Origin of the sequence: Duganella sp. BJB1802, assembly GCF_013369445.1 — a bacterium.
GTDB classification, from domain to species: domain Bacteria; phylum Pseudomonadota; class Gammaproteobacteria; order Burkholderiales; family Burkholderiaceae_D; genus Rugamonas; species Rugamonas vulcania_A.
Window position 1 is genome coordinate 56,286 of record NZ_JABWEF010000024.1, and the last position, 54,066, is coordinate 110,351.

Here is a 54,066-nt window from a genome sequence, read left to right on the forward strand (position 1 = left end):
CTTGGCGGCGGTGGCCGAGGCGCTGGCGCCCGCCTTTTCAGGCTCCTTGGAGGACTTGCCGCAGGCAACCAGGGCTGAAGCGACGGCGAGAGCTAGAAGGGTTTTGCGCAACATAAAGTTCTCCGAGAAAGTGGCACGTTGGTGCTATTAATAGCTTGTAAAGTTTTAGCCAGACTACAGGGCGCAGAGTATCCCCGAGTGTCCGTAACCGGTCAATGCAAGTGCGACTGGACGGCAAAAAACGTGGCTGAATTGCCAAATGCTGGGATAGACGGTGAATTATCAGAAGTATCAGGATAGGCCGGAGCGGCCAAAAGAACAGTAAAACCGCCGGGGAAGCGGCCCGGCACGCCAGGACGGCGCGCCGGAACAGGACGGATCAGCCGCGGCCGAACACGGCGTGGATGACGTGGGCGATGGCGATGCCGGTGCACAGGCCGCCGGCGATTTCCACCAGCGTATGGCCCATGCGCTCGCGCAGCCAGTGGTGGCCGGCGTCGTCCCTGGCGACGCGGTTGATCGCCGCCGCCTGCTTGCCCACGTGCTGGCGCAGGCTGTTGGCGTCGATGACGACGATGAAGCACAAGGTCACCGCCACGCCGAAGGCCGGATGGCCGATGCCCTCGCGCAGCGCGATCAGGGTCGCCATGCTGGACACCACCGCGCTGTGATTGCTGGGAAAGCCGCCGTTGCCGACCAGATTGAAGGCCCATTTGCGCGCCTTGGCGCTATTAATCAGAAACTTGATCGGTCCGACCGTGATCCAGGTGATCAGCGGGGTGACGAGATAAGCGATGTCCATCGATGGTTCCTTTGCATTTTTGTGGCGACATTATCGCAGAAGGGTCCCCAGCGACGGAAGCAAGTAATATAAAATTCAGCCCTGTCCCCATTTCCATAAAAACAACGATGCAACACTTCAGACTCTCATTCGCCGTCACCCTGGTCCTGATGGCGCTGGCCGCCTGGTGGGGCTACAACCACGGCGGCGCCGCCGGCCTGCTGCAGGCGGTGTGGGTGGCCGCCGTGCTGGGCGTGATGGAAGTGTCGCTGTCGTTCGACAACGCGGTGGTGAACGCCTCGGTGCTGCGGCACTGGGACGCGTTCTGGCAAAAGCTGTTCCTGACGGTCGGCATCGTCGTGGCCGTGTTCGGCATGCGGCTGCTGTTCCCGCTGCTGATCGTCTCGCTGGCGACCGGCCTGGGCCTGGTGGACGTGTGGCACATGGCCACCGCCAACCCGGCCGAATACTCGAAACACCTGACCGGCGCCCACGCCCAGGTGGCGGCCTTCGGCGGCGCCTTCCTGCTGCTGGTGTTCCTCAACTTCCTGTTCGACGAGGAAAAGGAACTGCACTGGCTGGGCTGGCTGGAGAAGAAAATGGGCCAGCACGGCACCGAAACCCTGGCCGTGCTGCTGGCGCTGGGCGCGGTGTTCGGCTGCGTCGGCCTGGTGCCGGTGGAGGAAAAGTACACGGTGCTGGCGGCCGGCGTGATCGGCGTGGTGGTCTACCTGGCGGTCGGCTGGATCAGCACGCTGCTGGAGGAAGAGCCGCCCGAGGACGACGACGACATCACCGAAGCCGGCGTCGGCGCGGTGGTGGCGACGGTGGCGCGCGGCAGCTTCGGCGGCTTCCTGTACCTGGAGGTGCTGGACGCCTCGTTCAGCTTCGACGGCGTGATCGGCGCCTTCGCCATCACCAGCGATGTCGTCATCATCATGCTGGGGCTGGCCATCGGCGCCATGTTCGTGCGCTCGCTGACCGTGTTCCTGGTGCACAAGGGCACGCTGGAGGAATACGTCTACCTGGAGCACGGCGCCCACTACGCCATCGGCATCCTGGCTCTGATCATGCTGGCCAGTGTCAAATACCATGTGCCGGAATGGCTGACCGGCTTGTCGGGCGCGGCCTTCATCGCCGTGTCGCTGTGGTCGTCGATCCGTCACAAGCGCCGGCTGGCCGCGTGATAAGATTAAAAACATTGCACTCAACTCAAGCGTAACCATGACCACATCCAAACGCGTCACCCTCTACCTCGCCGGCCTGCTGGGCGTCGCCCTGCTGCTGTTCGCCGCCTACACCTGGGTCATGCTGCACGTCTCGTACTCGGACGGCGAGCGGGCGGGCTACCTGCAAAAGTTCTCCAGCCGGGGCTGGGTCTGCAAGACCTGGGAAGGCGAGATCCTGCTGACCTCGATGCCGGGCGCGATACCCGAGAAGTTTGAATTCAGCGTGCGCGACGACGGCGTCGCCCAGCAGCTGATGGCCGCCACCGGCAAGCGCGTGGTGCTCAGCTACGCCCAGCACAAGGGCGTGCCGACCCAGTGCTTCGGCGAGACCGAGTACTACATCACCAAGGTGCAGGTCCAGCCCTGACCGCCATGACCAAGCGCCCCTCCCTCCTGCTCGCCGCCCTGCTGACGGCGGGCGCCGCGTCCGCGCAAGACCTGTCGATGCAGGGTGGCGCGCTGCGCGTCAGCGGCAACGGCGAGCGCTCGTTCGCGGTCGGCGTCAACTACGTCCAGCCGTACGGCGACTATCTCGCGCTCAGCCTGGGCTATTTGAATGAGGGGCATCCGGACAACCACCACCGCGACGGCGTGTCCGGCCAGGTGTGGCTGCGTTCGCGCGTCGACCAGCGCGGCATGTCGTGGGGTGTGGGCGTGGGCCAGTACTATTTCTTCGACACCTCGCGTCCGCGCGGCGGCGGCGAGGCCTACATCAACGACCACGGCTGGGCGCCGATCTACAGCGTGCAGGCCACCTGGCACCATCCCAGCAACTGGTACACGCAGGTGCAGCTGAACCGCGTCGTCCCGAGCGGCGCCAAGGATCCGACCACCTCGCTGCTGGTGGGCGTGGGCTACCGCTTCGACACCGTACGCGGCGACAAGCTGCACCTGGACGGCGGCAAGTCCACCGACGACACGCTGACGGTGCTGGCCGGGCAGAGCATCGTCAACAGCCTGGAGTCGGAGCGTTCGCGGGCCGGCACCATCGAATACCGGCGCGCGATCGGGCGCTATGTGGACTGGACCGTAAGCGGCCTGCGCGAAGGCACCTCGGCCGGCACGCACCGCAGCGGCGTGGCGACACAGCTGTGGCTGATCCGGTCGTTGAACCGCGAAGTGGAATTGGGGATGGGCGTGGGGCCGTACCTGGCCTTCGAGCTGCACGACGTGCCGGGCACGCGCTCGCACCAGGCGGGGCTGGTATCGGTAGCGGGGCGCTACCATTTCAACAAACGGGTAGTCGGCACGCTGTCATTAAATCGCGTCGTCACCGACTACCACCGCGACGCCGACCTGCTGCTGCTCGGCCTGGGCTACAGCTACTAAATTAAATTGGGGTCAAGTCTGACATTCGGACACGAGCTCGGCCGCGTGCGGTGGGGTCAGATACCGTCTTGAATGGCAAGCCCTTTCGATAAGTAATTAGGATCGAAAGGCTTGTCATTGTGTATCACCCCATAGATCAAGTGAGCCAGTTTGTGCATGACTGCACCGATCACGGCTTTCTGTGCCATGCCAGTCGCGGCAAGCCGCTCAGCGAATTGGCGCAGGATGGGGTTATGACGGCGCGCCACCAGGCTAGGCATATACAGCGCAGCGCGCAATGATGTATTGCCTGTTCGACTGATGGTCGTTCGTCCCTCACTGAGCTTCCGGAGCTGCGTTGCTTGGGCGTTACGCCATGAAGGCGGCGAAGGCTTTCGCACTGCCAAAGCGGCGGATATCGCCCAAACTCCCCACTTTGGCCGCCGCGGTCATCCTTACGCCGGGATTGTGGTGAGTAACCCGCATCGTGCTTCAGGCCAGGATGGCGATCGATATGATCGTCGATGTCGCTTTCAAGCTTCTCAATCCTGCGCTGAGCCAGGTGATGGTGCTGCCGCACGCTGCACCACCTCGTCCATTCCACCGATGGCCAACGCCTCCAGCCGGTTCTCTTCCTGCTGGCGGATATCCTTCAAGGCTTGAACGCGCTGTGTCCATGCTCGCAACTGGCGCTCGTTCCAGCTATGGCGGACTCAGGGCGCAGGCCGCATTGCCGCGGTAACGAGCGATCAGGCCGGCATCGATGGCACGTTCTTGCTTTCGCGAATATTCTCGCTGTGGCCAGCAAGCCTTTGATGCGCCGGATTCTCCACGCTCACCATCAGGCCGGCCTGGCGCAACGCAAGCGCCACCGGCTCGGAATACACCCCGGTCGCCTCCATGCAACGTGCAAGGCCGATAACGCACCTTGGATTTGCTCCTTAGCCAATCGAGCAGCGCTCGGTGACCTTCGATGGAGTTTTCCAAAGCACCTTTGGTCTGGCTTTTCCGTTGACTGTTGGTGCAATATCTAATTTTTCTCTTACTGACATCAATACCCACTGCTGCATATCGCATCCATTTGACCTTCCTCGTATGCAGGCTTACGCATTGACGTGCGATGGCCCGCGATAATGCTCGGACTTACCAAATGAAACAGGCAGAGGCACCTATCTGACCCACGCGCCCATGGCACTAAGTCTGATCAGCGTCACTCCGCCCGCCGCACTTACTTCGTTATTATCCGATGGAGATGCGGTACGCTCATTATATGAGGTCTGATTATTTGGGACACGAGCCTCTACCGTAGCGGAACACTACGGTAGGGCTCGTGTCCGAATGTCAGACTTGACCCCAATGTTTTAGCGGGCGCGCCAGACGGCTTTGCCGGCTTCGGCTGGCGGCGTCAGGCGGGCCGCTTCCTTGCGGGCGCGCGCGGCGTCCAGCGTGGCGATGCCTGCGCCCTCTTCCGCTTGCTTGCATTCGCCGGCCGCTGCGGCCACCTTGGCTTGCACCGCCGCCAACGCTTTTTGCGCGGCGGCGTGACGGCGGGTTTCCAGTTCCAGCAACTTCTGCTTGGCGACGGTCATCGCGGCCGTGGTGTCGGCCACTTTGCGCTGCATCGCCGCGTGCGCTTGTGCCGCCTCCAGCAGAGCCTGCTGCGCGGCGGCCTTGTCGGCCACCGCCTGCGTGGCGGCCTGCTCGGCCAGCTCGCGCTGGTGCATCGCATCGGCTTCGGTCTGCTCAGCGTCGGCGCGCTGGCGTGCGCTGGTCGCCACGTTGCGCTCGGCTTCCAGACGGCCGGCGATCGCTTTCGATGCGCGGATTTCCGAGGCCGTGGTCAAACGCTGCTGCGTCAGCTTCTGGTCGATCAGCGCCAGCGATTGACGCTCGGTCTCGACGAATTCACGTTCAGCCAGCAGCAGCGCTTCGGCGGTCGCGGCCTTCTCCTGCTCGACACGCGCACGCTCGGCGTGCACCACACCCAGCTCGACCGCCAGGCGCGCCTGCGCCGCCAGCGCCTGGCCGGCGATGGCTTTCTGTTCCGCTTCCAGCGACACCTGCTGCGCCATCACGCGCGCCGCTTCCGCTTCCTTGTCGGCGGCGGCGGCCAGGCGTTGCTCGGCTTCCGTCTGCTCGCGATACGCTTCGGTCTGCGCGCGCTCGGCGGCGATGCGCTGTTGCGCCGCGTCGCTGGCTTCCTGTTCGGCTTGCAGTTTTTCCTTCAGCGCGGCGATGGCTTGCTGCTCGGCGGCGGCACGGGCCTGCTCGGCTTGCAGCAACGCTTCGGCCTGCGCGGCCTTTTGCATGGCCAGCGCGTTGGCCTGGTCCTGCGCTTCGACGTGCAGCGCCAGCGTGGCGATCTCCTGTTGTTCGGCGGCGTTCTGGCTGGCGGCCAGTTCGGCGGCGGCGCGCGACAGGGCCGCGCGTTCCTCGGCCAGCTCGGCGGCGCGCTGCTGTTCCAGACTGTCGGCGCGGGCCGCCTCGGCGGCGGCTTCGTCGGCGGCCTGGCGCAGCTTGGCCTGCTCCAGCGCATGCGTTTCGGCCTCGACCTTGGCGTGGGTTTTCAGTTCGGCTTCCTGCTCGGCCTGCACGCGGGCCAGCGCGACGGCGCGCAGCTGGCTGTCGACCTCGATGCGCGCTTCGGTGGCGGCCAGGATGCTGGCGTCCGCGTCGCGGCGCGCCTGGGCGCTGGCGGCGGCCACCATTTCCAGGCGTTCGCGGTGGATCGCCGCGTCGCGGATTTCCTTTTCGGTTTGCAGACGCAGATGCAGCGACTGCGCGGCGCTGCGCTCGGACTCGGCCTTGGCCAGCGCGATCTGCTCGCGCTCCTGCTCCAGATGCGCCAGTGCGCGGGCTTCCTCCAGCGCGCGCACCTCGGCGGCGGCGCGGTTGAAGGCCGATTCCAGCGCGATCTGGTCGGCGCGTTCGCGCTGCACGGTCAGGTCCAGCGCCTCGGCCTCGGCTTGCGCCAGCATCTGCGCGGTCTGGCGGGCGGCGTAGGCGTGGCGTTCGCGTTCGCGGGCCAAGGTGGCCACGCGGGCGTCGGCCGAGGCGATGCCGACCACCTCTTCCTTGGCGGCCTGCACGGCGGCCACGCGCTCGACCGCCTGCAGGCGGGCTTGTTCGGTTTGTGTGGCCAGTTCCTCGGCGGCGCGCGCGGCCTGCTCGGCCAGCTCGGATTCGGCGGCGATCTGTTCGTGGGCGCGCTTGCGGCTTTCGCTCTCGGCCTTGGCGCGCTGTTCGGCGGCCACGCGGATCTGGGTGTCGGCCTCGACACGGGCGCGCAGCTCGGCGGTTTCCTGCTTGACGGCGTCCAGGCGGGCCACGCTGGCCTGGGCGGCGGCGCGCAGCGATTCCAGACGCTCGCGGTTGGCGGCGATCGCCTCTTCCGACGCCTGCGCGTTCTGCAGCGCGACGGCGGCGGCGGCGGCGTCCATGGCGGCGCGGTCCTCGGCCAGCGCGCGGGCGCGGGCTTCGGCGTGGGCGCGGTTCTCGGCGGCGCAGGCGGCCTTGGCGTCGGCCTCGACGCGGGCGATCGCTTCCTGGATCGCCTTCATTTCCATCGCCGCGCGCGGGGTGTGGCTCGGTTCGTCAGGGTCATGCAGCGACACCATGGGGAGCAGAGTGACGCTGTCTGGTGCGCTGTCTTGTTTGGCCATTTGTGCTTGCATGAGAGTTCTCGCTAGACGATATGCCCCGGCACCCACCGGGACTTCTGAGTTCTCATTATCAAGCAGCGGTCAGGCAAGCCGAACCGCAAGGAGAGCGGGAAAAGCCCGTCAATTCGCTAGATCGGCAGCGGCGGCTCGTCCATCAGCGAGATCTGCTCCTTGAGCTCGAGGATGCGGTCCTGCCAGTAGCGCTGGGTGTTGAACCACGGGAAAGCCACCGGGAAGGCCGGATCGTCCCAGCGCCGCGCCAGCCAGGCCGAGTAATGGATCAGCCGCAGCGTGCGCAGCGCCTCCACCAGATGCAGCTGGCGCGGCTCGAATTCGCAGAAATCCTCGTAGCCGGCCAGGATGTCGCTCATCTGGCGCACCTGGTCGGCGCGCTCGCCGGACAGCATCATCCACAGATCCTGGATCGCCGGCCCCATGCGGCTGTCGTCGAAGTCGACGAAATGCGGGCCGGCGTCGGTCCACAGCACGTTGCCGCCGTGGCAATCGCCGTGCAGGCGCAGTTGCGGCAGCTCGCCGGCGCGGTCGTAGCTGCGGCGCACGCCGTCCAGCGCCTGCGCCGAGACGCTGGCGTAGGCCTCCTTCAGATCGGCCGGAATGAACTGCTTGGTCTGCAAATACTCGCAGGGCTCGGTGCCGAAGGTGGCGATGTCGATCGCCGGCCGCTCCCGGTACGGCTTGATCGCGCCCACCGCGTGGATGCGGGCGATGAAGCGCCCGGTCCACTCCAGCACCGACGGATCGCTCAGCTCGGGCGCGCGGCCGCCATGGCGGGTGAACACGGCGAAGCGAAAGCCGTTGAAATGATGCAGCGTGGCCCGGTCCGGCCCCAGCGGCAGCGCCGGCACCACCGGGATCTCGCGCGCGGCCAGCTCCTCGGTGAAGGCGTGCTCTTCGAGAATGGCGGCGTCGCTCCAGCGGCCGGGACGGTAGAACTTCACCACCAGCGGCTGCGCGTCCTCGATGCCGACCTGGTAGACGCGGTTTTCATAACTGTTCAGCGCCAGCAGGCGGCCATCGCCATGCAAGCCTATGCTGTCGAGCGCGTCGAGCACGCACTCGGGATTGAGGGCCGAATATGGATGCGGCGCCTGCTCCTGCGGGCTGTCCGACGCCCCGGCCAGCGCGTCGGCCATGCCGGCGGCCAGGGCGGCGGCGCGGGCGTCTTCTTCTTCGTCGTCGAAATGATCTTGGTTCATCCCCGCATTGTACGGGGCGCGGCGTGTATACTGTCGGCTTCAATCCAATAAAAAGAGCAAGCCATGCAACTCGACCAGCCACTGAGCGAAAAAGAATTCGACGAATTAGACAACTTCCTGCTGTCCGACCGCAGCCCTGAAGATGCGATGACCATGGATATGCTGCACGGCTATCTGACCGCCATCGCCATCGGCCCGGAACCGATCATGCCGGCCGAATGGCTCAAGCGCATCTGGGGCCAGGAAGACACCGACATCCCGAAATTCAAGAACGAGAAGGAAGAGGAACGCATCCTCAACCTGATCATGCGCTTCATGAACGAAGTGCTGGTGACGTTCGAAGTGGCGCCGAAGGAATTCGAGCCGCTGTTCGTCGAGCACGAGCACGAGGGCCAGACCCTGATCGACGCCGAAGCCTGGTGCTGGGGCTTCTGGGAAGGCATGGAGCTGCGTCCGGGTTCGTGGGACGAGATCTGGGAATCGGACGTGCAGGAACTGATGAAGCCGATCTACCTGCTGGGCGCCGACGAGATCGAGGAAGAGGAACTGCCGCTGGTGGAAGATCCGGTCAAGGCGCACAAGCTGGCGCAGGAACTGGAAGCGAACCTGCCGGCCATCTACAAGTTCTGGGTACCGCGCCGCAAGCCGGCCGTCACCACCCTGGTGCGCGACGAGCCCAAGGTCGGCCGCAACGACGACTGCCCTTGCGGCAGCGGCAAGAAGTACAAGAAGTGCCACGGCGCTGAATCGGCGGAATAAGGCTATGGCCGTGCGTGGTGCTGTGATCGCATTGTTGCTGGCGGCCGGCTGCGCGGTCGCCGCCCAGCCCGAGCTGCTGACCGACCGCACCACGCCTGCCCGCCAGGCGTCCGACGCGGCCCTGCTCAAATCGCTGGACCGCGACGTTTTCCTCAACGGCGGCTACGCCGGCCCGACCGGCAAGCTGAGCTATCGCCTGATGCCGCCGGCCGACGTCCAGCCCGGCAAGCGCTATCCGCTGGTCATCGTGCTGCACGGCTCCGGCGCCATCGGCAACGACAACACCAGCCAGCTTGGCGCGCTGGCCATGTCCTGGACCGCGCCGGCCATCCGCAAGCGCTATCCGGCCTACATCCTGGTGCCGCAATTCGCCGAGCGCAGCGCCAACTACGCACCATCGGCCGCCGACGGCCTGCTGGCCTCCCGCCCTGGTCCCAACCTGCCGAGCGTGGCCGCGCTGGTGGACAACCTGAAACCCCAGTTCGCCATCGACGCCGACCGCATCTACATCACCGGTTTTTCGATGGGCGCCTCCGCCGCCACGCAGGCGGTGCTGCAACGCCAGGATATGTTCGCCGCCGCCGTGGCCTTCTCGGGCATCGCCCCCGAACGCGCCGCCGCCGCGCAGCTGAAGGACCTGCCGCTGCTGCTGGTGCACGGCGACGCCGACACCGAGAACCCGATCGAGCCGGACCGCTCGCTATTCGCCGCCCTGCAGCGCCAGCCCGGCGGCGCCAAGGCCCGCATGCTCGAATATCGAGGCATGGAGCACACCGTGCCCGCCGACATGCTGCTGGCCCCGGCCTGGCGCGACTGGCTGTTCGCCCAGCGCAAGGCGCGCTGACCTGGCCTCACACACTAGCCGGCCCGGACACTCCGCAGCCGGGCTATCCCTTTGACCAGCCAGCCCAGCCCGACAAACAGGACCAGCAAGCCGACCGCGTTCAGCATGGTCCGGCCGTAGCCGATGCTGCCGGCGTCGATGAAGTGATAGGGGTACATGTCGATCAACTCGCCCCGCAGCAAGACGTAGACGAAATAAACCGCCGGATAAGCGCTCCAGGCGAACGGCGACAGCGTTGCGGCATCCTGCCGTGGCACGCGCCAGATCCAGTAAGCGAGCAGCATCAGCGGCACGACATAGTGGAGCGTCATGTCGGCCACCCACTGCCAGCCCTGGGGACTCCAGAGATGCTGCAGCAAAATATGGTAGGCGATGCAGACAAACACGATGGCCGTTGTGGCACAGCCCAGCTTGGCGTCCGTGGCAAACCAGCGCCCCACCCGCGTGCCACCGCAGACCAGCGGCAACGTCAGCACCAGGCCGACGAAGATGTTGGTCAAGATCGTGAAAAAGCCAAAGTAGAGAACCAGGCCATCGGCGATGGACTTGCTGACGCCGATATAGCCGTCCAGCCGCAGGATGAGGCCGAACCAAGTGATCGCCGCGATCAGGGTCAATGCCAGGCGGTCGCGGGGGATGGATGTTGTCGTCATAGGCTCTCGCTCACTCAACCGTCAATTCGTCGGGAACGTTGTAGACAAAGGCTTTGCTGTCGAACATCAGCTTCCACGACTTCGCCTCCATCGGCGCGCCGTACTGCGTGCCTTTGACACTGACCGTCAACGGACCAGGCAACGGACCGACCACGTCGGCGGTGCGGTAGGTCCAGCGGCTGTGCTCGCAGCGCAGCGGCTCGGTCTCGTCCATCGCCTCGGCCTCGTGCACCTCCTGCTCGGTGGTCTGCTCCTGGTTGCCCATCGCCTCCACCGCCTTGCGCCACGTCTCATGCTCGGCGTTGGCCTGCACGCAGTCGCCCGGCTCGGCATCGACCGCCGCCTTGAAGCGCGCCATCAAGGCGATCTCGTCGCCATGCGGCGCCAGCATCACGTTGCTGACCATGACCTGCTCGGCACTGGGCTTGGTGCCGTTCTGCACCTTCAGCACCCAGCCCCAGGTGCGCTCGGACAAGGCTTCAAAGCGCACCTTCTCCGGCGTCACCGGCACGTCGCTTTCGTAGCGGAACGGCGAGCTGATCTCGACCAGTCCGCCACCGGGCTTGGTGTCGGCGCGGATCTGGAACACGCCGTAGAAATTGCGGCCGTCGCCCTTGAGCGAGACGCCGCTGGCAACAAAGAACAGCTCGTCGCTGGCGCCCACCGCCTCGATCCGCGCCTGCTGGACCACCCGCACCAGGAAGGGTTCGTTGGATTCATCCACATACACCCAGCCTTTTTTCTCCTGCGAGTATTTGCCGTAGGTGCGCGTCATCGCCTCGTCGATGGAGGCCGCCTCGTCGATCTTGATCAACTGCGGTTCGGTGCTGGCCTTGTAGAACACCGCCGCCACCAGCGCGATCAACAGCACGCCCAGCACGGCCAGCGCGTACAACACATAGCGGCTCCATTTGCGGCGCTTGGGCGGCGGCGGGGTTTGGATGGGAGTTTGTTCGGCGACGCCGGGTTCAATCAGATCAGACATAATATTTCCCGCAAAGAGATTGCTAATTTAACATTTGCAGAATTGTAATGCTAAAAGGAAAAATCGTGCGCGCGATAGACTCATTTGACTTCCCGCGCCACCCAGTCGCGCAGCGGGACGCCGCCCGGCATGCCCCGGCACATATTGGCCTGGGACATGTCGACCAGCTGGAAGCCCGTGGCGGTCCACACCCAGGTCCAGAAGCCCCCGCAGTCGGACACGCCACGGCCCTTGGCGAAGCTGGTCAGTTTGCCGCCATCGAACGACGCGTTCATCACGCCGCCGTCCCCCATGGCCGGCAATTGCACCGGCTTGGGGTCGTACGGCGGCTTGTCGCGCGCCACCCACAGCACGAAGGACGATTGATACGCTGCGCGGTCGCACTCCCGCATCAGCAGCACCTTCCCGCCCGGCAGGCGGTGGATGTCCTGGTAGCGGTTCGCGTCCTTGACGTCCTCGCTGCAGTCGTCGGCGCGCATCGTCTTGACGATGGCGGCCAGCAGCTTGTCGTCATCCTTCTGCGCGGACGGCATCGCCAGCGGCCGCACCGTCGGCGGCGCCAGCGGCGGCAACACCGCGCTGGCCGGCCGGGTGCCGGGCTTGACCAGCGCCGTGACCGTGCCCACCCGCCCCTGCAGATCGTCCATCTTCAGCAGCACCGCCTTCAGGCCGGCCAGCGACAGCCGCCACTGGTGCGTCCCGTCCGACACCTTGGCCGACTCGGCGTTCAGCAACTGCGGCATCAGCCGCGCGACCTGCTCGGCCGTCAATGCGGTGTCCGCCTTCAGGCCGCCCAGCGCCAGCTTGCCGACCGTGATGGTCAAGGGACCGGCGTCCTTGTCGTCGGGGGTCACCACCATCAGCTTGGCCTCCAGCGCGGCGGCGGCGCCGGCATCGCGCCCCAGCCACAAGGCCACCGGCGCGCTCTCCGTCTCCCCATCCTCGCTCTGGAAGCCGGCCGCCTCGCAGCGGCGCGTGTTGTCGCAGGCGATTTCCCAGTCCTTGGCGCCGAACCGGGCGCCCTCGTACTGCGCGGCGTCGGCCGGCACCGCCGAGGCCAGCGCCGACGTTATCAAAACCAGTTTCAATATTTTCATGCTTTTCCCCACAGGCGAAAAAAAACAGGTTCGAAGGAACCTGTTTCGATGCAGCGCGCGGCTTACAGCTTGATGAAATGCTCGCGGTAGTATTTCAGCTCGTCGATCGACTCGATGATGTCGGCCATCGCGGTGTGCTTCTGATGCTTCTTGAAGCCGCCGACGATTTCCGGTTTCCAGCGCTTGCACAGCTCTTTGAGCGTCGACACGTCGATGTTCCGATAGTGGAAATACGCTTCCAGCTTCGGCATGTAGCGCACCATGAAGCGGCGGTCCTGGCCGATGGTGTTGCCGCACATCGGCGCCTTACCCTTCGGCACCCAAAGCTTCATGAACTTGATCAGTTCCTCTTCCGCCTCGGCCTCGGTGACGGTCGACGCCTTGACGCGCTCGATCAGGCCCGAGCGGCCGTGCGTGCCCTTGTTCCAGGCGTCCATCTTGTCCAGCGTCTCGTCGCTCTGGTGGATCGCGAACACCGGGCCCTCGGCCAGCACGTTCAGATGCATGTCGGTGACCACCACGGCCACTTCGATGATGCGGTCGGTGTCCGGCTCCAGGCCGGTCATCTCCATGTCCACCCAGACCAGGTTGAATTCATTCTGGCGCGGGGTGATGGCCTCTGGTGCGGAACCTTCTGGCAAATCGTTAGCTTGTGACATAATTCTCTCTTGGCTTCATTAATCCGAATCCGCCATTTTCTCACAGGCATAGAATGTATTCACTCGCGTTTTCGATTTTGTTTGTATCTTTCATCATTTTGACGCTGATCGTGCGCTTCTGGCTCGCCTCGCGCCATATCCGCCATGTGCTGGCGCACCGCAGCGCCGTGCCGGCCGAATTCGCCGAGAAAATCCCCCTGTCCGCCCACCAGAAGGCCGCCGACTACACCGTCGCCCGCACCAAGTTCGGCCTGATCACCTTGCTGGTCAACACCCTGGTGCTGGTCGGCTTCACGCTGCTGGGCGGCCTGCAATGGCTGTCGGTGGAAATCTTCAAGCTCACCGGCCCCGGCATGGTCTACCAGCTGGCGCTGCTGGCGGCGTTCGCCGCCGTGTCCGGCATCATCGACCTGCCGTTCGACTACTACAAGCAGTTCGGCCTGGAGCAGCGCTTCGGCTTCAACAAGATGACACCCGGCCTGTTCTTCGCCGACATGGTCAAGGGCCTGCTGCTGGGCGCGGCCATCGGCCTGCCACTGGTGTGGGTCATGCTGACCCTGATGGAAAAATCCGGCAACCTGTGGTGGCTGTACGCCTGGCTGGTGTGGAGCGGCTTCCAGCTGCTGATGATGGTGCTGTTCCCGACCGTGATCGCGCCGCTGTTCAACAAGTTCACGCCGCTGGAAGACCAGTCGCTCAAGGCCCGCATCGAGGGCCTGATGGGCCGCGTCGGCTTCGCCTCCAAGGGCCTGTTCGTGATGGACGGTTCCAAGCGCAGCGCCCACGGCAACGCCTACTTCTCCGGCTTCGGCGCCAACAAGCGCATCGTGTTCTTCGACACCCTGCTCTCGCGCCTGCAGCCGCAGGAGATCGAGGCGGTGCTGGCGCACGAGCTTGGCCACTTCAAGCTCAAGCACATCATCAAGCGCATAGTCATGATGTTCGCCATCTCGCTGGGCTTCCTGGCGCTGCTGGGCTACCTGAAGAACCAGGTGTGGTTCTACACCGGCCTCGGCGTCGATCCGCTGCTGCTGCCGGGCCAGGGCAACGACGCCATGGTGCTGCTGCTGTTCATGCTGGTGCTGCCGGTGTTCACCTTCCTGTTCGGCCCGCTCACCTCGCTCAGCTCGCGCAAGCACGAGTTCGAGGCCGACGCCTTCGCCGCCCAGCACACCGACGCCCGCGACCTGGTCTCGGCGCTGGTCAAGATGTACGAGGACAACGCCTCCACCCTGACCCCGGACCCGCTGCACTCGGCCTTCTACGACTCGCACCCGCCGGCCAGCGTACGCATCCGTCACCTGCACGCGGCGGCCGCATGATCGCCAGCCACGCCGACCTGCTGGCCGCCCGCTGCCACCCCACCAAGGACGCGCTCGGCGCCGACGAAGCCGCGCGCCTGCTGGCGCTGCTGCCCGGCTGGTCGCTGCAGGACGGCAAGCTGGTCCGCATCTTCGACTTCACAAACTACTATCGCACCATGGCCTTCGTCAACGCGCTGGCCTACCTGAGCCACGCCGAAGACCACCACCCGGAAATGACCGTGACTTACAAAACCTGCATCGTCCGCTACGACACCCACTCGGTCAACCAAGGCCGGGGCGGCCTGTCCGACAACGACTTCATCTGCGCGGCCAAGGCCGGCGCGCTGTACCAGACGGCGGCGGTCCAGCCATGAGCCAGCAAGCCAACCAGCAACTGACCGCCACCATCATCGCCGCCCACGGCCGCCACTACCTGGCCGAGGCGGACGGCGTCAAGCTGCAATGCGTCACGCGCGGCAAGAAGACCAACGTCGCCGTCGGCGACCAGGTCCGCATCACGCTGACCTCGCCCGACCAGGGCGTGATCGACAAGATCGAGGAACGCAAGACCCTGCTCTACCGCTCGGACCAGTACAAGTCCAAGCTGCTGGCGGCCAACCTGACGCAGCTGTTCATCGTGGTCGCCACCGAGCCCGGCTTCGCCGACGACCTGGTGTCGCGTTCGCTGGTGGCGGCCGAGGCGGCCGGCATCACCGCCCGCCTGATCCTCAACAAGACCGACGTCACCGAATCGCTGGAGCGCACCCGCGAGCGCCTGCAGCCGTACGCCTCGCTGGGCTACCCGGTGCACGAGGTCTCGGCCAAGGCGCGGCCCGACGAGGCGCTGGCCGTGCTGAAGCCGCTGCTGGCCGGCCAGTCGTCGATCCTGATCGGCCAGTCCGGCATGGGCAAGTCCTCGCTGATCAACCTGCTGGTGCCGGACGCCGACATCGCCGTGCGCGAGATCTCCGCCGCGCTCGACACCGGCAAGCACACCACCACCTTCACCCGGCTGTACCAGCTGCCGGAACTGGGCGCCGGCTCGTCCATCATCGACTCGCCCGGCTTCCAGGAGTTCGGCCTGTACCACCTGAGCGAAGGCATGCTGGAGCGCGCCTTCGTCGACTTCGAGCCCTACCTGGGCCAGTGCAAGTTCTACAACTGCCGCCACCTGATCGAACCGCAATGCGCGATCCTGGCCGCCGTGGCCGACGGCAAGATCGCCAAAATGCGCCACACGCTGTACGGCCAACTGTTGCATGAATCGTCGCAAACCCTATATTAAAAAAAACAATTGTCGTAGCACACGCACAATCTGCATTTGCGGACTATAATTCTCCAAGGCAATTATCTGCGGCCCGAGGACCCCGATGGACATGTACGCGGTCGACGACGAAGTAGCGCACTGGGAAGCGGCCCTGCAGCCGCTGCGGGGGCCTGCGCGCCTGCCGGTGCTGGTGCCGCTGGCCTGGCACCTGCGCCAGCGCGACACCGCGCGCGCCGTCGCCCTGGCCGCCGAGGGCCGCCAGCTGCTGCCCGCCACCGCGCTGCCGCCGGACGACATGTGCCTGATCTCCGCGCGCCTGCAACTGGTGCAGGCCGAAGCCGTGTGGCTGGCCGGCGAACTCGATGACGCCGCCGCCCTGGCCGAACTCTCCTTCGAACAGCTGTCCCGCCTGGGCGACCACGAGGGCCGCGCCGACGCCCACTGGCTGCGCGCCTGGATCGCCATCGACCGCGGCGACCACCGCGGCGGCGAACACGAACTGGAACTGATGGCCGCCGCCGCCCGCGCCTGCGGCGACGGACAGCGCGCCGACATCGCCGAAGCGGCCATCGCCCGCTGGGCGGTGCTGCAGGACCTGCGCTCGGCCGAACAGCGCTGGGGCCAGCGCTTCGCCGCCGGCGAGGCGCCGCAGCATCCCGGCGTGGCGGCCTGGGTGTACGACTTCTTCGGCCTGTCGGCCAGCCAGCACAGCGACCATGGCACCGCCGCGCGCCACTACATCCACTGCTACGAAACGGCGCTGGAGACGGGCCAGATCCGCGTGGCCGTCACCGCCGCGATCAACATCGGCCTCAATTTCACCATCCTCAACGACCACCACGCGGCGCTGGAATGGATGCAAAGCGCGCTCGATCTGGCGCGCCCCACCGGCTGGCCGCGCAGCATCGGGGCCTGCCTGATGCACACCGCCGAAACCATGCGCCGCCTGGGCCGCCTCGACGCCACCGAGGAGCTGCTGCACGAGGCGCTGCAGATCATGACGCCGCTGCCCGGCGCGCGCAGCTACGCGCACGCGCTGTCCTACCTGGGCGACCTGGCGCTCGACAAGGCCGACTACGACGCCGCGCTGGACGCCTTCCACCGCATGGCCGCGCGCGCCGACGCGCTGGGCCAGGCCGACTTCCAGTCGATCGCGCGGCGCGGCCAGGCGCACGCGCTGTGCTTCCTCGGCCGTCCGCAGGAGGCGCTGGAGATGGCCGAGCGCGCGGTGGAGCTGGCGGCCGAACAGGCCAACCGCGACAACCACGTCGCCGCGCTGCGGGTGCTGTCGGTGATCCACGAGCGCCACGCGCTGCCGCCGCCGCCCGGCATGACCGAGCAAAACGCCACGCTGCACTACCTGCACCTGGCGCTGGACGTGGCCTCCGCCATCGACGGCTACACCCTGCCCGGCGACCTGCACGACGCGCTGGGGCGCGAGTACGCGCGGGTCGGCGACTACGCCGCCGCCTACCGCTCGGCGCCGGCGGCGGCCGCCGCGCGCCACAAGACGCCCAGCCAGGAAGCCACCAGCCGCGCCATCGCCCTGCAGGTGCACCACCAGACCGAGCACGCCCGCGCCGAGGGCCAGCATCACCGCGAGCTGGCCGCCTCCGAGGCGCGCCGCGCCGAGGTGCTGCAGCAGACCAGCGACACGCTGGAGCGCCTGTCGGCCATCGGCCAGGAGATCACCACCCACCTCGACGCCGCCGCCGTGTTCCAGGCGCTGAACCGCCACGTCCAGGGCCTGCTGCCGGCGCACAGCTTCGCCATCTACCTGTGCGACGCCGGCGGCGCCACGGTCAGCCGCGCCTTCGGCATCGAGAACGGCCGCGCGCTGCCGACCAACACCATCGCGGTCGACAACCCGCGCGCCAACTCGGCGCGCTGCGTGCGCGAGCGGCGCGAGATCTACGTCGAGGAGGCGGGGCCGGACGACATCTTCCTGGCGCCCGGCACGCAGTTGATGGTCAGCGCGCTGTACGTGCCGCTGGTGGTGGGCGAGCGCGCGCTGGGCGTGATGACGGTGCAGGCGATGCACGCGCGCGCCTACGGCGAACGCGAACGGCTGATCTTCCGCACGCTGTGCGCCTACGGCGCCATCGCGCTGGACAACGCCGAGGCCTACCGCCAGTTGAAGGACGCCCAAACCCAGCTGGTGTCGCAGGAAAAGCTGGCGGCGCTGGGCTCCCTGATGGCCGGCGTGGCGCACGAACTCAATACCCCGATCGGCAACAGCCTGCTGATCGCCAGCACCTTGATCCAGAAGACCGAGGAGCTGGAAACCCAGGTCAATGGCCCCGGCCTGCGCCGCTCCGAGCTGGCCGGCTACCTGGCCGACGCCCGCAAGGCGCACGAGCTGGTGATGCGCGGCCTGACCAGCGCGGCGGACCTGGTCAACAGCTTCAAGCAGGTGGCGGTCGACCGCACCACCGAGCAGCGCCGCGTGTTCAACCTGCAGCAGGTGTCGCACGAGGTGATCGCGACGATGATGAACCGCATCCGCGCCGCCAACCACCGCATCGAGATCGAAGTGCCGGAGCTGATCTCGATGGACAGCTATCCCGGCCCGCTCGGCCAGGTGATCGCCAATTTCATCAACAACGCGCTGCTGCACGCCTTCGCGCGCGAGCGCAGCGGCGGCATGTGGCTGCAGGCGTCCACGCCGGCCGAGGGCCGGGTGCTGCTCACCTTCCGCGACAACGGCGGCGGCATCGCGCCGGAGCACATGTCGCGCATCTTCGATCCCTTCTTCACCACCAAGCTGGGTCAGGGCGGCAGCGGACTGGGACTGTCGATCAGCTACAACATTGTCACTTCGCTACTGGGCGGCCAGATCTCGGTCCACAGCTCGCGCGACGGCACCGCCTTCACGCTCGACCTGCCGCTGACGGCGCCCCAGCACCAGACCCCGGCCACCACGCAGATCTACACCTAGCAACGGCGGCGCCGCGCAGCCTGTATAGACAGGAGAATCTGCGGCAATCCGCCCTATCCGCCGAATTGCCTTTATAATTGTCCGGCTAAGCCGGCCAGGCACACCGCCCCACGCCCGCACATCTGTCAGTCGTTACTATGCCTATCCAAAAACCGATCAAGCATTACCTGCAGTTTTCTGATTTTTCGTTAGCCGAATACGAATACGTGATTGAACGCGCGCACCTGATCAAGCGAAAATTCAAGAACTACGAAATCTACCACCCGCTGATCGACCGCACGCTGGTCATGGTGTTCGAGAAGAACTCCACCCGCACCCGCCTGTCCTTCGAAGCCGGCATGCACCAGCTGGGCGGCGCGGCGATCTACCTGAACACCCGCGATTCGCAGCTGGGACGCGGCGAGCCGGTGGAAGACGCCGGCCAGGTGATGAGCCGCATGTGCGACATCATCATGGTCCGCACCTTCGGCCAGGACATCATCGAGCGTTTCGCCGCCAACTCGCGCGTGCCGGTGATTAATGGCCTGACCAATGAACACCATCCGTGCCAGGTGTTCGCCGACATCTTCACCTACTACGAGCACCGCGGCCCGATCACCGGCAAGACCGTGGCCTGGGTGGGCGACGCCAACAACATGCTGTACTCCTGGCTGCAGGCGGCCGAGGTGTTCGGCTTCCACGTCAACGTGTCCACGCCCAAGGGCTACGACATGGACATGTCGCTGGTCTCGACCGACCGCTACACCTTCTTCGACAACCCGTCCGACGCCTGCCAGGGCGCGCACCTGGTCAACACCGACGTCTGGACCAGCATGGGCTACGAAGAGGAAAACGCCGCCCGCCTGAAGGCCTTCGACGGCTGGATCGTCGACAGCGCCAAGATGGCGCGCGCCGCGCCGGACGCGCTGTTCATGCACTGCCTGCCCGCCCACCGTGGCGAGGAAGTCTCGGCCGACGTCATCGACGGACCGCAGTCGGTGGTCTGGGACGAGGCGGAGAACCGCCTGCACGTACAGAAGGCGCTGATCGAGTACCTGCTGATCGGCCGCGTAGAAAAAAACGACTAACACTTCACACCTATTGGAACTAGCATGAGCGATATTAAAAAAGTAGTCCTCGCCTACTCGGGCGGCCTCGATACCTCCGTCATCCTCAAATGGCTGCAAGATAACTACCAGTGCGAAATCGTCACCTTCACCGCCGACCTGGGACAGGGCGAAGAGCTGGAACCGGCACGCGCCAAGGCCATCAAGTTCGGCATCAAGCCTGAGAACATCTACATCGACGACGTGCGCGAGGAATTCGTGCGCGACTTCGTGTTCCCGATGTTCCGCGCCAACACCGTGTACGAAGGCGAATACCTGCTGGGCACCTCGATCGCGCGTCCGCTGATCGCCAAGCGCCTGATCGAGATCGCCAACGCCACCGGCGCCGACGCCATCTCGCACGGCGCCACCGGCAAAGGCAACGACCAGGTGCGCTTCGAACTGGGCGCCTACGCGCTGAAGCCAGGCGTGAAGATCATCGCCCCTTGGCGCGAATGGGACCTGCTGTCGCGCGAAAAACTGCTGAAGTACGCGGAAGACGCCGGCATCGAAATCGACATGAAGCACAAGAACGGCGGCGCGCCCTACTCGATGGACGCCAACCTGCTGCACATCTCCTTCGAAGGCCGCCACCTGGAAAACCCGAGCGCCGAAGCCGAGGAAACCATGTGGCGCTGGAGCGTCAGCCCCGAGGCGGCGCCGGACCAGGCGGAATACCTGGACATCGAATACGAGAAAGGCGACATCGTCGCCCTGAACGGCGTACGCATGTCGCCGGCCACCGTGCTGACCGAGCTGAATCGCCTGGGCGGCAAGCATGGCATCGGCCGCCTGGACCTGGTGGAGAACCGCTACGTCGGCATGAAGTCGCGCGGCTGCTACGAGACCCCTGGCGGCACCATCATGCTCAAGGCGCACCGCGCCATCGAGTCGATCACGCTGGACCGCGAAGTGGCCCACCTGAAGGACGACCTGATGCCGCGCTACGCCTCGATGATCTACAACGGCTACTGGTGGGCGCCGGAGCGCGTCGCCATCCAGACCCTGATCGACCACACCCAGGCCACCGTGAACGGGTGGGTGCGCGTGAAGCTCTACAAGGGCAACGTGATCGTCGTCTCGCGCGATTCGAAGACCGACTCCCTGTTTGATATGAACATCGCCACCTTCGACGAAGACGGCGGCGCCTACAACCAGGCCGACGCCGGCGGCTTCATCAAGCTGAACGCGCTGCGCATGCGCATCGCCGCCAACGCGCGCCTGAAGCGCGGCCAATAAGCCGGGCATCGGCAGCAGACGAGGGACCGCCGATTGGCGGTCCTTTTTTTTGTCCTCCACAATCGGCAGCAAAATGTTACATTGTTTCCACCACCCAGCCCCAGTGGAGCACATATGCTAAAGAACGTCCGTATCAAATCAAAACTCGCCATCGGTTTCGGCGCCGTCGTCGCCACCATCCTAGTGCTGCTGGCCATGGCCTATCTCAACTTCAGCAAGCTGTCCGATGCCCGCCAGTGGGACCGGCACACGCTGGAGGTGCTGCACGAAGCCGACCGCACCTCGATCGCCGTGCTGGAACTGCAATCGGCCGAACGAGGCTATGTGCTCAGCGGCGACGACAAGCTGCTCTCCGCCAGCGCCGACGCCGAAACCGCGCTGGAGCAGCGCCTGCAACGGCTGCTGACGCTCACCGCGGACAACCCGGTCCAGCAGGAACGCCTGCGCCGGCTGCACACCATGGTCAACGAATGGCTCACGCAGGTCTACCATCCGCTGCTGGACAAGCGCCGCGCGCTGGGCCAGAACGTCAGCGCGGCCGACCAGCTTGGCCACGGCGCCGAACTGCGCGCCGGTGCGCGCGACGTCGGCGCCATCCGCGCCCTGATCGATGAAGCCACCGCGGACGAAACCCGCCTGCTCGACGGCCGCACGCGCACCTCGCAAAGCCTGCAGCAGACCATGTCGCTGGTGCTGATCCTGGGCGGCGGCTTGTGCGTGGCGCTGGCCATCGTCATCGGCCTGGTGCTGGCGGGCGCCCTGCTGGCGCCATTGAACAACCTGACGCACGCGCTGGGCCGCATCGCCGCCGGCGAACAGTCGGCGCGGGCGGCGGTGCTGTCGGGCGATGAAATGGGCCAGGTCACGGGGGAATTCAACCGCATGGCGCAGGCCATCCAGGACAGCCAGGCCAACGAACTGGCGGCCACCAACCTGCTCAAGTCCAAGGTCGACTCGCTGCTCCGCGTGGTCTCCAGGGCCGCCGCCGGCGACCTGACCGGCAAGATCGAGGTGACCGGCGACGACGCCATCGGCCAGCTGGCGCATGGCCTGGACCGCATGTTCGAGAACCTGCGCGCGCTGCTCAACAACGTGCAAAAGGCCGGCATCCAGGTCACCACCTCGGCCACCGAAATCGCCGCCTCGGCCAAGCAGCAGGAGTCCACCGGCATCGAGCATGCCCAGACCAGCGCCGAGGTGCTCGCCACCACCAAGGAGATCTCGGCCAGCACCTCGCAGCTGTTGAAAACCATGGAGGACGCCACCGCGGTGGCCGACTACACCACCAACGCTACCGCCGACGCCCAGACCAACCTGCGCCGCATGGACAGCACCATGCAGCACATGGTCTCGGCCACCGATTCGATCAACGCCAAGCTGGCGGCGTTGTCGGAAAAGGCCTCCAACATCAACAGCGTCTTGATCACCATCACCAAGGTGGCCGACCAGACCAACATCCTCTCGCTCAACGCCGCCATCGAGGCCGAGAAGGCCGGCGAGGCGGGACGCGGCTTCTCGGTGGTGGCCACCGAAATCCGCCGCCTGGCCGACCAGACCTCGGTCTCCACCTGGGACATCGAGCAGATGCTCAAGGAGATGCAGTCGGCGGTGTCGGCCAGCGTGATGGGCATGGACAAATTCTCCGAGGAGATACGCCGCAGCGTCGGCGAGGTGCGCCAGGTGACGGACCAGCTGTCCGGCGTGATGGACCAGGTGCAGAAACTGGCGCCGCAGTTCGACGTGGTGCTGCAGGGGATGCAGTCGCAGGCGGTGGGCGCGCAGCAGATCTCCGAAACCATGATGCAGCTGAACGACGCCACCCGGCAGACCGTGGAATCGCTCAAGGCCACCAGCGAGGCGGTGCACCAGCTGCAGTATGCGGCGGGCGACCTGCAGACCAGCGTCGCCAACTTTGCGGTCGCGGCTTGAAGCGTGGGACAATGCCGCATCGAAGGCGGCTCTTGGAGAAAAAATGTTGAACGACTTGAGCATCAAGCAGAAGCTGTATCTGGGGTTCAGCGCCATCCTCGCCATCATCCTGGCGCTGCTGTCGATGGCCTACATCAAATTCAACAGCCTGTCCGACGCCAACGGGTGGGACAGGCACTCGATGGAAGTGATACAGTCGATCGACAAGATGCGCAACGACCTGCTGCAAGTACAGGTCGAGGCGCGCGGCTACTACCTGAGCGGCACCCCGGTGCGCCTCGAAAGCACCCACAAGGAATTGCGCGACCTGCCCGGCTCCCTGCTGGCCATGCAAACGCTGGTGGCCGATAGCCCCAACCAGAGCGCCCGCTTCAAGGAGCTGGAAACCATGATCGCCACCTGGACGCGCGACGTCATCGAGTCGCAGCTGGCCATGCGCCAGCAGCTGGGCGACAAGCCGGGAGCGGCCGACGCGATGGGGCACAATGCGCAGCAGAGCGGCGGCAACGTCGCCGTCCACGGCATCTACAAACTGCTGGACAACGCCGCCGCCGAGGAGCGCCGCCTGCTGGCCGAACGCTCCGATGCCGCGGCCCGGCTGCAGGAGACCATGCGCTTGGTGCTGAGCGGCGGCGGCCTGGCCTGCGTGGCGCTGTCGGCACTGATCGCCTGGGCGCTGGGACGCGCGCTGCTGGCGCCATTGAACAACCTGACCCACGCGGTGGGCCGCCTCGCCGCCGGCGAACAGTCGGCGCGGGCGGCGGAGGGCAACGCCGATGAACTGGGCCGGGTGGCGACGGAGTTCAACCGCATGGCGCAGGCCATCCAGGACAGCCAGGCCAACGAACTGGCGGCCACCAACCTGCTCAAGTCCAAAGTCGACTCGCTGCTCGGCGTGGTCTCCAAGGCCGCCTCCGGCGACCTGACCGGCAAGATCGACGTGGCCGGCGACGACGCCATCGGCCAGCTGGCGCATGGCCTGGACCGTATGTTCGAGAACCTGCGCGCCCTGCTCAACAACGTGCAGAAGGCCGGCATCCAGGTCACCACCTCGGCCACCGAGATCGCCGCCTCGGCCAGGCAGCAGGAGGCGACCGGCATCGAACAGGCGCAGACCAGCGTCGAGATCCTCAGCACCACCAAGGAAATCTCCGCCAACACCTCGCAGCTGTTGAAAACCATGGAGGACGCCACCGCGGTGGCCGACTACACCACCAGCGCCACCGCCCGGCGCCCAGACCAGCCTGCGCCCGCATGGACAGCACCATGCAGCACATGGTCTCGGCCACCATTCGATCAACGCGCCAAGCTGGCGGCGTTGTCGGAAAAAGGCCTCCAACATCAACAGCGTTTTGATCACCATCACCGTTGGCCGACCAGACCAACATCCTCGCTCAACGCCGCCATCGAGGCCGAGAAGGCCGGCGGGCGGGACGCGGCACTTTCTCGGTGGTGGCCACCGAAATCCGCCACTGGCCGACCAGACCTCGGTCCACCTGGGGATTTATCGAGCAGATCAAAGGAGATGCAGTCGGCGGTGTCGGCCAGCGTGATGAATGGACAAATTCTCCGAGGAGATACGCCGCAGCGTCGGCAGGTGCGCCAGGTGACGGACCAGCTGTCCGGCGTGATGGACCAGGTGCAGAAACTGGCGCCGCAGTTCGACGCGGTGCTGCAGGGGATGCAGTCGCAGGCGGTCGGCGCGCAGCAGATCTCCGAGACCATGATGCAGCTTAACGACGCCACCCAGCAGACGGTGGAATCGCTCAAGGCCACCAGCGAGGCGGTGCATCAGCTGCAGTACGCGGCGGGCGACCTGCAGACCAGCGTCGCCAACTTCGCCGTCGCGGCCTGACCGGAGCGGGCGATGAAGCTGCTGATCTTCCACATCGGCGCCGACCGCTACGGCCTGCGCCTGCGCGACGTGGTGCGCGTGCTGCCGCTGCTGGAACTGAAGCACCTGCCGCTGGCGCCGGACACCGTCGCCGGCCTGATGGACTTCCACGGCGAGTCGGTGCCGGTGATCGACTTGTGCCGCGCCGGCGGGCTGCCAAGCGGCGCCGATCACTTCGACACGCGCATCATCGTGGTGACCTACCACGCGCCGGAAGGCACGGACCATCTGCTCGGCCTGCGCGCGGAGCGCGTGCTGGGCGTGCAGGAAGTCGCCGAAACGCAGCTGGGCGCCAGCGGCGTGCAGGCCGCGCCCTTCCTCGGCCAGGTCGCCAGCGATCCGGGCGGCATGCTGCAACTGGTGGAACTTGAACACCTGCTGCCCGCGTCGCTGCGCGCGATGCTGTTCCAGCCATGACGCCCGCCCAATCCATGCTGCACGAGGCCACCGGCTTGACGCTGTCCAGGTCCACGGTCGAACGCGCGATCAAGCTTCGCATGGAGCGGACCGCCGCCGCCAACCAGGACGTCTACCTCGACCGCATGACGCCGGACGAGCTGACCGCGCTGGTGGAACTGGTGGTGGTGCCGGAGTCCTGGTTCTACCGCGACCCGCAGGCCTTCCAGGCCGCCGCCGAATTTGTCCGGGCGCGCCTGGCCGGCGATGCCAACCGCATGGTGCGTATCCTGTCCATCCCCTGCGCCGGCGGCGAAGAGCCATACACGATGGCGATGGTGCTGGCCGACGCCGGCGTGCGGCGCGACGGCTACATCATCGACGCCTACGACATCAGCCCCGCTTGCGTGGAACGCGCCAAGAGCGGCGTGTACTGCCGCAACGCCTTCCGCAGCCAGGACCTGGCCTTCCGCGACCGCCACTTCATCCCCGACGGCGAGGACTACCGCATCAACGACGCCTTGCGCCAGCAGGTGCGCTTCAAGCAAGGCAACCTGCTGGAGTTCGACCTCCTGACGCGGACGGGCCACTACGACGTGATCTTCTGCCGCAACCTGCTGATCTACTTCGACAAGCCGACCACCAGGACGGCCATCGCCAAGCTTGAAGCGCTGCTGGCCGATCACGGCCTGCTGTTCGCCGGCTACGCCGAAGTACCGTCGTTCTGCCAGCACGGTTTCACCCCGTACCCGTATCCGCAGGCGTTCGGCTTGAAGAAAGAACCGGCGCGGCCGGCGCCCGCCATCCAGGCTGTTCCCAAGGCGGCCCCGCGCACCGTACGCCGCCCGCCTCCGCAGGCGTCCAATCAGCCGGCGCGGCTCGCGCCCCTGCCGGTGCAAGCGCCCGCCGCCGTCGCGATGGACACCAACCTGCTGGCCGAAGCCCGCAAGCTGGCCGACCTGGGACAACTGAAGGACGCCGAAAACAAAAGCCGCGACCATCTGGCGCAAACGCCCGACTCGGCGGAGGCGTATTTCATCCTCGGCCTGGTCAACGAACTGACGGACAAGCGCAAGCTCGCAGAGGACTATTGGAAGCGCTGCATCTACCTGCAACCGGACCACTACGAAGCGCTGTGCCACCTGGCCCTGCTGGCAGAGACCAACAACGATCCCGGAGCGGCCGCCGCGCTCAAGGCCCGCGCCGCGCGCGTCTACAAACGCCAGCAAGGATAAGGGCGAACGACCATGAACACGACCACTTCCCCCATCGCCATCGTCGGCATCGACGACTGCTGGAACCGCATCGGCGTCATCGGCGACCAAAGCTGCGAGAAGCTTGAGCAGGTGGTCCACTGCCGCAATTGCGAAGTGTACGCCGGCGCGGCCCAGCGCAACCTGCAACGCCCCGTCGGCGACGACTACAAAAAGGAATGGGCCGCCCACTTCCGCCAGGCCGCCGCCGGCACGCAGCAGCTGGATGCATCCTGCCTGGTGTTCCGCATCGGCCGCGAATGGTTGTCGCTGCCGACCAAAATATTCGTCTCGGTGGCGCCGCAGGCCAAGCCGCACCGCCTGCCGCACCGAACGGAGCCTGGCTTGAGCGGCATCGTCAACGTCGGCGGCACGCTGTATCCCTGCATGTCGCTGGCGGCCTTGCTGGGCATCGACGAAAACGAAGGTGACGCCGCCACCGGCCGCCACACCTTCGCGCGCCTGCTGCTCACCCAATGGGAGGACCAGGCCTACGCCCTGCCGGTGGCCGACCTGCATGGCATCCTGCGCTACGCCACCAAGTCCGTGCAGGCGCCGGCCGCCACCATCAACAAGGGGTTGTCGCGCTTCCTCTCGGGCGTGATAGCGCATCAAGACATGCATATCGGCGTGCTCGATTCGGCGCTGATCGGCCACCAACTTGCGAGGTCGCTGCGATGAGCCAGGATAACAACGGAGACCTGAGCCAGTTCTCCATGCTGGACCTGTTCCGCATGGAGGCCGAGAGCCAGACCCAGATCCTCACCGACGGCCTGCTGGCCATGGAGCGCCTGAAGGACGATGCCGGCGCCGTCGAATCGATGATGCGCGCGGCGCACTCGATCAAGGGCGCGGCCGCCATCGTCGGCCTGGAGGTGGTGGTGCAGCTGGCGCACGGCATGGAGGACGCCTTCGTCGCCGCGCAGCGCGGCAAGCTGGCGCTCACGCCCAACCGCGTGGACGCGCTGCTGGCCGGCGTCGACCTGATACTGCAGCTCTCACGGCTGCAGGACAGCGGCGTCGAAGGCTGGCTGGCCGCCAACGCGGCGCTGATCAGGAAGACGCTGGACACCATCGCCAACATCGCCTTCCTGCCCGAGCCGGCGAACCTGGCGCCGCCCCCGCCGCCGATGCCATCGCCGGTGCCGGCGCCGGTGCAGTCCCCCGCGCCGGCCGAGGAAGCGCCGCCCATTGCGCCGCGCGCGCCGGCCGTGCTGAAGTCCGCGCAGAACTTCGACCGCCTGCTGTCGCTGGCCAGCGAGTCGCGCATCAACGCGCACCAGATGCATCCCTTCATCCAGGACCTGCAACGCTTCAAGCGCAACCAGAGCAGCCTGTTCGCGCTGGTCGAACAGCTGCACGAGGCGATCGCCAACAGCAGCGACGCCGGCCTGAAAGAAAAATCCCTGCTGGCGCTGCAAAAAACCCACCCGCTCAAGCAGTTCGTACTTGAGCACATCGCCGACATCGAAGCCTACGAACGCCGCCTGCTGGCCGTTTCGCAGAACATGGTGGACGAGGTGCTGACGCTGCGCATGCGCCCCTTCCGCGACGGCGTGCAAGCCTTCCCGCGCATGGTGCGCGACCTGGCGCGCGGCATGGGCAAGGAAGTGCAGCTGCAGATCGTCGGCGAGGACACGCTGGTCGACCGCGACATCCTGGCGAAGATCGAAAGTCCGCTCAACCACATGCTGCGCAACTCCGTCGACCACGGCATGGACACGCCGGCGGGCCGCATCGCCGCCGGCAAGCCCGGCGCCGGCATTATCATATTGGAGGCGAAGCACCGCGCCGGCATGCTCAGTATCGAGATCAGCGACGACGGCCGTGGCGTGGACCTGGAAAAGATCCGCGCCAAGGTGGTGGAGCGCAAGATGGCGAGCGAGCAGATGGCGGCCTCGCTGTCGCCCGCCGAGCTGCTGGAATTCCTGTTCCTGCCGGCCTTCAGCCTGAAGGAAAGCACCACCGAGATTTCCGGGCGCGGCGTCGGCCTGGACATCGTGCACGAAACCATCCGCGCGCAGAACGGCACCGTACGCATCGAATCGGAACTGGGCGTCGGCTTCCGCACCTGCATCACGCTGCCGCTGACGCAATCGATCGTGCGCGCGCTGGTGGTCGACATCAAGGGCGAGGCCTACGCGGTGCCCATCGTGCAGGTGGAGCGCGTGGCCAAGGTGCCGCGCGCCGCCATCCACACGCTGGAGAGCAAGCAGTTCTTCGATCTGGGCGGCGAGCATCTGGGGCTGGTCTCGGCCTCGCAGGTGCTGGAACTGGGCGACACCGACACCGGCAGCGACGAGCTGGCGGTGGTGGTCATCGGCAGCGGCGCGCGCCGCTACGCGCTGGTGGTGCAAGGCATACGCGGCGAGCAAAGCCTGGCGGTGCAGGCGCTCGATCCCACCTTCGGCAAGATGCGCGACATCTCCTCCGCCGCCCTGCTCGACGACGGCGAGCCGGTGCTGATCCTCGACGTGCCCGATCTGCTGCTGTCGATCGACAAGCTGCTGCACGAAGGCGGCCTGCATCAGCTGACCAAACCCGATCAGGCCGGACGCCGCAAGACCAAGCGCATCCTGGTGGTCGACGATTCGCTCACCGTGCGCGAGATGGAACGCAAGCTGCTGCTGGGCCGTGGCTTCCTGGTCGATATCGCCATCGACGGCATCGACGGCTGGAACGTTGTGCGCAGCGGCGACTACGACCTGGTGATCACCGACGTCGACATGCCGCGCATGGACGGGATCGAGCTGGTCACGCTGATCAAGAAGGATATTCACCTGCACAAACTGCCGGTCATGATAGTCTCTTACAAAGACCGCCCCGAAGACCGCGCACGCGGCCTCTCGGCCGGCGCCGATTATTACCTGACCAAGGGCAGCTTCCACGACGAGACGCTGCTCGACGCGGTCAGCGATTTGATTGGAGAGGCCAGGATATGAAGATCGCCATCGCCAACGACGTCGCCATGGCAGCCGAAGCGCTGCGGCGGGTCGTGGCCAGCACTGCGGAACACCAGGTGCTGTGGATCGCCCGTACCGGCGCGGAAGCGGTGCGTATGTGCGCGGACAACCGGCCCGACCTGATCCTGATGGACCTGAACATGCCGGAGCTGGACGGCGTGGAGGCGACCCGCCAGATCATGGAGCAAAGCCCGTGCGCCATCCTGGTGGTGACCGGCAGGCCGCAGGACAACGTCAACCAGGTGTTCCGCGCGCTGGGCGCCGGTGCGCTCGACGTGACGGCGACCCCGGTATTGCAGGGTAAACCGGACGGCGACGTGGAGCTGCTGGCCAAGATCCGCACCATGGACAAGCTGATACGCCACAGCGGCGGCAACCAGGCGATGATGCCGAAGACGGCCGCCCACGCCAACGGCAATCATCACGGCGCCGACACGCCCGAAGCGCCGCAGCGCGTCACGTCGCTGCTGGCGATCGGCGCCTCCACCGGCGGGCCGATGGCGGTGGCGAAGATGCTGGCCGGCTGGAAGCCGCCGCGCGGCTGCGCCATCGTGGTGGTGCAGCACATCGACCAGCACTTCGCCGACAATTTCGCCCGCTGGCTGGGGGAGCACCTGGAAATGCCGGTGCGCTCCGCCGAGGATGGCGACGAACTGGCGGCCGGCACCGTCCTTGTCGCCAAGAGCAACGACCACTTAACGCTGGATCAAAACAATCGATTACGTTACGATGCGAATCCGAAGGACTACGCCTATCGTCCTTCGGTCGACGTGTTTTTCCGCTGCGTGGCGCAGCACTGGAAGGGCGAGGCGGTGGGCGTGCTGTTGACCGGCATGGGCCGCGACGGCGCCGAAGGCCTGCTGGCCATGCGCCGCGCCGGCCAGGTCACCATCGCCCAGGACCAGGCCAGCAGCGCCGTCTACGGCATGCCGCGCGCCGCCGCAGAGCTGGATGCGGCGCAGATAATTTTACCGCTGGCGAAAATCGGGCCGGTATTGCGCACCACCCTGGGCGGCAGCACCTGATAGGCATTTAAAGAGAACGCAGATGTCAGAAGCACATGTAATCGCAGCAGATACAGGGCAGTCGCTGACGGCGTTCAAGGCCCGTGTGCTGCTGGTGGACGACCAGTCGATCATCGTCGAAGCGGTGCGCCGCATGTTGAGCGGCCAGGACGACATCGAATTCCACGCCGTGAGCGATGCATCGCAGGCGCTGCAAAGCGCGCTGCAATGGCAGCCCACCGTGATCCTGCAGGACCTGGTTATGCCGTCCGTCGACGGCTTCGCCCTGATCCAGCAGTACCGCGCGCGGGAGGAACTGCGGCATGTGCCGGTGATCGTCCTCTCGGCCAAGGAAGACCCCAAGCTCAAGGCGCACAGCTTCGCCACCGGCGCCAACGACTACATGGTCAAGCTGCCGGACCAGCTGGAGCTGCTGGCGCGCATCCGCTACCATTCGGGCGCGCATGTCAGCCGCCTGCAGCGCGACCAGGCCTTCCGCTTTCTGCGCGAGAGCGAGCAGCGGCTGGCCGACGCCAACCTGGAGCTGCAAAAGCTGGCCGCGCTCGACGGCCTGACCGGCATCGCCAACCGCCGCCGCTTCGACGAGTGCATGCGCGTGGAATGGCAGCGCGGCCAGCGCGACAAGCAGCCCTTGACGCTGCTGATGTGCGACGTGGATTTCTTCAAGCGCTACAACGACAGCTTCGGCCACCAGGCGGGCGATTTGTGCCTGAAAAAAGTGGCCGCCGTATTAACCGAACACCTCAAGCGCCCGGCCGACCTGGCCGCGCGCTACGGCGGCGAGGAATTCGCCATTATCCTGCCGGAGACACCACTGACTGGGGCACTGATCGTGGCCGAGTCGTGCCGCCGCCACCTGGAACAACTGGCCATCGAGAACCCGCTGGCGGAGACCGAATTTTCCACCGTGACCATGTCGATCGGCGTGGCGAGCGTGGTGCCGTCGCCCTCCTCCAGCATCGAGCAGTTGATCCAACAAGCCGACCAGGCACTGTATGCCGCCAAGCGCGGCGGCCGTAACCGCGTGATGAACGCGGCCGGCCTGCCTGGTCTCCCCTCCGCATCGAACCAAGGAAAAACAGCAGTATGAGTGCTCAATTTGATCAAGTCAGCGTCGTCAAGAAATCGAACATCTACTTCGACGGCAAATGCGTTTCGCACAATGTGATTTTCGCCGACGGCAGCAAGAAAAGCGTCGGCGTGATCTTCCCTTCCAGCCTGACCTTCAACACCGGCGCGCCGGAAACGATGGAGATCATCGGCGGCGTGTGCAAGGTGCGCCTGGCCGGCGCCAGCGAATGGCAGACCTACGCGGCGGGCCAGGAGTTCAAGGTGGGCGGCAATTCGAGCTTCGATATCGAGACCGTGGAGACGGTCGATTACGTTTGCCACTTCGGCTAACGCGTGTGATGGCGGGCCGCGCGCCCGCCATTTTTAAATGAACACCGGCTCCGGCTCCAGCAGCACGCCATAGCGCGCCTGCACGTCCGCCTGGATCGCGCGCGCCAGCGCCACCACGTCGGCGCCCTTCGCGCCGCCATTGTTGACCAGCACCAGCGCCTGTTTCGGGTACACGCCCGCCGCGCCCAGGTTGCGCCCCTTCCATCCGCATTGATCGATCAGCCAACCCGCCGCCAGCTTCTCGCTGCCGTCCGGCTGCGCGTGATGCACCAGCGTCGGGAACTGCTCCAGCAACGCCGCGCACTGCGCCCCCGTCACCACCGGATTCTTGAAGAAGCTGCCCGCGTTGCCGATCACCGCGGGATCGGGCAGCTTGCGTCGGCGGATCGCGATCACCGTGTCGGCCACCTGCTGCGCCGACGGCGTGGCGATGCCCTGCTCCGCCAGCGCCTGCGCCAGTTCGGCGTAGCGCAGGTTGGGCTGCCAGCGCTTGGGCAGCGCGAAGCACACATCGAGGATGATCAGGTGGCGGCCGCCGTCCTGCTTGAAAATGCTGTCGCGATAACCGAAGCGGCATGCGGCGGCATCCATCGTGCGCGTCTCGCCGCTGGCCGGATCGAACACGGTCACGCTGTGGAACACGTCCTTGGTTTCGAGGCCGTAGGCGCCGATGTTCTGGATCGGCGCCGCGCCTACCGTGCCCGGTATCAGCGACAGGTTCTCCAAACCGCCCAAGCCTTGCGCCAGCGTCCACTGCACGAACTCGTGCCAGTTCTCGCCGGCCGCCGCCCGCACATAGTGATGGTCCGCATCATCGGCCAACACCTCGCGTCCCTGCAGCGCGATGTGCAGCACCAGGCCGGGAAAGTCGCCGGTCAGCAGCAGATTGCTGCCGCCACCCAGCACCAGCTTCGGCAAGGAAACCCAGGCGGCATCGGCAAAAACGCCGAGCAGTTGCTCTGTTTTCGTCACGCGCAAATATGCGTGCGCGCTCGCCGCGATGCCGAAGGTGTTGAGGGATTGAAGTGGGAACTGGTACTGGATGGCTGACTGTGGATGCATGGAGGAAAAACCTGGGAAATTTCATCGATTATAGAGCGAAACAAGCAAAAAACCAGTGTCGATATGGCGGCTTTCGGCCCGTTGTCCGTTAAAATGTCAGTCTTTGATGCAGCGGATTGAGTGCATGCTGCATGCCACACGAAAAGGAAATAGTTATGCCGTCGTTTGATGTAGTCTCCGAAGCCGATATGATCGAAGTGAAGAATGCCGTCGAGCAATCTCAAAAGGAAATCGCCACCCGCTTCGATTTCAAGGGTACGGGCGCCTCGGTCGAGCACAAGGAAAACGAACTGACCGTCGTCGCCGATTCCGAATTCCAATTGCAGCAGGTGCGCGACGTGCTCACCAACAAGCTGTCCAAGCGCAAAGTCGATGTCCGCTTCCTGGAAGACGGCGATATCAAGAAGATCGGCGGCGACAAGGTCAAGCAAGTGATCAAGGTCAAGAACGGCATCGAATCCGACGACGCCAAGAAAATCGTGCGCGTCATCAAGGATAGCAAGATGAAAGTGCAAGCGAGCATCCAGGGCGAGTCCGTGCGCGTCACCGGCGCCAAGCGCGACGACCTGCAAGCGGCCATGGCCATGCTGCGCAAGGACGTGCCGGACATGCCGCTGGAATTCAACAACTTCCGCGACTGATCCCTCGCGCCACGCCCTCCGTGGCGTCACAATGCTGTAGTACACATGGAGTAGAATCGAACCCGCTCCATGCAATGTGTACTGCCGCGCGACCGCATATCACGCATAGCGCCGGGCTTTTCGCCCGGCAACCACTACGGTAGTCTAAGGATAGCAATGAAACGTGTTGATGATTTCCGCCTGCGATTTGGCAAAAACGAGTACGTGCCCATCATGGTCGGCGGAATGGGAGTGGATATTTCGACCTCGGAGCTGGCGCTGGAGGCGGCCCGCCTGGGCGGCATCGGCCATATCTCGGACGCCATGGTCGAAGACGTATCGGACCGCAAGTTCGACACCAGCTTCGTGAAGGACAAGACCAAGCTCTACAAGTTCAACATCAACAACATGGACAAGTCCGTGGTGCAGTTCGACCTGGAACGCCTGGCCGACGCGCAGCGCCGCCACATCGGCGCCACCATGGCGGCGAAAAAAGGTCCAGGCCTGATCTTCGTCAACTGCATGGAAAAGCTGACCATGAACGGCCCGCGCGAAACCTTGCGCACCCGCCTGAACGCGGCGCTGGACGCCGGCGTGGACGGCATCACGCTGTCGGCCGGCCTGCACTTCGGCTCGTTCGCGCTGATGGCCGACCACCCGCGCTTCCGCGAGGCCAAGCTGGGCATCATCGTCTCGTCGGTGCGCGCGCTGCAGATCTTCCTGCGCAAGAACGCCAAGCTGGACCGCCTGCCCGACTACATCATCGTCGAAGGCCCGCTGGCCGGCGGCCACCTGGGCTTCGGCATGGACTGGGCCGAGTACGACCTGATGACCATCACGCAGGAACTGCTGGATTACCTGAAGGCCGAGAACCTGGACATCCCGCTGATCGCGGCCGGCGGCATCTTCACCGGCAGCGACGCGGTGCGCTTCCTGGAAGCGGGCGCGGCGGGCGTGCAGGTGGCGACCCGCTTCACCGTCACCAACGAGTGCGGCCTGCCGGCCAAGGTCAAGCAGGAATATTTCAAGGCGTCGGAAGAGGACATCATCGTCAACGGCATCTCGCCGACCGGTTATCCGATGCGTATGCTCAAGAACACGCCGGCCATCGGCGCGGGCATCCGTCCGGGCTGCGAATCGTACGGCTACCTGCTGGACGCGACCGGCAACTGCGCCTACATCAATTCGTACAACCGCGAAGTGGCGGCGCACCCGACCGAGAAGAACATCGTGGTCATGGACAAGACCTGCCTGTGCACCCACATGCGCAACTTCAACTGCTGGACCTGCGGCCACTACACCTACCGCCTGAAGGACACCACGCACAAGAAGGCCGACGGCGAGTACCAGCTGCTCACCGCCGAGCACGTGTTCAAGGACTACCAGTTCAGCACTGATAACAAGATCGCGCTTCCCGAAAAGGAAGAGGCATAAAGAGAGAGGCGCTCATCAGAGCGCCTTTTTTTTTAACCTTCCGAGTTGATTCGGGCGATCAACGCCTCCAGCACCTCTTCCGCCCGCTCATTATCGACCTGGCACGTCCCGGCATTCTCATGCCCGCCGCCGCCATACTCCAGCATCAGCGCGCCGATATTGGTCTTGGAGGTGCGGTTCAGGATCGACTTGCCAGTGGCGAACACGGTGTTCTGGTTCTTCAAGCCCCACAGCACGTGGATCGAGATATTCGTCTGCGGATACATCGCATAGATGATGAAGCGGTTGCCGGCGTAGATGATCTCCTCGTCGCGCAGATCCAGCACCACCAGGTTCTTGTGCACGGTGGCGCAGCGGCGGATCTGCTCCTTGCACTTCTCGGCGTGCTCGAAGTACAGCTCCTTGCGCTCTTTCACGTCCGGCAAGGCCATGATCTCGGCTATCGTATGGTTCTTGCAATAGTCGATCAAGTCCATCATCAGGTTGTAATTCGAGATGCGGAACTCGCGGAAGCGGCCCAGGCCGGTGCGCGCATCCATCAGGAAGTTCAGCAGATCCCAGCCTTCGGGATTGAGCACCTCCTGCTCGTTGAAGCGGGCGGCGTCGCCCTTGTCCACCGCCACCATCATGTCGTGCCAGGAAGCCGGGAAAGCCTTCTCGGCGCCGTAGTAGTCGTACACCACGCGCGCGGCCGACGGCGCCTCCGGATGGATCACATGGTTCTTGCGCTCGCCCGTATTGCGGATGGTTTCCGACAAATGATGGTCGAAGGCCAGATGCACGCCCGGCACGAACGGCAGATTGGTGGTGATGTCATTGTCGCTGATGGCGATCTTACCGTCCTGCATATCCTTCGGATGCACAAACAGGATCTCGTCGATCATATTCAGGTGTTTTAACAGGACTGCGCACACCAGCCCGTCGAAATCGCTGCGGGTGACCAGACGATATTTTTTTGCTTCTGACATGAATGCACCTCTGTGGATTGAACATGACGATGGGCTTAATAATACAACCCAAACCTGCACGTGGACAGCAATTGTGATGACACGTTGCAATACGTCACATCATCCGCCAGCGACTTTCGATTGTTAAGAAACGCAAAAGACTCGGAGCATCTGTCTCAATTGTTCAAAATCGACAAACTTGCATTTTGGATTACCTAGAATGGCTGCCGCACCACCCCATTCCACCGCAAGAGGAGACCGATACCATGCCGCGCATTTCAATCCTACTTGGCCTGGCCGCCGCAAGCTGCCTGGCCCTGTCCAGCCCCGCGCTGTACGCGCAGGCCGCGCAACTGAGCGCATCGCCGCAGTCGCAGCGCGACGGCGCCGCCAGCGCAGTCCGGCGCGATTTCGCCCAGTTCGTCCAATACCAGGTGCAGAGCCATGCCGGCAGCGCGCCGCAAGGCTTCCCGCTGGAAGTGGCCGACGTGCAGGACTTGAAGGACGCCCGCATCGCCTACGGCTTCCCGGTCTACACCATCGATCCAAGCGACCTGCTGGCCGGCCGCCGCGAGATGAAGTCCATGACCAGGCCGACCGGCATCTGGCGCTTCGTCATCACCCTCCACGACCAGCCGATCGGCCTGGCCACGGTCGAACAGGTCAACGGCAAATGGGAGACGGTGGCCTACGGCGCCTCCGTGATGGCCAAGGATCTGGACGCGGCCATGGGCGCCTACGCCAACGCGGAACGCTCGAACGTGCGCGTGCTGCGCATCTACCAGGCCCAGTCCGATTTCCTGGAAGTGAGCTCGGCCCAGAATGGCGCGGTGCGCTTCGCGCCCTTGCATTCGGCGCGCCAGTCGCTGCTGCTGCAACGCAAAGGCGCCGGCGACGGCCTGCTCGACGCGAGCGACTTGCTGGAGCCGCTGCGCGTGGCGGTCAAAAAAAATCTGGACAGTACGCGCTAAGCCGCGCGGAACAAGGAGACCCACATGAAAAAACTGAACAGCCTGATATTGAGCGCCGGCCTGCTGGCGATGTTGCCGTCCGCCTTCGCGCAGTGGAAAACGCTGAACGTGCCGCTGGTCACGCAGGAGCACAGCCAGTGGTGCTGGGCCGGCTCCAGCAAGGCCGTGCTGAACTACTACGGCCAATCGCCCAGCCAGTGCCAGATCGTCAACTGGGCCTTCGGCCTGAACTACGCCTGCGGCAATTCGACCTTCGACTGGAACAGCTACGCCAACCAGCCCAACAGTATGTACGGCAGCAACGGCAGCGTGCAGAGCATCCTGAACGCGTGGGGCGTGTCGAACACGGCGTACAACTCGGCCTCGTCATGGAACAGCGTGGTGTCCGACATCAACGCCAACCGGCCGTTCGTGATCCGCTACGGCTGGACCGGCGGCGGCGGCCACATCATGGTTGGACGCGGCTATGAAACCTACAACGGGGTCAACTACATCTACATCATGAACCCGTGGCCGGGCGAAGGCCAGACCTACCGCACCTACAGCTCGGCCGTGTACGCGTCCGACCACCAGTGGACGCATACCCAGCGCATGAACAACTAGGGCAAGCAGCTCGTCACGCCAGCATCTGGTCGATCAATTCGATCCAGTGCCCGACCGGCATCGGCGTCCCCGATTGCAGATGGCTTTGACAGCCGATGTTGGCGGACACGATGCGGGCCGCGCCCGTGGCCTGCAAATTGGCCAGCTTGCGGTCGCGCAGCTGGTGCGACAACTCCGGCTGCAGCAGCGAATATGTACCGGCCGAGCCGCAGCACAGATGGCTGTCTGCGCACAGGCGCACGTCGACGCCCAGGCCGCGCAGCAGCTCCTCGACCTTGCCGCGTATGCGCTGCGCGTGCTGCAGCGTGCATGGCGGATGAAACGCCACCGGCTCGGCGGGCGGCCGCTGCTTCAGCAAGGCCTGCAAGCCCGCCTGCTCGTCGTACAGGATCTCGCTGATGTCGCGCGTCAGCTCGGACACCCGTTGCGCCTTGGCCGCATAGGCCGGATCGTCCCGCAGCAGATGGCCATATTCCTTGACGGTGGCGCCGCAACCGGAGGCGGTCATCACGATGGCTTCCGCGCCGGCTTCCAGCAGCGGCCACCATGCATCGATATTGCGACGCATGTCATCGAGCCCGCCATCGTGGTCGGCCAGGTGATAGCGGATCGCGCCGCAGCAGCCGGCGCGCGGCGCCACCTCCAGTTCCACATCCAGCGCAGCCAGGATGCGCGCGGCCGAACTGTTGATATTCGGCGCCATCTCCGGCTGCACGCAACCGTCCAGCAGCAGCATCTTGCGCGCCTGTCCGCCGCGCGGCCATGCACCGGCATCCGGCAAGGGCTGCACCTTTTCCTGCAACGCCGCCGGCAGTAGCGGACGCACCATGCGCCCCATCTTCATCGCGGGCCGGAACAGCCACGCGCGCGGCAGCGCCTCCTTCAGCAGCAGGCGCTGATAACGCTGGCGCGCCGGCCTGCCCACCTGCTGCTCCACCACCTTGCGGCCGATGTCGAGCAAACGGCCATACTGCACGCCGGACGGACAAGTGCTCTCGCAGTTGCGGCAGCTCAGGCATCTGTCCAGGTGCAACTGGGTGCGCTCCGTGGCCGCCTGCCCTTCCAGCACCTGCTTGATCAGGTAGATGCGGCCGCGCGGTCCATCCAGCTCGTCGCCCAGCAGCTGGTAGGTGGGACAGGTCGCGGTGCAGAAACCGCAATGCACGCAGGCGCGCAGGATGGCTTCGGCCTCGTCGCCGTCGGCGGTGTTCTTGAATTGTTCTGCCAGATTGGTTTGCATGATTACAGGTCCCGGTACATGCGGCCGGGATTGAAGATGCCGGCCGGGTCGAAGTGCTGTTTGAGGTTGCGGTGGATCGTGTGCACGGCCGGCGCCAGCGGCTGGAACACGCCATGCCGCTTGTCGCCGTTGCGGAACATGGTGGCGTGGCCGCCCAGCTCCGCCACCCGCGCACGCAGCGCGATGGGATCGGCCGCGCTGCGCAGCCAGCGTTGCGAGCCACCCCACTCGATCAGCTGCGCGCCGTCGTCCAATGCGGACAGCGAGCGCGCCGGCGTCGTGGATGGCAGCGACAGGCGCCACAGCGGGGCTTCCGCCTCCGCGAACCATGCGTGCCTGTGTTCGCGCAGATCGCTCCACCAAAGCGCCGCAGCTTCGGGCTCCAGCGTCTCGCCGCCGATATGCCGCGCGGCCGCCGCCACCGCAGCCTGCGCGCCGGACAGGCGCAGCGTCAACGCACCGTCGTGCCATGCGGACGCGGACAGCGGCAATGGCTGACCCGCCCAGCGATTCAGGCGCAGCAAGGCTTCCTCCTGATCCAGCTCCAGCCGCAGCGTGGCCTCCGTCGTCGGCCGTGGCAGCACCTTCAGCGATACTTCCAGCAGCAATCCCAGCACGCCCAGCGACCCGGCCAGCAGGCGCGAGACGTCGTAGCCGGCCACGTTCTTCATCACCTGCCCGCCGAAGCGCAGCATGTCGCCACGGCCGTCCATCAGCACCGCGCCGAGCACGAAATCGCGCACCGCGCCCACGCTCTGGCGGCGCGGGCCGGACAGCCCTGCGGCCACCATGCCGCCCACCGTGGCGCCGGGGCCGAAGTACGGCGGCTCGAACGCCAGCATCTGGCCCTGCAGCGCCAGCTCCCGTTCCAGATCGCACAGCGGCGTGCCGCAGCGCGCCGTCACCACCAGCTCCGTCGGCTCATAGGCGACGATGCCCTGGTAGGCGGACGTCTCCAGCACCTCGCCCTCCGGCGTTTGCCCGTACCAGTTCTTGCTGCCGCCTCCGCACAGGCGCAGCGGCGTGCGTGCGGCGCCGGCGGCCACGATGCGGTCGCGGAACTGGTTCACTATCGATTCCATCGTCATGCTCCCACCTGTTTGACAAACTTGAATATGCCGCCGCGCGCCTGCCGCTTGCCATACGCGGCGCAGCGGTCCAGTGTGGGTATGGCTTTGTTTGGATTGAGCAGGAAGGCGCCATCGAAGGCGCGCTTGACGCCGATGAAGGCGGCCACCTCGTTCACGGTGAACTGCCCGCACATGGCGTCGATCTTCTCGATGCCCACGCCATGTTCGCCGGTGATGGTGCCGCCGACTTCCACACACAGCGCCAGGATCGCCTCGCCGAAGCGTTCGGCGCGGTCGAATTCGCCGGGCTCATTGGCGTCGAACATGATCAATGGGTGCAGGTTGCCGTCGCCGGCGTGAAACACGTTGGCGCAACGCAGGCCGTGGGTCTCACTCATCGCGGCGATGCCTTGCAGGACTTCGGCCAGGCGCTTGCGCGGGATGGTGCCGTCCATGCAGTAGTAGTCGGGCGAGATGCGCCCCGCCGCCGGAAACGCGTTCTTGCGGCCGGACCAGAAGCGCATGCGCTCCGCCTCGCTGCCCGACACCGCGATGGCGCTGGCGCCGGCGCGCCGCAGCACTTCGCTCATGCGTTCGATTTCCTCTTCCACCTCTTCCGGCATGCCGTCCGATTCGCACAGCAGGATGGCGGCGGCGTCGGTGTCGTAGCCGGCCTTGACGAAGGGTTCGACCATGCGCGCGCTGGTGCGGTCCATCATCTCCAGGCCGGCCGGGATGATGCCGGCCGCGATCACCTCCGCCACCGCGTCGCCGCCGGTGACGACATCGTCGAAGGATGCCATGATGACGCGCGCAAGCGGCGGCTTCGGAATCAGCCGCACCGTCACTTCGGTGACCACGCCCAGCATGCCCTCGGAGCCGATGAATACCGCCAGCAGGTCCAGTCCCGGCGCGTCAAGCGCGGCGCCACCGAGTTCGATAACCTCGCCGTCCATCGACACCATCCGCACCCGCATCACGTTGTGCAGGGTCAGGCCGTACTTGAGGCAGTGGACGCCTCCCGAGTTCTCGGCCACGTTGCCGGCGATGGTGCAAGCGATCTGCGACGACGGGTCCGGCGCGTAGTACAACGCGTGCGGCGCGGCGGCCTCGGAGATGGCCAGGTTGCGCACGCCGGGCTGCACGCGCGCCGTGCGCGCCAATGGATCGAGCGCCAGGATGCGGCTCATCTTGGCGGTCGAGATGACGATGCCATCGGCGATCGGCATGGCGCCGCCGGACAATCCTGTGCCGGCGCCGCGCGGCACGATCGGCACTTGCAGCGCGCTGCATGCCTTCAGCAGCTCGATGAGCTGCGCCTCCGTCTCGGGTAGCGCCACGGCCAGCGGCAACTGCCGGTAGGCGGTCAGGCCGTCGCATTCGTAGGGTCGGGTGTCTTCCTGCTCGGACAGCAGGCAGTGCGGAGGAAGCAGGCCACGCAGCGCGGCCAGTATGGCTTGTTTGCGTTCCTTCAGTAACAGTGGCGGGGCTGGCGGCGCGTTCATGAGTGGCCTTGGATGCGATGGAAATGGCGTCCAGTGTAGCGGCCTGCGTAGCGCTCCAGCGGTGAAAAGAATTAACCGCTGAAGCGTAGATTTTTCATGCGTCGCGTTCGTGGTCGGGATAGGCCGCCATCATCCAGTCAATGAACAAGCTCACCTCCGGCCGGATGTGGGCGCTCTGCTCGTACACCACGTAATACGCGTGCGGCGGCGACGCCAGGCGCACGTCGAACAGCTGCACCACTTCGCCGCTGGCGATCATGTCCTGCGCGAAGTGCTGTCGCGTCAATCCAACACCGTGGCCGTGGCGTACCGCCTCCAGCAGCAGGCCAAGGTCGTCGACACGCAGCGCGTCGGCCGGCTCAGGCCAATCCAGGCCGGCCTGCTCGAACCACGGCTTCCACTGCTCCAGCGCGGAGCGCAGCAAGGTGGCCTTCTTCAAATCCGCGGGCGTGGCGATGCCGCCGATCCGCTCAAGGTAGGCCGGGCTGGCGACGGCAAACGCCGGCTCGCCGAACAGCCGCGTGGTCACCATGTCGGGATATTTTCCGGCGCCGAAGCGGACCTCCAGATCCGTCTCGTTCACGCACAGGTCATACAGGGGCACCGACAGGAAGACCTCGACCACGATCTCGGGATGGGCTTCGGTGAACTCGGCCAGGCGCGGCATCAGCAGGTAGCGCGCGAAGGTCGGCGGCACCGTGATCTTGACGCGCGGCTGAACCGGCGCGCTGCGGTGAGGAAGGGGAAAATCGGTCAGCGTACGCAGCGCCTGGCAGACCACATCCAGGTAGGAGCGGCCGAACGGCGACAACGTCAGCGAACGGCCGTCGCGCACGAAAAGCCGGTCGCCGACGAACTCCTCCAACAGGCGGATACGGTGCGACAACGCCGACGGCGTAATGCACAGCTGCTGCGCGGCGACCGCGAATGAACCGGCACGCGCCGCCGCTTCAAAAGCGGACAGCGCGTGCACCGGGGGGAAACGTCTCGGCATGGATATGCGCCTTTCACAAACCCTTGGCAGGGCTGGGGAAAAGCGTCAGTGCGGCACCATCCCCGTAAATACATACGCCTGCAATACCGTCATGATACCAACGATGGTGGCGAACAGCAGACTATGTTTGAGGGTAAAGCGGAACAACTCGGACTCGCGTCCCACCAATCCGGTCGCGGCGCAGGCCACGGCGATCGATTGCGGCGAGATCATCTTGCCGGTGACACCACCAGTGGTGTTGGCCGCCACCAGCAAGGTGTCGGAGACATTGATCTGGTGCGCCGTGGTGTTTTGCAGGGAGCAGAACAAGGCGTTCGACGAAGTGTCCGAGCCGGTCAGGAACACGCCCAGCCAGCCGAGGAACGGCGAGAAGAACGGGAACGCGGCGCCGGTGCCGGCCAACACCAGCGCCAGGGTCGACGACATGCCGGAGTAGTTGGCGACGAACGCGAACGCCAGCACCAGGCCAATCGACAGGATAGGACGACGCAGCTCAACCACCGTATCGGCCAGGGCGCGCAGGCCGGCCATCGGCTTGAAGCGCAGCAGCGCCATCGAGACCAGCGTGGACAACAGGATGGCGGTGCCGACGGCCGACAGCAGGTCCAGCTTGAAGACCGCCTCATACGCCTTGGGCGCGGCGACGATAGGCGACATCTTGATGACCATCTGGTCCAGGTACGGCACATGGAATTTCATCACGGTGCCGGCCAGCGCGCCGCTACCGGCGAACATCGCCTTGAACTGCGGCAGGCTCCATACGGTGACGATGGCGGTCAGGATGCCGAACGGCGCCCACGCGCGCACCGTCTGGGCGGTGCTGTATGGCGACTGCTTGCGGATACGCGGTGCGGAACCGGTGGCCGAGCCGCCGCCGAAGGTGGCCATCGCCGCCGTGCCGCCGCCCATCGAAATGGCGCTGCGGGCGCCGGCTTTGGCGCTGGCTGGCTGCCATACTTTCAGCAGCACCGTCAGCGAACCAAGGCTGACCAGGGCGGAGGTAATGTCCGGCAGTTCAGGGCCGATGAAGTTGGAGGTGATGTACTGCGTCACGGCGAAGCTGCCGCCAGCCACCAGCGCCGCAGGCCAGGTTTCCTTGATGCCGCGCGTGCCGTCCATCATGAACACCAGCCAGAATGGCACCGCCAGCGACAGCAGCGGCAACTGACGGCCAGCCATCGCGCCGATGTGCATGGCGTCGATGCCGGTGACCTGCCCTGCCACGATGATGGGAATGCCCATCGCGCCGAACGCCACCGGCGCCGTGTTGGCGATCAGGCACAGACCAGCCGCGTACAGCGGATTGAAACCCAGGCCGACCAGCAGCGCCGACGTAATCGCCACCGGCGCGCCGAAGCCCGCCGCGCCTTCCAGGAAGGCGCCGAACGAGAAGCCGATCAGCAGCATCTGCAGGCGCTGGTCATCGGTGATCGACAGCACCGAGGCGCGGATGATTTCGAGCTGGCCGGTGCGGTCGACCACTTTATACAGGAACACTGCGGTGACGATGATCCAGGCGATCGGCCACAGGCCATAGGCGAAGCCGTAGCCTGCGGCGGCCAGCGCCTGCGGCACCGGCATGCCGTAGGCGAAGATGGCGACTGCCAGCGCAAGCGCCAGCGTCACGGCGGCGGCGACGTGGCCTTTGATGCGCAGCACTGCCAGCGCGAGAAAGAAGAAAATGATCGGCACGGCGGCAACCAGGGCCGATAGCCCCAAGCTGCCTAGCGGCGCGTATATCTGATTCCAGGTTTGCATAGTGGTCTCCTCCAAGAGTAAAAATATATTTTTTTGCAGAGCTAAAAAGATGCGACGAGTGTATAGGCCAGGCGCCGGCTATCGGTGGTACGAAAAGATGAAATGAATTGTTCGCAGCCGTGAAAATTATTCACCCCACCGCCAAACGGCGGCCCCCCCCCTATTCGGCCTGCCCCCTTTCCCGAAGCAGGTCGGCCAGGCTGCGCGCGGCCGGCTTGAGCGGTTCGCGGTGTCGGGTCCATCCCAACTGGTTGCGTGGAGCGAAGGCGCGCAGCCGCGTGGCGGCCCAGCGGAACCAGCGATACACGCTAGGCCGCGCGAACGCGCCGCTCCAGAATCGCCACACCAGCCGCTCGCTGCGACTGAAGCTGGCGCCCTGCCCGCGCAGCGCGTTCTCGACTTCCTGCGCCGGATCGCGATTGGCCTCGGTGCGCAGCCGCACCAGCAGGGCCGGTATCGGTATGCGTACCGGGCACACTTCGCCGCATGCGCCGCACAGGCTGGAGGCGGTCGCCAGGTCGGCGGTCGCTTCAAGCCCCAGCAGGTGGGGCGAAATGATCTTGCCGATCGGGCCGGGATAGGTGGTGCCGTAGGCGTGGCCGCCCACCCGCGCGTAGACCGGGCAATGGTTGATGCAGGCGCCGCAGCGGATGCACTGCAGCGTGGCGCGCAGCTGCTCGTCGGCGTAGGCTTGCGTGCGGCCGTTATCGAGCAGCACCACGTGCAGTTCGCGCGGTCCGTCCATTTCGCCGGCGCGGCGCGGTCCGGTGATCAGGTTGAAGTAGGTGGTGATGGCCTGCCCGGTCGCCGAGCGTGTCAGCAGGCTGGCCAGCGGCACGATGTGCTCCAGCTTCGCCACGACTTTTTCCATGCCCATCAGCGCGATGTGCACATCAGGCACGCTGGTCGACAGCCGGCCGTTGCCTTCGTTTTCGACCAGCCACAGGGTGCCGGTATCGGCCGCCGCGAAGTTCACGCCGGACAGGCCGATGTCGGCGTCGGCGAACGCCTGGCGCAGCGCGCGGCGGCCGGCCTGGATCAGCGTGTCGACGTCTTCGCTGTACGGCGTTCCGGGGATGTGGCGTTCGAACAGCGCGCCGATGTCGGCGCGCGTCTTGTGCACCGCCGGCATGACGATGTGCGACGGCTTCTCGCCCGCCAGCTGCACGATGTATTCGCCCATGTCGGATTCGATGCAGTCGATGCCATGCTGCGCCATGTGGTGGTTCAGTTCCACCTCTTCGCTCGCCATCGACTTGCCCTTGATGACGCTGCGCGCGCCGCGCCGCTGGGCGATTTCAAGGATGATGGCGTTGGCTTCGTCGGCGTTCGCGGCCCAGTGCACGTGGGTGCCGGCCGCCTGCAGCTTCGCTTCGAACCGCACCAGCAGTTCCGGCAGATGGGCCAGCGCGTGCTGGCGCACCGCTTCGCCCAGGTCGCGCAGCTGTTCCAGTTCGTCGCCGTCGGGGAATTGGGCGCGGCGCTTATCCTGCAGGAAGTCCATCGCGCCGCGCATGCTGCCGCGCAGTTTGGTGTCTTGCAGGGCGTCGCTGACGCGGGCGCGGAAATCGGCCGGCGGCATGAAGTGCATGGGGGCGTTCATGCTGTCGCTCCTGCGGTATCGTCGATGATGAACACCCACAGCGCGCGCGGTCCGTGCGCGCCGTAGGCCAGTGTCTGCTGGATGTCCGACGTCTTCGACGGGCCGGACACCAGCACCAGGTTGGTCGGCATGGTCGCGCTCCAGGCTTCGGCATGCATCGCCGCGTGCAGGTCCGCATGCAGCGTGCTCGCATAGACCAGCGCAACGTGCAGCGGCGGCACCAGCGACACCGTGCGCGGCGATCCCGCGTCGGGCGCCAGCACCAGCGTGCCGGTGGCGGCGATGCCGGAACGGGCCACGGTGAAGCCGGCGTCCACGTCGGTGAACAGCTGGTTCTTCCACTCTTCCAGCGGACGGTCGAAGGACACGGTACGCACTTCGGCCGGCAAGGCGGCGGCCAACGCGGCGCCTTCAGCGCGTGCGGTGTCGAGCAGCAGGCTGCCGACGCCGGCGGCGGCGAGTTTTTGCGCCAGCAGCGCGGGCCAGCTGTGAGCGTCGACGCGCCATACGTCCGTGCGTACGGATGTCATCACGCGTTCCAGCGTGTCGGCCAGTTCGGTGCTTGAGGCTCCGCGCAACGGGCCGCGCGCATGGTGGGAGTTGATGCGGTCTTCCAGCTCGCGCAGCGGCATGCCGGGAGCCGGCGCCGCCGCCAGCAGCTTGCCCAGTATGAGTTCGCGCGCGCTCATGCTGCGGCTCCCACACGGCGCCACAGGAAGCTGGCCAGGTGTTCGACCTGCAGCGACGCGCCCTGCCGCTTGGCGGCGTGGCCGATGTTGAGCAGGCAGCCGCAATCTGCGGAGACCAGCCGTTCGCACCCCGTGGCGCAGGCGGCGGCGATTTTGTCGGTGACCATGGCGCCGGAGATGTCGTCATGCTTGAGCGAGAAGGTGCCGCCGAATCCGCAGCACTCCGATTCGTGGGAGTGCTCCACCCGCGTTACGCCGGGCAGCGCGTCGAGCAAGGCGACGCCGTGGGCGCGCGTGCCCATCTCGCGCCGCGCGCCGCAGGAGGTGTGCAGCACCACCTGTTCATCCGGCTGTGTCGTCGATCCGCCAAAATTCACGTGCAATACGTGCAGCAGGAATTCACTCAGTTCGTAGACGCGCTCCGACAACTCGCGCGCCTTGGCGGCGGCTTGCGGATCGTCGTCGAACAGCGTGGGCCAGTGGTGGCGCATCATGCCGGCGCAGGAGCCGGACGGCACGATGACCGGCCAGGGTTGGGAAAACAGGTCGAGTTGTGGGGGGGGGGCGCCACAGCATCGCTACCTGTTCGGATTTTTGCCGCTGCTGTAGGCCGGCTGGCCGCAGCAGCTCTGGCCGCGCGGGAAATGCACCGTCAGACCTTCACGCTCCAGCAGGCGCACGGCATCGAGCCCGGCTTCCGGCATGAACAGGTCGATCACGCAGGTGCCGAACAGGTAGACGTGTGGGTTGGCCTTGTCCGGGCCGGGCGGATAGTGTCGCGCTAGCATGTGAGGTCTCCTCTGTTTTTGCTTATTCGTCGGACAAGCTCCATAATTCCCGTGCGGCGAGGCCGTCGCAAATTGGTTGGACCAGCGAATACAACAGAGGCATATCAAAATGAAAACGAGCGGACTGGTCGAGGGAGTGTTGCGCAAGCTGGAGACGGCGCTGCTGGACGGCAGCTATCCGGCCAACGCGCGCCTGCCGTCCGAACGCGCGCTGGCCGAACAATACGAGGTGTCGCGCAACACGATACGGGAGGCGCTGCAACGCCTGGTGGCGCGCGGGCTATTGCGCAGCAAGCACGGCGCCGGCGTCTTCGTCAGCGATCAGCTGCGCACCAGCACGGCGTCGCCGTGGGGGCAGCTGGTGACGGACCATCCGGCCGTGCTGGGCGATGTGCTGGAATTCCGGCGGGTATTGGAAGGCGCGACGGCCTACTACGCCGCGCTGCGCGGCAATGACGAGGAACACGGACGGATCCGCGATTTGTTGATCGGCCTGGAACAAGCCCGCACCGACGACGACCAGGCGGCCGAGGCCTCCATCGACGCCCGCCTGCACGAGGCGATCGCGCTGGCCTCGCACAACAGCATGTTTTTGCATCTGCACGCCAGCGTGCTCGGCATCCTGCGCGAGCATATTACGTTGAACGGTTCCAGCCTGCGCAAGCTCGACACCGAAGTGTCGGGCCAGCTGCTGCAGCAGCACCGCGCCATCTGCCAGGCCATTTGCGGGCGCCGGCCGGAAGCGGCCCGCACCGCCATGCAGGCGCACATCGATTACGTCGTCAGCAGGATGGAATCGGCCTGACTGGTCCAACCACTGATTGATGCCGGAGAGCGTTCAAGGCCCTTGCTCGACGCCCAGCGTGTAGTAGACCTTGTCGTCGGAGGTCGAAGCCTCGAAGTTCACGTAGCGCTGCGGTCCGCCCTTGGACGCCGGCTTGAGTTTCCACGCCATGTCGCACTCGCCCTTCACCGTGCTCGGCTTGCCGAAATTGCGGGTCAGGATTTTCTTGACATAGGCGCAATTAGCCGCGCCGCCGAACGTGGCCTGGACCAGCTCGACATTGCCGCCCGTCTCCGGCGACATCGCGAAGCTGTCGGCCTTGACGTTGTCGCCGCATTCCACATTGCCGCGCTTGATCTGTTCGCGCTCGGGGCGCGTGCTCGGCTTGCACCACGGGGCCAGCTGCTGCATCGCCTGCTTCCAGTTACTCGTGAAGAGCTTGGGCGAAGCGAGCACGTCAAAGACATGCTCCGCGGGAGTCGGTTCGCTTTGCGCCTGGGCGCAAGCGCTGATGGCCAGGCACAGGCCCAGGATGGCGTAGCTTGTTTTCATGTTGTTCCAGTCGGATATAGGGTCGGGCTTAAGTCATCACGCACTTGTCGAGCGTCGCGGTCGGGTCCATCAAATCGGCGCGGCGCTGGAACGGGCCGCGCTTCTTGTCGGTGAGTTGGCTCTTGGCGGTCGACAGATTACTGCTGTACAGCTCAAGATGCAACATCGTGTCCTTGTGCTTCTTGCCGTTGTCCTTGATCAGCTGGCCGACCTTGCCGATCACGTCGCCGCGCTTGACCTCCTTGCCGCGCATGGCCTGCTGCTCCTTGGCGCTGCGCGGCGCCACCTCGCCGTAGCGAACGATGAAGTCGCCATGGTCGACCTCCACCGCGTCGGTATGCCAGTAGAACGAATAGCACTGCAGGATCACGCCGTCGGCCATCGCCCGCACCTCGGTGCCGACCGGCGCGTACAGGTCGCAACCGGCGTGGCGCCGCGCGCCCCGGCTGGAATTGAATTGCAGCGCGCCCTCGTGATACGAGGCCGACGGGCGTTTCTCGAAGGGGAACAACAGGCCCTCCTTGATCGCCTTGCCTGCCGGCGGAGGCGGCTTCACCACCTGCTTCTTGATGTCCTTCTCCACCGTCTCATGCTTGACGGCCTTTTCCTTCTTGCGCTGCGCGACCTCGTCGCTGGTGGCGCCGCCGCGTATGGCCACCACCTGCTCGGTGCCGGCGTGCTGCTGCGCCTGGTTACCCTGGGGCAGGATGATGTGGCTGCGCTTGTGCTCGACCATCGCGGGCACCGCCGCCGGATGCACGTTCATCGCCTGCTGCAGATAGGCGCCGATGAGCGACATCGGCGGCCGCCGCCACAGATACTCGCCTTCATGCAGCTTGAGCTGTTGACCGACCTTGAGCTGGTTCGGATTGGCGATGTGGTTGATCTTCTGCAGCTCGGCGACCGTGGTGTGGTGGTCCTTGGCGATCTTCGACAGGGTCTCGTGGTCCTTGACCTCGTGCGTCTCTTCCACGCTGTTGCCGTTCACCTGCAGCAAATCCTTGTACTCGGGATGGAGGATCACGAACAGCACCTCCGACAGGCCGGGCGCGATGATGGGCGAGGTATGGCCGTTGCCGTCGGTCTTGCCCAGCACGACTTGCGGCTTGTCCTTGCTGCCCTGCACCTTGACCGGGCGGCCCTGCGTGCCGGCCTTGGCCGGGTAGATCGCCACGTAGGGCTGGCCGGCGTAGGGCTTGTCGTCCTTGGTCAGCAGCTTGAACGACAGGTTGGTCTTGGCCGACAACAGCTTTTCCAGCGGATCGAGGAAGGGCAGGATCTTGGTCTGGATGATCTTGAGCACGGCTTTCGGACGGTCCTCGGCCATGTTGTCGGCGGTCGCCTGGAAGTACCAGCCCTCGTGGTGGAAAAGATATAAATGCTTTTCATAGTTCTTGCCGAAATACTTGATGGCGCGTTCCTTGGCAAACATGTACGACAGCACGATGCCGTAGGCGCCGCGTTCGGCGTCGAACACATGGCCGTCCAGTTCCAGCACAAAGCCCAGCCGCTTCTTCGACACTTCCTCCTTGGCGGCCTCCTCCACGGTGGCCTTGGTGTACTGGCCCAGGCCGGCGGCGGACGTGGTGCCGGCCGCCGCGTCGGGATTGAAGCCCGACTCGATCTTGCAGAACAACAGCATGTGCGCGATATCGCGGTACGGCAGCTTGTAGCGCGCGCCGATCTCCACCAGCATGTCGATGATGCGGTCCTGCACCTGCGGCGAGGCGTCGCCGTGGATGCGCGACAGGCCGGCCAGCGCGCCGGCCGGCTTGTCGATCTTGGGCTGCATGTGCAGGTAGGAGTATTTCTTGATCTTGTCTTCGCTGTACGCGGCCCCTTTGGACGCGCGCAAGATCTCGTAGATGGTGGACACTGGCGGCTCCCGATCCTTAACGCGGCATGATCGATTTGACTTTCTTCATGTGGCCGTCGCTGTGCGCCAGCGCCTGCTCATATTTGGCGCTGTCCTCGTTTTCGATCAGCGCGCCTGCCTCGTCATAGATGGAATAGGCTTCCGCATACGGCGCCGAGCCGCCGCCGATCGAGTAATACATGACCGCGACGTCGCCCTTGTCGCCGCGCGCGCAGGCCCACTGGGTGACGAACAATTTGCTGACCTTGCCGCCGGTCTCGACGATGGACTTGGCGCTGACTTTGTTCAGCTCCGGCAGCGCCGCCTTGCGCGCAGTGCCGCCGTGGCTCACGCTCAGCGTCTGCGACTTGCACTGGTTCAGCGTGGCGGAGTCCTTGCTCGGCTTGCAGTCGGATTCGATCACATACTGCGTGTCGCCGCACTGCATCTGCTCGCGCCAGGGCGCCTGGTCGCCGGCGCTGCAGCCCGCATGCACCAACACCACGCCCGCAGCCACAAGCGCCGCACTGAATTTATTCTTGATACCCATCTTCCTGCTATCTCCTGATGACAAAGACCGTGCGCGGAGCGCTCAGTCCCAGTGGCGATCCATTTCCTGGTGCCACACGTTGATGTTTTCCTGGTCCCAGCTATCCTTGGCCAGCAAGGTCAGCTCGACCGGCTTGGGTTCCTGGGTGCCGACCTTGATGGTCTTGCCCTTGGCGTCGGTAAGGCCGTAGTGCACGCTGCCGTCGGGCAGCTTCAGCAGGTATGGCTGCTGGGCGAGGCGCTGCTCGCCGCGCAGCACCTGGTATTGCGCGGCGTAGGCGTGGCGCACCGACTGGTTCAAATTGAGCTCGCCGTTCGGCAGGCGCGGCAGCACGGCGGTGGCGCTGGCGGGGCCGGTCAGTTCCTTCTGGGACGCCTTGAAGGACATGGTGCCGGGGCCATGCAGCTCGATGTTGCCGCCTTCGAGCTTCAGGTGGGCGCCCTGCGCGGTCAGCATCACATGCTGCTTGGCGGTGACATTAACCGAACGCGCGACACTGGCCACGGTGATGGCTTTGTCGGCCGTCAGGCGCGTCGGCCCCGATTGACTCTGGCTACTTACGCGCCCGCTTGCGGCGTGCAGGCGGATGCCGGTTTCCTGGTTCGGCTTTTGCGCATCGGTCGCTTTGCCATAGGTGAACAGGCTGATGCCGCCGGCGACCAGGTGCAGGCTGTTGGCTTGCGCGGCCAGGTTGATGTCCTGTCCCGCCGCCAGGCTGGAACTGCCTTGCGCGGCAAGCACGGCGCTGGCGGGCGTCACCGCCGCGATGCCGGCCGGGCTGGACAACTGCAGATGCGCCTCGCGATATGCCGCCGCCATACCGAGGCCGCCGCTGCTGTCCTGTTGATCGCTGCCGCTGGCGCTGCGGCCCAGCACCTCGGCGCTGTGCGCCATCGCGGCAACGGCCGGCATCTCGGCCGCCGCCTTTTCGCCGGCCAGCGTGGCGTTGTGCTTTTGCGCGGTCTCCGCCAGTTGCTGCAGCAATTGCCGGCTCGCTTCGGCCTGGCTGCGGGCCTCGCTGGAATCGAGCTGGGCACCGCTGCCGCCGTGGCTGGTCAGCAGCATGCCCTGGCCGGCGCGCAACGCGGCACTGTGCTCGGTCTTGAGCTCGGCGCCGAAGCCGGCGGGCGCCAGCCGCTGGTTGTCGGTTTGATGGCGCAGCTGTCCCAGGTTGAGCTCGGATGTGCCCGCGTGCGGCGCGGCGTGGTGTTGCAGCGCCAGGCGCGGCTCGCCGGGGGTATCGTCGAACACCAGCTGGCTGTAGCTGCCGGCGCCCTGCTGGCTGGCCCCCATGGCCTGCGACTTCAAGCCCGACAGCGCCGCAGGATGTGCATGGGCGCCGGTGGCGCCGGGGAACCAGGCGCTGGCGTTGCCGGTCGAGGCGCCCCCGCCTTGCGCCACCGCGTTGTGCTGGGCGTCGTCCGCGCCCTTGCCGTTGTAGAGCGCGCCGATCACGACCGGGCGGTCGATATTGCCCTCGATGAAGTCGACCAGCACTTCCTGGCCGACGCGCGGCAGCGCGTTGCTGCCCCAGTTGGCGCCGGCCACCGGCGCCAGCGGCGTCGCCACCCGCACCCAGGTGCCGGCAGTGTCGTCGGCGGGCGCGCCGGTGTGGCTGGCGGCGGCCGGATGGTCGAGGCGGCTGTGGCTAGCGCTGCCGCGTTGCCAGTGAAACTGCAGCTTGATGCGATGATCGCGGTCGGTGTGCACGACGGCGCCGGCCGGGCCGACCACGATCGCGCTTTGCTGCCCCCGCATCACAGGCCGCTCGGTCCTGGCGCGGCTGCGGTAAGGCGTGGCGGCGGGAATGGCGTCGATGCGGTTGCGGTACAGTGGACGATCGGCGATGGTTGAGCCGACGGCGTGCAGGCTGCCGCGGGTTTCTTCCTGCAGCGCGGCGCTCAACGGCCCCTGCCCCAGCATCTTGAGTATGCTGCCCTGGGTCTCCGCGCTCAGATTGTTGTGCATCAGGTGCACAACCCGAACGATGAGGAACTGGCGCTGCTGATCGCTGTCGGCCGCGTCAAGCTGGCTGACGCCCTGCAGCGTGAAGGTGGTCGCGGGCGCCAGCGTGCGGACCGTGCCGGCGCCGACATGGATTTCGCGGCTGGCCTGCAAGGCTTCCACCTGGCGGTCCGCCATGCGCTGGCCGTGTTCGCGGCTGGTGTAGGCATAGGCGCCGGGCACGTCGTCGCTGGTCAGCATCGGCCCCTCGCCGCTGGCGCTGACGCGGCGCGTGCTCAGGGAGCGGTAGTCCCAGCTGCGCAGGCTGACCGCATTGGTCTGCAGGCGCATCTCGGTGCGCCAGCGGTCCAGGCTGTCTTCCCGCATGACAGCGCCCGGCTGGGTGTAACGGATGACCGGCTGCGCGTTGGCGACGAAGCTGCCGTTGTGGTCGGCGATGACCATGGTGTGGCTGCCGAGCGAAGGGCTGTCGGCGTCGCCGCTGTGTTCGTAGAAATAGAACAGGCCTTCCTCTTCCATCAACCGGGTGATGAAGGCAAGATCGCTTTCCTGATACTGCGTGGTCAGGCTGCGCTTGGCATAGACGTCACGGTCGAGGATATCGAAGCGGCGCAAAGGCGTCAGCCGGCCCTGGCCCTCGTAGCTGGCGCATACCGCGTCGATGATGTCGAACACGTTCATGTCCTGGAATATCCGGCTGTCGCGTCCCAGTCCGAGGAAGGCGGACCACGGTTCGACGGTCAACTGGTAGCGCGCAAAGCCGCCATTGGAGCCGTGCAGTTCCACCGAAGTGATATGGCCGTGGAAAGGGCGCGGCGCGTCGGTGCCGGCGATGGTCAGCAACTCCAGCAAGGCAGGCTGGCCGAGCAGCGACTTCAGGGGGATGTCGGCATCGGTCGACAACGCTTCGATGCGGTAGGTGTAGCCGGAGCCTATGGTCTCCTCCGCGCGCACCGATTCGGCCAGTAATTTGTCGGTGCCGATCGGCGTGCTCAGGCGCAGAAGGCGACTTGACTGGGTATAGCCGTCGAGCACAAAAGATAAAGCCTGGTCGAGCATGCGGATCGCACTCCTGATGCGGGGTAGCCGCAAGATTAATGATTTACTATGTTGAGGATGAGCATTACACCTCAGGCTGAATCATTTGACAAGAGTGGTTTCAATCGTGCGCGGGGTCAGGATCGATAA

At 65.6% G+C, this 54,066-nt stretch carries 48 protein-coding genes and 2 pseudogenes (1 of these 50 cut by a window edge); 25 read left to right on the top strand and 25 right to left on the bottom strand.

Annotated features, from left to right (window positions below):
• Together HUX88_RS28225 and HUX88_RS28230 are read right to left on the bottom strand one after the other, a co-directional pair.
• Positions 1 to 114, bottom strand: the beginning of a protein-coding gene (locus tag HUX88_RS28225; RefSeq protein WP_117015282.1) for an efflux RND transporter periplasmic adaptor subunit. The gene continues 1,092 nt to the left of window position 1, outside the view; only the first 114 of its 1,206 coding nucleotides appear in the window; it begins with the start codon at positions 112 to 114; its stop codon lies beyond the left edge, outside the window.
• 265 nt (positions 115 to 379) lie between these two features.
• Complete coding sequence (locus HUX88_RS28230; protein WP_176363911.1) at positions 380 to 802, bottom strand: divergent PAP2 family protein; 423 nt, start codon at positions 800 to 802, stop codon at positions 380 to 382.
• Between the two features lie 107 nt (positions 803 to 909).
• Here HUX88_RS28230 and HUX88_RS28235 point away from each other — a divergent pair, with 107 nt between their 5' ends.
• From HUX88_RS28235 to HUX88_RS28245, 3 genes are read left to right on the top strand one after another with little or no spacing between them, the layout of a single operon-like run.
• Complete coding sequence (locus HUX88_RS28235) at positions 910 to 1,968, top strand: DUF475 domain-containing protein (protein ID WP_176363912.1); 1,059 nt, start codon at positions 910 to 912, stop codon at positions 1,966 to 1,968.
• 37 nt (positions 1,969 to 2,005) lie between these two features.
• On the top strand, positions 2,006 to 2,377 hold the full coding sequence (locus HUX88_RS28240) for a hypothetical protein (protein ID WP_117015285.1): 372 nt from the start codon (positions 2,006 to 2,008) through the stop codon (positions 2,375 to 2,377).
• Positions 2,378 to 2,382: 5 nt separating this feature from the next.
• The gene (locus HUX88_RS28245) at positions 2,383 to 3,339 is read left to right on the top strand and encodes a hypothetical protein (RefSeq protein ID WP_229213416.1); all 957 of its coding nucleotides are present in this window, start codon (positions 2,383 to 2,385) and stop codon (positions 3,337 to 3,339) included.
• Between the two features lie 56 nt (positions 3,340 to 3,395).
• On the opposite strand, the gene HUX88_RS32840 is transcribed toward HUX88_RS28245, so the two are convergent.
• The 5 genes and pseudogenes from HUX88_RS32840 to HUX88_RS28260 all read right to left on the bottom strand — a co-directional run bounded on the left by HUX88_RS32840 (position 3,396) and on the right by HUX88_RS28260 (position 8,134).
• Positions 3,396 to 3,599 (bottom strand): hypothetical protein, encoded by a 204-nt coding sequence (locus HUX88_RS32840; RefSeq protein WP_229219514.1) that lies wholly within the window; start codon positions 3,597 to 3,599, stop codon positions 3,396 to 3,398.
• Positions 3,600 to 3,719: pseudogene (locus HUX88_RS33210) on the bottom strand (hypothetical protein); the annotation flags it as partial.
• A 348-nt stretch (positions 3,720 to 4,067) separates the two neighbouring features.
• Positions 4,068 to 4,220, bottom strand: coding sequence for a hypothetical protein (locus HUX88_RS32850; RefSeq protein ID WP_229219596.1), 153 nt, complete (start codon positions 4,218 to 4,220; stop codon positions 4,068 to 4,070).
• Positions 4,221 to 4,679: 459 nt separating this feature from the next.
• Positions 4,680 to 6,980 carry a hypothetical protein gene (locus HUX88_RS28255; RefSeq protein WP_229219597.1) on the bottom strand — a complete coding sequence of 767 codons (2,301 nt, stop codon included), beginning with the start codon at positions 6,978 to 6,980 and terminating at the stop codon, positions 4,680 to 4,682.
• 128 nt (positions 6,981 to 7,108) lie between these two features.
• Complete coding sequence (locus HUX88_RS28260) at positions 7,109 to 8,134, bottom strand: serine/threonine protein kinase (protein ID WP_176363939.1); 1,026 nt, start codon at positions 8,132 to 8,134, stop codon at positions 7,109 to 7,111.
• Between the two features lie 126 nt (positions 8,135 to 8,260).
• Here HUX88_RS28260 and HUX88_RS28265 point away from each other — a divergent pair, with 126 nt between their 5' ends.
• Complete coding sequence (locus HUX88_RS28265) at positions 8,261 to 8,956, top strand: UPF0149 family protein (RefSeq protein WP_161089648.1); 696 nt, start codon at positions 8,261 to 8,263, stop codon at positions 8,954 to 8,956.
• 22 nt (positions 8,957 to 8,978) lie between these two features.
• Complete coding sequence (locus tag HUX88_RS28270) at positions 8,979 to 9,800, top strand: prolyl oligopeptidase family serine peptidase (RefSeq protein WP_217916483.1); 822 nt, start codon at positions 8,979 to 8,981, stop codon at positions 9,798 to 9,800.
• A gap of 14 nt (positions 9,801 to 9,814) precedes the next feature.
• Here HUX88_RS28270 and HUX88_RS28275 read toward each other — a convergent pair whose 3' ends face one another.
• From HUX88_RS28275 to orn, 4 genes are all read right to left on the bottom strand, one after another.
• Positions 9,815 to 10,453: a Pr6Pr family membrane protein gene (locus HUX88_RS28275; protein WP_229213412.1), complete on the bottom strand. Its 639-nt coding sequence runs from the start codon at positions 10,451 to 10,453 to the stop codon at positions 9,815 to 9,817.
• A gap of 10 nt (positions 10,454 to 10,463) precedes the next feature.
• Positions 10,464 to 11,438, bottom strand: coding sequence for a hypothetical protein (locus HUX88_RS28280; RefSeq protein ID WP_217916484.1), 975 nt, complete (start codon positions 11,436 to 11,438; stop codon positions 10,464 to 10,466).
• Between the two features lie 80 nt (positions 11,439 to 11,518).
• The gene (locus tag HUX88_RS28285) at positions 11,519 to 12,535 is read right to left on the bottom strand and encodes a DUF1176 domain-containing protein (RefSeq protein ID WP_117015297.1); all 1,017 of its coding nucleotides are present in this window, start codon (positions 12,533 to 12,535) and stop codon (positions 11,519 to 11,521) included.
• Between the two features lie 62 nt (positions 12,536 to 12,597).
• A complete protein-coding gene (gene orn / locus HUX88_RS28290) occupies positions 12,598 to 13,194 on the bottom strand; it encodes an oligoribonuclease (protein WP_176363915.1) in 597 nt (198 codons plus the stop codon).
• A gap of 53 nt (positions 13,195 to 13,247) precedes the next feature.
• Between orn and HUX88_RS28295 the strand changes: the two genes are divergently transcribed.
• The 15 genes from HUX88_RS28295 to HUX88_RS28365 all read left to right on the top strand — a co-directional run bounded on the left by HUX88_RS28295 (position 13,248) and on the right by HUX88_RS28365 (position 31,888).
• Positions 13,248 to 14,516: a M48 family metallopeptidase gene (locus HUX88_RS28295; RefSeq protein ID WP_176363916.1), complete on the top strand. Its 1,269-nt coding sequence runs from the start codon at positions 13,248 to 13,250 to the stop codon at positions 14,514 to 14,516.
• On the top strand, positions 14,513 to 14,872 hold the full coding sequence (locus HUX88_RS28300) for a 4a-hydroxytetrahydrobiopterin dehydratase (RefSeq protein ID WP_176363917.1): 360 nt from the start codon (positions 14,513 to 14,515) through the stop codon (positions 14,870 to 14,872). The genes HUX88_RS28295 and HUX88_RS28300 overlap by 4 nt, the downstream gene beginning before the upstream one ends.
• Entirely contained in the window at positions 14,869 to 15,783 is a 915-nt protein-coding gene (gene rsgA, locus HUX88_RS28305) for a ribosome small subunit-dependent GTPase A (RefSeq protein WP_117015301.1), read from the top strand. Before HUX88_RS28300 ends, rsgA begins: the two co-directional genes overlap by 4 nt.
• Before the next feature lie 85 nt (positions 15,784 to 15,868).
• Positions 15,869 to 18,703: an ATP-binding protein gene (locus HUX88_RS28310; RefSeq protein ID WP_176363918.1), complete on the top strand. Its 2,835-nt coding sequence runs from the start codon at positions 15,869 to 15,871 to the stop codon at positions 18,701 to 18,703.
• 137 nt (positions 18,704 to 18,840) lie between these two features.
• The gene (argF, locus tag HUX88_RS28315; RefSeq protein WP_117015303.1) at positions 18,841 to 19,770 is read left to right on the top strand and encodes an ornithine carbamoyltransferase; all 930 of its coding nucleotides are present in this window, start codon (positions 18,841 to 18,843) and stop codon (positions 19,768 to 19,770) included.
• 24 nt (positions 19,771 to 19,794) lie between these two features.
• A complete protein-coding gene (locus HUX88_RS28320) occupies positions 19,795 to 21,027 on the top strand; it encodes an argininosuccinate synthase (RefSeq protein ID WP_117015304.1) in 1,233 nt (410 codons plus the stop codon).
• 114 nt (positions 21,028 to 21,141) lie between these two features.
• On the top strand, positions 21,142 to 22,956 hold the full coding sequence (locus tag HUX88_RS28325) for a methyl-accepting chemotaxis protein (RefSeq protein WP_176363919.1): 1,815 nt from the start codon (positions 21,142 to 21,144) through the stop codon (positions 22,954 to 22,956).
• A gap of 43 nt (positions 22,957 to 22,999) precedes the next feature.
• Positions 23,000 to 24,811 carry a methyl-accepting chemotaxis protein gene (locus HUX88_RS28330; RefSeq protein ID WP_229219598.1) on the top strand — a complete coding sequence of 604 codons (1,812 nt, stop codon included), beginning with the start codon at positions 23,000 to 23,002 and terminating at the stop codon, positions 24,809 to 24,811.
• 12 nt (positions 24,812 to 24,823) lie between these two features.
• Positions 24,824 to 25,267 carry a chemotaxis protein CheW gene (locus tag HUX88_RS28335; RefSeq protein ID WP_176363920.1) on the top strand — a complete coding sequence of 148 codons (444 nt, stop codon included), beginning with the start codon at positions 24,824 to 24,826 and terminating at the stop codon, positions 25,265 to 25,267.
• Positions 25,264 to 26,481, top strand: coding sequence for a protein-glutamate O-methyltransferase CheR (locus HUX88_RS28340; RefSeq protein WP_176363921.1), 1,218 nt, complete (start codon positions 25,264 to 25,266; stop codon positions 26,479 to 26,481). The genes HUX88_RS28335 and HUX88_RS28340 overlap by 4 nt, the downstream gene beginning before the upstream one ends.
• A gap of 12 nt (positions 26,482 to 26,493) precedes the next feature.
• Positions 26,494 to 27,180 carry a chemotaxis protein CheW gene (locus HUX88_RS28345; RefSeq protein ID WP_176363922.1) on the top strand — a complete coding sequence of 229 codons (687 nt, stop codon included), beginning with the start codon at positions 26,494 to 26,496 and terminating at the stop codon, positions 27,178 to 27,180.
• A complete protein-coding gene (locus tag HUX88_RS28350) occupies positions 27,177 to 29,441 on the top strand; it encodes a hybrid sensor histidine kinase/response regulator (RefSeq protein ID WP_176363923.1) in 2,265 nt (754 codons plus the stop codon). Before HUX88_RS28345 ends, HUX88_RS28350 begins: the two co-directional genes overlap by 4 nt.
• Positions 29,438 to 30,487, top strand: coding sequence for a chemotaxis-specific protein-glutamate methyltransferase CheB (gene cheB, locus HUX88_RS28355; protein WP_176363924.1), 1,050 nt, complete (start codon positions 29,438 to 29,440; stop codon positions 30,485 to 30,487). Before HUX88_RS28350 ends, cheB begins: the two co-directional genes overlap by 4 nt.
• A 22-nt stretch (positions 30,488 to 30,509) precedes the next feature.
• A complete protein-coding gene (locus HUX88_RS28360) occupies positions 30,510 to 31,577 on the top strand; it encodes a diguanylate cyclase (protein ID WP_176363925.1) in 1,068 nt (355 codons plus the stop codon).
• On the top strand, positions 31,574 to 31,888 hold the full coding sequence (locus HUX88_RS28365; protein WP_020705687.1) for a pyrimidine/purine nucleoside phosphorylase: 315 nt from the start codon (positions 31,574 to 31,576) through the stop codon (positions 31,886 to 31,888). Before HUX88_RS28360 ends, HUX88_RS28365 begins: the two co-directional genes overlap by 4 nt.
• Positions 31,889 to 31,921: 33 nt before the next feature.
• On the opposite strand, the gene murB is transcribed toward HUX88_RS28365, so the two are convergent.
• Complete coding sequence (gene murB / locus HUX88_RS28370) at positions 31,922 to 32,950, bottom strand: UDP-N-acetylmuramate dehydrogenase (protein ID WP_176363926.1); 1,029 nt, start codon at positions 32,948 to 32,950, stop codon at positions 31,922 to 31,924.
• A gap of 155 nt (positions 32,951 to 33,105) precedes the next feature.
• Here murB and HUX88_RS28375 point away from each other — a divergent pair, with 155 nt between their 5' ends.
• The gene (locus HUX88_RS28375; protein ID WP_117015313.1) at positions 33,106 to 33,591 is read left to right on the top strand and encodes a YajQ family cyclic di-GMP-binding protein; all 486 of its coding nucleotides are present in this window, start codon (positions 33,106 to 33,108) and stop codon (positions 33,589 to 33,591) included.
• Between the two features lie 156 nt (positions 33,592 to 33,747).
• Entirely contained in the window at positions 33,748 to 35,004 is a 1,257-nt protein-coding gene (locus tag HUX88_RS28380; protein WP_117015314.1) for a nitronate monooxygenase, read from the top strand.
• Positions 35,005 to 35,036: 32 nt separating this feature from the next.
• Here the strand turns inward: HUX88_RS28380 and HUX88_RS28385 are convergent, their stop codons facing one another.
• A complete protein-coding gene (locus HUX88_RS28385) occupies positions 35,037 to 35,972 on the bottom strand; it encodes an exopolyphosphatase (RefSeq protein ID WP_117015315.1) in 936 nt (311 codons plus the stop codon).
• A gap of 245 nt (positions 35,973 to 36,217) precedes the next feature.
• Between HUX88_RS28385 and HUX88_RS28390 the strand changes: the two genes are divergently transcribed.
• Both HUX88_RS28390 and HUX88_RS28395 read left to right on the top strand, forming a co-directional pair.
• Positions 36,218 to 36,922: a hypothetical protein gene (locus HUX88_RS28390; protein WP_117015316.1), complete on the top strand. Its 705-nt coding sequence runs from the start codon at positions 36,218 to 36,220 to the stop codon at positions 36,920 to 36,922.
• Positions 36,923 to 36,946: 24 nt separating this feature from the next.
• Positions 36,947 to 37,525 carry a C39 family peptidase gene (locus HUX88_RS28395; protein ID WP_117015317.1) on the top strand — a complete coding sequence of 193 codons (579 nt, stop codon included), beginning with the start codon at positions 36,947 to 36,949 and terminating at the stop codon, positions 37,523 to 37,525.
• Between the two features lie 13 nt (positions 37,526 to 37,538).
• On the opposite strand, the gene glcF is transcribed toward HUX88_RS28395, so the two are convergent.
• The 8 genes and pseudogenes from glcF to HUX88_RS28435 form a co-directional block, all read right to left on the bottom strand.
• Positions 37,539 to 38,765, bottom strand: a complete 1,227-nt coding sequence (gene glcF, locus HUX88_RS28400; protein WP_176363927.1) for a glycolate oxidase subunit GlcF — start codon at positions 38,763 to 38,765, stop codon at positions 37,539 to 37,541.
• Between the two features lie 2 nt (positions 38,766 to 38,767).
• The gene (gene glcE, locus HUX88_RS28405) at positions 38,768 to 39,853 is read right to left on the bottom strand and encodes a glycolate oxidase subunit GlcE (RefSeq protein ID WP_176363928.1); all 1,086 of its coding nucleotides are present in this window, start codon (positions 39,851 to 39,853) and stop codon (positions 38,768 to 38,770) included.
• The gene (locus tag HUX88_RS28410; protein WP_176363929.1) at positions 39,850 to 41,340 is read right to left on the bottom strand and encodes an FAD-linked oxidase C-terminal domain-containing protein; all 1,491 of its coding nucleotides are present in this window, start codon (positions 41,338 to 41,340) and stop codon (positions 39,850 to 39,852) included. Before HUX88_RS28410 ends, glcE begins: the two co-directional genes overlap by 4 nt.
• Before the next feature lie 94 nt (positions 41,341 to 41,434).
• Positions 41,435 to 42,334 carry a LysR substrate-binding domain-containing protein gene (locus tag HUX88_RS28415; RefSeq protein ID WP_176363930.1) on the bottom strand — a complete coding sequence of 300 codons (900 nt, stop codon included), beginning with the start codon at positions 42,332 to 42,334 and terminating at the stop codon, positions 41,435 to 41,437.
• Positions 42,335 to 42,379: 45 nt separating this feature from the next.
• Positions 42,380 to 44,092, bottom strand: a complete 1,713-nt coding sequence (locus HUX88_RS28420) for a lactate permease LctP family transporter (RefSeq protein WP_117015322.1) — start codon at positions 44,090 to 44,092, stop codon at positions 42,380 to 42,382.
• Positions 44,093 to 44,252: 160 nt separating this feature from the next.
• The gene (locus HUX88_RS28425) at positions 44,253 to 45,695 is read right to left on the bottom strand and encodes a LutB/LldF family L-lactate oxidation iron-sulfur protein (RefSeq protein ID WP_117015323.1); all 1,443 of its coding nucleotides are present in this window, start codon (positions 45,693 to 45,695) and stop codon (positions 44,253 to 44,255) included.
• A complete protein-coding gene (locus HUX88_RS28430; protein WP_117015324.1) occupies positions 45,692 to 46,384 on the bottom strand; it encodes a lactate utilization protein C in 693 nt (230 codons plus the stop codon). Before HUX88_RS28430 ends, HUX88_RS28425 begins: the two co-directional genes overlap by 4 nt.
• A pseudogene (locus tag HUX88_RS28435) lies at positions 46,381 to 47,172 on the bottom strand ((Fe-S)-binding protein). Before HUX88_RS28435 ends, HUX88_RS28430 begins: the two are co-directional and overlap by 4 nt.
• A gap of 109 nt (positions 47,173 to 47,281) precedes the next feature.
• On the opposite strand from HUX88_RS28435, the gene HUX88_RS28440 reads away from it, so the two are divergent.
• Positions 47,282 to 47,977 (top strand): FadR/GntR family transcriptional regulator, encoded by a 696-nt coding sequence (locus tag HUX88_RS28440; RefSeq protein ID WP_117015326.1) that lies wholly within the window; start codon positions 47,282 to 47,284, stop codon positions 47,975 to 47,977.
• A gap of 33 nt (positions 47,978 to 48,010) precedes the next feature.
• Here HUX88_RS28440 and HUX88_RS28445 read toward each other — a convergent pair whose 3' ends face one another.
• Genes HUX88_RS28445 through HUX88_RS28460 form a run of 4 tightly spaced genes read right to left on the bottom strand, consistent with a single transcriptional unit; the run spans position 48,011 to position 53,937 of the window.
• Positions 48,011 to 48,508 (bottom strand): hypothetical protein, encoded by a 498-nt coding sequence (locus tag HUX88_RS28445; RefSeq protein WP_176363931.1) that lies wholly within the window; start codon positions 48,506 to 48,508, stop codon positions 48,011 to 48,013.
• A gap of 28 nt (positions 48,509 to 48,536) precedes the next feature.
• A complete protein-coding gene (locus HUX88_RS28450; protein ID WP_176363932.1) occupies positions 48,537 to 50,384 on the bottom strand; it encodes a LysM peptidoglycan-binding domain-containing protein in 1,848 nt (615 codons plus the stop codon).
• A 16-nt stretch (positions 50,385 to 50,400) separates the two neighbouring features.
• Positions 50,401 to 50,913 carry a hypothetical protein gene (locus tag HUX88_RS28455; protein ID WP_176363933.1) on the bottom strand — a complete coding sequence of 171 codons (513 nt, stop codon included), beginning with the start codon at positions 50,911 to 50,913 and terminating at the stop codon, positions 50,401 to 50,403.
• A 42-nt stretch (positions 50,914 to 50,955) separates the two neighbouring features.
• Positions 50,956 to 53,937, bottom strand: coding sequence for a type VI secretion system Vgr family protein (locus HUX88_RS28460; RefSeq protein ID WP_176363934.1), 2,982 nt, complete (start codon positions 53,935 to 53,937; stop codon positions 50,956 to 50,958).
• Between the last annotated feature and the right edge of the window lie 129 nt (positions 53,938 to 54,066).

What these genes read in the sequence shown, in the direction of transcription:
- HUX88_RS28310 (WP_176363918.1), top strand. Translation starts at nt 15,869, where the DNA reads ATGGACATGTACGCGGTCGACGACGAAGTAGCGCACTGGGAAGCGGCC.
- HUX88_RS28275 (WP_229213412.1), bottom strand. Translation starts at nt 10,453, where the DNA reads ATGACGACAACATCCATCCCCCGCGACCGCCTGGCATTGACCCTGATC.
- rsgA (WP_117015301.1), top strand. Translation starts at nt 14,869, where the DNA reads ATGAGCCAGCAAGCCAACCAGCAACTGACCGCCACCATCATCGCCGCC.
- argF (WP_117015303.1), top strand. Translation starts at nt 18,841, where the DNA reads ATGCCTATCCAAAAACCGATCAAGCATTACCTGCAGTTTTCTGATTTT.
- HUX88_RS28390 (WP_117015316.1), top strand. Translation starts at nt 36,218, where the DNA reads ATGCCGCGCATTTCAATCCTACTTGGCCTGGCCGCCGCAAGCTGCCTG.
- HUX88_RS28445 (WP_176363931.1), bottom strand. Translation starts at nt 48,508, where the DNA reads ATGAAAACAAGCTACGCCATCCTGGGCCTGTGCCTGGCCATCAGCGCT.
- HUX88_RS28335 (WP_176363920.1), top strand. Translation starts at nt 24,824, where the DNA reads ATGAAGCTGCTGATCTTCCACATCGGCGCCGACCGCTACGGCCTGCGC.
- HUX88_RS32840 (WP_229219514.1), bottom strand. Translation starts at nt 3,599, where the DNA reads ATGCCTAGCCTGGTGGCGCGCCGTCATAACCCCATCCTGCGCCAATTC.
- HUX88_RS28460 (WP_176363934.1), bottom strand. Translation starts at nt 53,937, where the DNA reads ATGCTCGACCAGGCTTTATCTTTTGTGCTCGACGGCTATACCCAGTCA.
- HUX88_RS28360 (WP_176363925.1), top strand. Translation starts at nt 30,510, where the DNA reads ATGTCAGAAGCACATGTAATCGCAGCAGATACAGGGCAGTCGCTGACG.
- HUX88_RS28230 (WP_176363911.1), bottom strand. Translation starts at nt 802, where the DNA reads ATGGACATCGCTTATCTCGTCACCCCGCTGATCACCTGGATCACGGTC.
- HUX88_RS28380 (WP_117015314.1), top strand. Translation starts at nt 33,748, where the DNA reads ATGAAACGTGTTGATGATTTCCGCCTGCGATTTGGCAAAAACGAGTAC.
- HUX88_RS28395 (WP_117015317.1), top strand. Translation starts at nt 36,947, where the DNA reads ATGAAAAAACTGAACAGCCTGATATTGAGCGCCGGCCTGCTGGCGATG.
- HUX88_RS28425 (WP_117015323.1), bottom strand. Translation starts at nt 45,695, where the DNA reads ATGAACGCCCCCATGCACTTCATGCCGCCGGCCGATTTCCGCGCCCGC.
- orn (WP_176363915.1), bottom strand. Translation starts at nt 13,194, where the DNA reads ATGTCACAAGCTAACGATTTGCCAGAAGGTTCCGCACCAGAGGCCATC.
- HUX88_RS28325 (WP_176363919.1), top strand. Translation starts at nt 21,142, where the DNA reads ATGCTAAAGAACGTCCGTATCAAATCAAAACTCGCCATCGGTTTCGGC.
- HUX88_RS28345 (WP_176363922.1), top strand. Translation starts at nt 26,494, where the DNA reads ATGAACACGACCACTTCCCCCATCGCCATCGTCGGCATCGACGACTGC.
- HUX88_RS28415 (WP_176363930.1), bottom strand. Translation starts at nt 42,334, where the DNA reads ATGCCGAGACGTTTCCCCCCGGTGCACGCGCTGTCCGCTTTTGAAGCG.
- glcE (WP_176363928.1), bottom strand. Translation starts at nt 39,853, where the DNA reads ATGACGATGGAATCGATAGTGAACCAGTTCCGCGACCGCATCGTGGCC.
- HUX88_RS32850 (WP_229219596.1), bottom strand. Translation starts at nt 4,220, where the DNA reads ATGGAGGCGACCGGGGTGTATTCCGAGCCGGTGGCGCTTGCGTTGCGC.
- murB (WP_176363926.1), bottom strand. Translation starts at nt 32,950, where the DNA reads ATGCATCCACAGTCAGCCATCCAGTACCAGTTCCCACTTCAATCCCTC.
- HUX88_RS28265 (WP_161089648.1), top strand. Translation starts at nt 8,261, where the DNA reads ATGCAACTCGACCAGCCACTGAGCGAAAAAGAATTCGACGAATTAGAC.
- HUX88_RS28320 (WP_117015304.1), top strand. Translation starts at nt 19,795, where the DNA reads ATGAGCGATATTAAAAAAGTAGTCCTCGCCTACTCGGGCGGCCTCGAT.
- HUX88_RS28430 (WP_117015324.1), bottom strand. Translation starts at nt 46,384, where the DNA reads ATGAGCGCGCGCGAACTCATACTGGGCAAGCTGCTGGCGGCGGCGCCG.
- HUX88_RS28300 (WP_176363917.1), top strand. Translation starts at nt 14,513, where the DNA reads ATGATCGCCAGCCACGCCGACCTGCTGGCCGCCCGCTGCCACCCCACC.
- cheB (WP_176363924.1), top strand. Translation starts at nt 29,438, where the DNA reads ATGAAGATCGCCATCGCCAACGACGTCGCCATGGCAGCCGAAGCGCTG.
- HUX88_RS28260 (WP_176363939.1), bottom strand. Translation starts at nt 8,134, where the DNA reads ATGGCCGACGCGCTGGCCGGGGCGTCGGACAGCCCGCAGGAGCAGGCG.
- HUX88_RS28255 (WP_229219597.1), bottom strand. Translation starts at nt 6,980, where the DNA reads ATGGCCAAACAAGACAGCGCACCAGACAGCGTCACTCTGCTCCCCATG.
- HUX88_RS28245 (WP_229213416.1), top strand. Translation starts at nt 2,383, where the DNA reads ATGACCAAGCGCCCCTCCCTCCTGCTCGCCGCCCTGCTGACGGCGGGC.
- HUX88_RS28420 (WP_117015322.1), bottom strand. Translation starts at nt 44,092, where the DNA reads ATGCAAACCTGGAATCAGATATACGCGCCGCTAGGCAGCTTGGGGCTA.
- glcF (WP_176363927.1), bottom strand. Translation starts at nt 38,765, where the DNA reads ATGCAAACCAATCTGGCAGAACAATTCAAGAACACCGCCGACGGCGAC.
- HUX88_RS28455 (WP_176363933.1), bottom strand. Translation starts at nt 50,913, where the DNA reads ATGGGTATCAAGAATAAATTCAGTGCGGCGCTTGTGGCTGCGGGCGTG.
- HUX88_RS28440 (WP_117015326.1), top strand. Translation starts at nt 47,282, where the DNA reads ATGAAAACGAGCGGACTGGTCGAGGGAGTGTTGCGCAAGCTGGAGACG.
- HUX88_RS28330 (WP_229219598.1), top strand. Translation starts at nt 23,000, where the DNA reads ATGTTGAACGACTTGAGCATCAAGCAGAAGCTGTATCTGGGGTTCAGC.
- HUX88_RS28280 (WP_217916484.1), bottom strand. Translation starts at nt 11,438, where the DNA reads ATGTCTGATCTGATTGAACCCGGCGTCGCCGAACAAACTCCCATCCAA.
- HUX88_RS28240 (WP_117015285.1), top strand. Translation starts at nt 2,006, where the DNA reads ATGACCACATCCAAACGCGTCACCCTCTACCTCGCCGGCCTGCTGGGC.
- HUX88_RS28385 (WP_117015315.1), bottom strand. Translation starts at nt 35,972, where the DNA reads ATGTCAGAAGCAAAAAAATATCGTCTGGTCACCCGCAGCGATTTCGAC.
- HUX88_RS28410 (WP_176363929.1), bottom strand. Translation starts at nt 41,340, where the DNA reads ATGAACGCGCCGCCAGCCCCGCCACTGTTACTGAAGGAACGCAAACAA.
- HUX88_RS28295 (WP_176363916.1), top strand. Translation starts at nt 13,248, where the DNA reads ATGTATTCACTCGCGTTTTCGATTTTGTTTGTATCTTTCATCATTTTG.
- HUX88_RS28285 (WP_117015297.1), bottom strand. Translation starts at nt 12,535, where the DNA reads ATGAAAATATTGAAACTGGTTTTGATAACGTCGGCGCTGGCCTCGGCG.
- HUX88_RS28235 (WP_176363912.1), top strand. Translation starts at nt 910, where the DNA reads ATGCAACACTTCAGACTCTCATTCGCCGTCACCCTGGTCCTGATGGCG.
- HUX88_RS28340 (WP_176363921.1), top strand. Translation starts at nt 25,264, where the DNA reads ATGACGCCCGCCCAATCCATGCTGCACGAGGCCACCGGCTTGACGCTG.
- HUX88_RS28375 (WP_117015313.1), top strand. Translation starts at nt 33,106, where the DNA reads ATGCCGTCGTTTGATGTAGTCTCCGAAGCCGATATGATCGAAGTGAAG.
- HUX88_RS28365 (WP_020705687.1), top strand. Translation starts at nt 31,574, where the DNA reads ATGAGTGCTCAATTTGATCAAGTCAGCGTCGTCAAGAAATCGAACATC.
- HUX88_RS28350 (WP_176363923.1), top strand. Translation starts at nt 27,177, where the DNA reads ATGAGCCAGGATAACAACGGAGACCTGAGCCAGTTCTCCATGCTGGAC.